The organism is uncultured Polaribacter sp., assembly GCF_947503855.1.
Taxonomy (GTDB): Bacteria; Bacteroidota; Bacteroidia; order Flavobacteriales; family Flavobacteriaceae; genus Polaribacter.
Genome location: NZ_CANNFF010000014.1, coordinates 1 through 40724 on the forward strand (window position 1 = coordinate 1; position 40724 = coordinate 40724).

The 40724-nt window shown below is 32.0% G+C and carries 21 protein-coding genes; 2 read left to right on the top strand and 19 right to left on the bottom strand.

Annotated features, from left to right (window positions below):
* Window positions 1-167 precede the first annotated feature (167 nt).
* A complete protein-coding gene (locus Q0662_RS11380) occupies window positions 168-2336 on the bottom strand; it encodes a beta-xylosidase (protein WP_298949857.1) in 2169 nt (722 codons plus the stop codon).
* A 167-nt stretch (window positions 2337-2503) separates the two neighbouring features.
* On the opposite strand from Q0662_RS11380, the gene Q0662_RS11385 reads away from it, so the two are divergent.
* Together Q0662_RS11385 and Q0662_RS11390 are read left to right on the top strand one after the other, a co-directional pair.
* Window positions 2504-3739: a hypothetical protein gene (locus tag Q0662_RS11385; protein ID WP_298949860.1), complete on the top strand. Its 1236-nt coding sequence runs from the start codon at window positions 2504-2506 to the stop codon at window positions 3737-3739.
* An 18-nt stretch (window positions 3740-3757) separates the two neighbouring features.
* Window positions 3758-5338, top strand: a complete 1581-nt coding sequence (locus tag Q0662_RS11390; RefSeq protein ID WP_298949863.1) for a ThuA domain-containing protein — start codon at window positions 3758-3760, stop codon at window positions 5336-5338.
* A gap of 94 nt (window positions 5339-5432) precedes the next feature.
* On the opposite strand, the gene Q0662_RS11395 is transcribed toward Q0662_RS11390, so the two are convergent.
* The 18 genes from Q0662_RS11395 to Q0662_RS11480 all read right to left on the bottom strand — a co-directional run bounded on the left by Q0662_RS11395 (window position 5433) and on the right by Q0662_RS11480 (window position 40494).
* Window positions 5433-6569 (bottom strand): glycoside hydrolase family 88 protein, encoded by a 1137-nt coding sequence (locus tag Q0662_RS11395; protein ID WP_298949866.1) that lies wholly within the window; start codon window positions 6567-6569, stop codon window positions 5433-5435.
* 7 nt (window positions 6570-6576) lie between these two features.
* Window positions 6577-8847 (bottom strand): glycoside hydrolase family 3 N-terminal domain-containing protein, encoded by a 2271-nt coding sequence (locus Q0662_RS11400; protein WP_298949868.1) that lies wholly within the window; start codon window positions 8845-8847, stop codon window positions 6577-6579.
* Window positions 8848-8857: 10 nt separating this feature from the next.
* Window positions 8858-10180 (bottom strand): family 43 glycosylhydrolase, encoded by a 1323-nt coding sequence (locus tag Q0662_RS11405; protein ID WP_298949871.1) that lies wholly within the window; start codon window positions 10178-10180, stop codon window positions 8858-8860.
* Between the two features lie 183 nt (window positions 10181-10363).
* Window positions 10364-13315 (bottom strand): glycoside hydrolase family 2 protein, encoded by a 2952-nt coding sequence (locus Q0662_RS11410; protein WP_298949873.1) that lies wholly within the window; start codon window positions 13313-13315, stop codon window positions 10364-10366.
* A gap of 254 nt (window positions 13316-13569) precedes the next feature.
* Window positions 13570-13749 (bottom strand): hypothetical protein, encoded by a 180-nt coding sequence (locus Q0662_RS11415; protein ID WP_298949876.1) that lies wholly within the window; start codon window positions 13747-13749, stop codon window positions 13570-13572.
* A gap of 27 nt (window positions 13750-13776) precedes the next feature.
* On the bottom strand, window positions 13777-15942 hold the full coding sequence (locus tag Q0662_RS11420; protein WP_298949878.1) for a T9SS type A sorting domain-containing protein: 2166 nt from the start codon (window positions 15940-15942) through the stop codon (window positions 13777-13779).
* A 180-nt stretch (window positions 15943-16122) separates the two neighbouring features.
* A complete protein-coding gene (locus Q0662_RS11425; RefSeq protein ID WP_298949881.1) occupies window positions 16123-17979 on the bottom strand; it encodes a DUF5060 domain-containing protein in 1857 nt (618 codons plus the stop codon).
* Window positions 17980-18008: 29 nt separating this feature from the next.
* Window positions 18009-20114 (bottom strand): BNR-4 repeat-containing protein, encoded by a 2106-nt coding sequence (locus Q0662_RS11430; protein WP_298949884.1) that lies wholly within the window; start codon window positions 20112-20114, stop codon window positions 18009-18011.
* 123 nt (window positions 20115-20237) lie between these two features.
* Entirely contained in the window at window positions 20238-23765 is a 3528-nt protein-coding gene (locus Q0662_RS11435; RefSeq protein WP_298949888.1) for a family 78 glycoside hydrolase catalytic domain, read from the bottom strand.
* A 118-nt stretch (window positions 23766-23883) separates the two neighbouring features.
* Entirely contained in the window at window positions 23884-25299 is a 1416-nt protein-coding gene (locus Q0662_RS11440; RefSeq protein ID WP_298949891.1) for a sialate O-acetylesterase, read from the bottom strand.
* 4 nt (window positions 25300-25303) lie between these two features.
* Window positions 25304-26497, bottom strand: a complete 1194-nt coding sequence (locus Q0662_RS11445) for a Gfo/Idh/MocA family oxidoreductase (protein ID WP_298949895.1) — start codon at window positions 26495-26497, stop codon at window positions 25304-25306.
* A gap of 3 nt (window positions 26498-26500) precedes the next feature.
* Entirely contained in the window at window positions 26501-27844 is a 1344-nt protein-coding gene (locus Q0662_RS11450) for a Gfo/Idh/MocA family oxidoreductase (protein ID WP_298949898.1), read from the bottom strand.
* The gene (locus Q0662_RS11455) at window positions 27844-29229 is read right to left on the bottom strand and encodes a DUF1080 domain-containing protein (RefSeq protein ID WP_298949901.1); all 1386 of its coding nucleotides are present in this window, start codon (window positions 29227-29229) and stop codon (window positions 27844-27846) included. Before Q0662_RS11455 ends, Q0662_RS11450 begins: the two co-directional genes overlap by 1 nt.
* 132 nt (window positions 29230-29361) lie before the next feature.
* The gene (locus tag Q0662_RS11460) at window positions 29362-30522 is read right to left on the bottom strand and encodes a DUF5627 domain-containing protein (RefSeq protein ID WP_298949903.1); all 1161 of its coding nucleotides are present in this window, start codon (window positions 30520-30522) and stop codon (window positions 29362-29364) included.
* Window positions 30523-30561: 39 nt separating this feature from the next.
* Window positions 30562-32289: a RagB/SusD family nutrient uptake outer membrane protein gene (locus tag Q0662_RS11465; protein WP_298949906.1), complete on the bottom strand. Its 1728-nt coding sequence runs from the start codon at window positions 32287-32289 to the stop codon at window positions 30562-30564.
* 25 nt (window positions 32290-32314) lie between these two features.
* Window positions 32315-35374: a SusC/RagA family TonB-linked outer membrane protein gene (locus Q0662_RS11470; protein WP_298949908.1), complete on the bottom strand. Its 3060-nt coding sequence runs from the start codon at window positions 35372-35374 to the stop codon at window positions 32315-32317.
* 35 nt (window positions 35375-35409) lie between these two features.
* Window positions 35410-37335, bottom strand: a complete 1926-nt coding sequence (locus tag Q0662_RS11475; protein WP_298949911.1) for a RagB/SusD family nutrient uptake outer membrane protein — start codon at window positions 37333-37335, stop codon at window positions 35410-35412.
* Window positions 37336-37347: 12 nt separating this feature from the next.
* A complete protein-coding gene (locus tag Q0662_RS11480; protein WP_298949913.1) occupies window positions 37348-40494 on the bottom strand; it encodes a TonB-dependent receptor in 3147 nt (1048 codons plus the stop codon).
* Window positions 40495-40724: the final 230 nt, after the last annotated feature.

Here is a 40724-nt window from a genome sequence, read left to right on the forward strand (position 1 = left end):
TTTGTGGTTAAATCAATTTACTGATTTTCAGTAATATGAACAACTTTTTTTTCTTAAATCATAATGCACAACGGGTTTTATTTATTAATTTGTATCCTGAGGTATCCTGACAAAAAAACCTCATATTACATGAATATGAGGTTTATAAAATCTTTTTAAAAAGTTAATTATTTAACAGTTAAGGTTGCTTTTTGCAAATCACTTTCTTGTGATGAAGCCCCAACAGAAATTGTAAACGTTCCTGGTTCTACAACTTTTTTCATATCTTGATTCAACACATTAAGTTCATCAAAACCTAAAGTAAACGTTACGGTTTTAGTTTCTCCTGGTTTTAGCGAAATACGTTCAAAACCTTTCAACATTTTATTGTAACGTCCAACTGAAGCATAATCATCTCTTACATACATTTGCACAACTTCATCACCAGCTCTTTTTCCTGTATTGGTAACATCTACAGAAACTGTTGTACTTTCATCAGTATTAATTATTGCATCTTTAAAAGTTGGTTTACTGTATGTAAATGTTGTGTAACTTAATCCATATCCGAAAGGAAATAATGGAGATTTATCTGCATCTCTAAATTGTCCTTTTCCAGATCCAATAAAATCTGGACGTTGTAAATAGGTTACAGGAACTTGGCCTACAGATCTTGGGAAAGAAACTGTTAATTTTCCTCCTGGATTTACATCTCCAAAAATAGCATCTGCAATAGCATCTCCAGAACGCATACCTAAATACCACGTTTCTAAAATTGATGGAATATTTTCTGCAACGTAATTTATTGACAATGGTCTACCATTAATTAAAACCGCAACAACAGGTTTGCCTGTTTTATGTATTGCTTTTACCAATTGTTTCTGCACACCATATAAATCTAAATCAGCTCTATCTGCACCTTCACCACCAGTTCTTCTAGAACCTCCAATTACCAAAATAACTGCATCAGATTTTTTGGCAGCTGCAATTGCTTTTGGAAAACCTGCTTTAGAATTGCTTAATAAATCGCAACCTTTTGCATAATTGATTTTTACTTTATCGCCAACTTTAGCTTTTATTCCATCTAAAGCAGAAACATAAAATGGAGGCAAACCAGAATAACCACCTAATAAAGAATAGGTTCCTTTTTTAGGTCTGTTTTCATGTGCATTTGGCCCAATTACAGCTAACGATTTAATTTTTGATAAATCTAAAGGCAATACATTATTATCATTTTTTAACAAAATGATTGCTTTTTTTGCCATTTCATAAGAAAAATCTTGATGTTCTTTTCTTCCGGCATTTACAGTTTTCTTGTCAATCTTTTTTGGTTCTGCATCAAATAAACCCAATTGGTATTTTGCTTTTAAAATACGAGATGTTGCTTTGTCAATGTATTTCTCTAATTTAGGATTCTTAGTTATGGTATCTTTTAATACTTTGGTATTATATGCTGCAAGCTTCTCATTCTTTCCAATTACTAAGTCCATATCTACACCTGCTTTTAAGCCTAAAATAGCTGACTCAGTTCTGGTTTCAGCAATAAAGTGCATGGTTCCTAATCGAGCAATATCATTATTATCAGAAACAATAAAACCATCAAAACCTAGCTCATCTCTTAAAATATCTTTTAATAACCAAGTGTTCATGTGGTTTGGAACTCCATTATAATCTTGATGCCCTGGCATAACAGCACCTACTTTTGCTTCTTTAATAGCAGCCTCAAAAGGTGGTAAATAAACTTCTCGTAAACGACGTTCTGACATATCACTAAAACCTCCATTGATACCTCTTCTGTTTTCAGGATAACCAATAAAATGCTTTGCAGTAGCAATCACATGGTTTTCATCAAATCGTTCATCACCCATTCCTTGTAAACCTTGTATAAATGCAACTCCCATTCTAGACACCAAATAAGGGTCTTCTCCATAAGATTCTTCTACTCTACCATATCTTGGATCACCAGAAATAACATCTAAATTAGGCGAATACGTATGTGTTACCCCTAAAGCTCTTGCTTCTAAAGCAGTTTGGGATGCCATTTTTTTAACTAATTCAGGTTGCCAAGTAGAAGCTGCAGCAATGGCTTGAGGATACACAGTTGTATTACCATAATAATCTAGTACTAGCCAAACTCCATGAAGCGCTTCTGCATACTTCATATATGGAATTCCTAATCTTTTATTTGCAGGAGCATCCTGCGTCATTTCTGCAATTTTTTCTTCTAAAGTCATTTGACTTAATAAGTCTTGAACTTTAGCTTCAATTTCTGCATCTTTTTTAGATATGTTGTCTTCTTTTTGCTGACAACTAATCGAGATAAATAATGTTAAGATTGATACAAATAGTATTTTTTTCATAAAACTATGTTTTGGTTTTAAAGGTTGATAAATTTATTTACATTGATTCTTAAAAGCATCCTGTACTCACCTTTTTTTTAAAGTTTTTTAGGAATAATTTCAGGATAGCACAGGGCACTACATTAAAACAAAGCTTGTACTTTTATAAGAATTAATTTTTTTATAAAATGAAACATTCTCTAGTGAAACTTGTTGCTTGTGCTATTCTTTTTAGTTTAAACCTAAATGCCCAAAATAAAAAACCTATTAAAGCTTTAATAGATAGCAATGTTGTTTTTCAAGAAAAAGACGGAATGGTTGCTGTAGAAGCTGAATATTACTACCAACAAACAGCATCAAATATTAGACAGTGGTATAGGACTTCTAAAAACGAACAAGTAAATGTTGGTAGAGATGAAGATGGTAAACATATTTATGACGCTAGTAATAATGCTTACTTAGAAATATTACCTGACGAAAGAGTTACACATTCAGATAAATTGGTTCGTGGCACAAACTTTTCTAATAAACCTGGTGAAGTAGGTGTTTTAAATTACCAAATAAAATTTAATACTGCTGGTAGGTATTATGTTTGGGTTAGAGCTTTTAGCACTGGTTCTGAAGATAATGGTTTGCATGTTGGTTTAAATAATGAATGGCCAGAAAACGGAAGAAGAATACAATGGTGCAAAGGAAAAAACGAATGGACATGGTCTAACAGCCAACGAACTAAAGAAATACATTGTGGTATACCTCATCAAATATATTTAGATATTAATAAAGCTGGTGTACATAGGATTACATTTAGTATGCGAGAAGATGGCTTTGAATTTGATAAATTTCTACTGACAAAAGATATTAATTATACACCTATTGGAAAGGATCAAAAAGTAGTTTTAGCCAAAGGTAAATTACCTAAAGCTTTTCCTGAAGTAAAATATTCTTATTTTAAAACCATAGCAAAGTCTTCAAAAGAAAATAAGTCAATTGCTGCTCAAGACTTCTCAATTAAAAATACCAACTTTTACAAGCATGGTAAAAATTGGTTGGCTGTGCATCCTGAAAAACACAAAGAAGCAACTACCCGTACTTCTTTTAATTTTGAGTCTGGCAACTATGATATTGTATTTGTAGGCGTAGGAGAAAACGATGGACACTCAACTTTTACTTTATTTATTAACGATACAAAAATTGGTTCTTATCAACCTGAAATTACCAAAAGACTTTTTGTGGAAGGTAAACCTTACAATAAAACCTGGGAAAACATTACCCTAAAAAAGGGAGACAAAATAACGGTAACCGCAAAAGTTGGTACAGATGGTAATGAATATACAAGAGCTAGATGGGCTGGCATTGTCTTTACATCCGTTGGTAAAGGAAAAAGTATTCAAAATGCACCATCATCTTATACAGCAGGAAATTAAACACAATAAAACACATCTATGAAATTTTTAAAACACATTTTTACAGTATTTCTTTTCCTATTTTCAACAGTTTTTATTGCTCAAGAGAATCTTTTAGATGTTTTAGTATTTTCTAAAACAGGATCTTTTAGACATAAATCTATCCCAAAAGGAAAAGATTTTTTAGCTAAAATGGCTTCAACTAATAATTGGAAAATTACTTTTTCTGAAAACTCTGAGGATTTTACAACCAAAAATCTTGCTAATTATGATGTGCTAGTATTTTTAAACACAACTGGAGATTTGTTTTCTGATGCTCAAAAAAATGCTTTAAAAAACTATTTTGCTAGAGGAAAAGGTTTTGTAGGCATTCATGCAGCTTCTGACACAGAAATGGAATGGAATTGGTTTACAGAAATGATTGGTGCTACTTTTAAAAACCACCCAAAAGTACAACCTGCAACAGTTTATGTTAATAAAGATACCAATCACCCAGCTGTAACTGGTTTTAAAGAAACAGAAGTTTTTAAAGACGAATGGTATAATTTTAAAAAACCCGTAGGCAAACATGTTTCTGTTTTAGCTACTGTTGATGAAAAATCGTACAAAGGAAAACAAATGAATACCGACAATCATCCTATAAGTTGGAGTCATATTTATGATGGTGGACGTGTATTTTATACAGTTTTAGGACACACTATTTCCATTTATGATGATGTACGTTTTTACAAGCATATTGAAGGTGGTATTCTTTGGGCTGCTCAACTAAAAAAAGAAGCAGTTATCTCAAAAAAATGGACGAAGTTATTTGGTAAAAACCCTTCTAAATATTGGGACACTTTTATTGGTGCACCTCATAAAACTGTAAAAGGATTAGAAAATGTTGATCCAAAAAGTGATGGCAAAAATGCAAAACCATTAGGCTTAAATAACGATCCTAAAAATGTATTTACTTTTAAAACAATCAATGATGAAAAAGTATTACATATTTCTGGAGAAATATATGGTGCTTTAACCACTAAAAAAGAATACGAAAATTATCATTTAAAGCTTCAATTTAAATGGGGAGAAAAAGTTTGGGAACCAAGATTAAAAAGAAAGCGTGATAATGGAATTTTATACCATTGTATTGGACCTTACACTAAATTTTGGAACGTTTGGATGCAGTCTCAAGAATTTCAAGTTCAAGAAACTGATATGGGCGATTATTACAGTTTAGCAGGAACTCAAATTGAGATTCCATCCATAAAAAAAGACGGCGAAAAAGAATTTGATTACACCCACAAAGCTAAATTAAATACATTTTCTAGTATTGAAAGAAAATTTCCTGCGCACGTTAACAAAGGTTTCGACAATGAAAAACCTCATGGAGAATGGAATACCCTAGAACTAATTTCTTACGAAGGTACTAGTTTGCATATTGTAAATGGGAAGGTTGTTATGGCTTTATTCAACTCTAAATATAAAAATTTAGATGGTAAAATTCTTCCACTTACAAAAGGCAGAATTCAACTACAATCAGAGGCTGCAGAAGCGTTTTATAAAGATGTTAAAATAAAATCGATTACTAAAATTCCAGCAAAATATAGGAAATATACTTCCAGGTATTTGAAAAAATAAACTATTAGTAATCAAATAAAACGTATTGTTTAGATCAAAAAAAATCGAGGAAAAATTCCTCGATTTTTTTGTTTACATTAAATATGTAAATCTATTATTTCAATTTTAAAACTTCACTACCCGCTAATAAATAAGCTCCTGTACCAAAGTTTTGCCAGCTATCTGCAGATGCTGGTTCTGGAAAAGCACCAATATTTTGTACCCAACCAACTCTACCATCTTCATGTTGGCAAGCCGCTAAACCTTTCCATGCTTTTTTAACTGCTGGAGTGTGTTTTTTATCTAACAAACCATTGTTAATTCCCCATGCTAAAGCAAAAGTGTAAAAACCACTTCCACTAACTTCTCCATGATTGTAAGACTCTGGACTTAATAAACTTGTTCTCCATAAACCATCTTCTGGCTGAATCTTTAAAATTTTAGATGCCATTTCTTTGTAAAGATTTACATAGAAATCTCTGTGTTCATAGTCTTTAGGCATATCATCTAAAAGTAATGCTAAACCACCAAGTACCCAACCATTTCCTCTAGACCAAAATACTTTTTTACCATTTAGCTCTTTTCTGTCTGAATCTTTTCCTTGCCAAACAAAACGCATATCTCTAGCAAATAAGTTTTCTTCTTTGTCATACAATCTATTGTACGCTTCCATATAATATTTATGCATCGCTTCTAAATACTTTGGCTGTTTGGTATGTTTTGCATATAAATTAACTACTGGAGGTGCCATAAATAAAGCATCACACCACCACCATAAAATGGTTTTTGCTTCCTTACTTTTATCCTTACCAGATTTCCAATTATTGTCTTCAAATAAATGCGTGTCTAAGAACTTCTTTGTTGGTTCTAAATCTGCAAAATTTCTTCTTTTTTCATTTCTAGCCACATATAAATAACTGTAAGAAATTGCAACATCATCTGCATGATGCAATCTTTTATAAGTCTGCCACTTATTCCAATATGCTTGGTTTTTTAGTGCAGCCATATACATCATGTTCTTTGTAGTTTTATGTGCTCTTGCCACACCTGTATAATACGCTCCTGCTGTCCAATCTGTAGGTGCAATTGCAAAAATAGGATGTGCCTCTTGCCACTCTAAAGCTTTAATCATTGATTTTTGAATTGCTTCGTTATCTAAATCAATTGATTTTTGAGCTACCGTATTTTGTGATACTGAACAACTAAAAAGTGTTAGTACAACAACTAATAATGATAAGATTGATTTGTTCATTTTAAATCTATTTTTTTAATTTAAATTTTGCTTCTAAATATTCTTTTGATGAAGTTCCTATTTTTACGGTATAATCTCCAGCTTCTAATACTTTTTTCATAGTTATACCTGTAAATTCTAACATTTTAGGTGTAATTGTAAAAGATATTGTTTTACTTTCTCCTGCAGCAAATTCAATTTTTTGAAAACCTTTTAATTCTTTATCTGGTCTTGTTACTGAACCTATTTCATCTTTAAGATACATTTGTATTACTTCTTTAGCTTTTACTTTACTATTGTTAGTAACTGTTACACTTGCAGTAATTTCTGTATCTGGTGTAATTTCTGTACTTGATAATTTAATATCTGAATATTCAAATTTCCCATAACTTAATCCATGTCCAAAAGGATAAATTGGTCCCTTGTCTAAGAATAAGTATTCTTTTTTGTAGTTGATTTCTTTCATACTATAATGATAAGGTAACTGACCAATTGATCTTGGAATGGTAACTGGAGATTTACCTGAAGGAGACACATCACCAAAAATAATTTTAGCGGTAGAATGATCTCCAAATTCACTTAAATCCCAAGTATCTAAAACTGCATCTGCTTCTTTTGCAATAGTGTTTATAGATAATGTTCTTCTGTGTTTTAACACTACAATTACTTTTTTACCTAAAGCTGTAATTTTTTCTACCAATTCATCTTGTGCCCCAACAGGTTCTATAGTTGCTCTATCTCCTAAAGTACTATTGCTAAAATACGCTTCTTTCGCCGTAAATTCATCACCTCCTAAAAACAATACAACTACATCAGAACGTTTAGCTATGTTTACCAATTTAGTTATCGCTTTTGAATCTCTATCTAACAATTTTGGAGCTCCTCCTTTTTCATTGGTTAAGTTGAATCCTTTTTCTGCGGTGAATTTTACATTGCTATTCCCAACAGCAGACTCAAACATTTCTTTAGTATTCTCTTTTAATAAAGGCCCTAACAATGCAACTCTTGTTGATTTATTTTTATTTAAAGGTAACGTGTTTTCTTCGTTCTTTAACAAAATAATAGACTCTAAATCAGACTCTTTTGCCAATTCTAAAGAAGATGCTGCACGCACTCCTTTTTTAGTTTCTTCTAAATCTATGTAAGGATTGTCAAACAAACCTAAGATAAATTTTGTTCTTAAAACACGTCTTACAGACCTGTCAATTAACTTCATTAATTCAGGATTTTTTTCTACCATTTTTGGTAAATAAGCATACGAATCTTCTGCATATAAATCGATATCTATACCTGCCTCTAAGCCCATTTGAGCAGCAGCTTCTGGTGTTTCTGCAACACCCATAAAGTAAAATAAACGTGCAATGTCATTAGAATCTGAAACTACATAGCCTTCAAAACCCCAATCGTCTCTTAAAACACCTGTTAATAATTCTTTGTTACCATGAGAAGCAACTCCGTTTAAATCTCCATGAGAAGCCATAATCCCTAAAGTTTTTGCTTCTTTTACAGCCGCTTCAAAAGGTGGATAAATTTCATCTATTAATGTTCTTTCAGAAATTTCTATGGCTGCAAAGTTAGAACCACCTAAAACCTGACCATAACCAGCAAAGTGCTTTGCAACAGCTCCAATATGTGTTCCTGCACCTAAACCTTTGTAATCTCCTTGTACACCAATAATGGCATTTTTAACCATTTGAGTTGTTAAATAGGTATCTTCTCCAAAGGCTTCACTCATTCTACCAAAACGAGGATCTCTAACTACATCTGCTTCTGGAGAATGGCACATGTGCATACCTCTTAAACGCGCTTCTCTTCCTACAACATCCCATTGTCTTTGTACTAATTCAGGATTAAATGATGCTGCAGAGGTCATTGGACGACCAAATAATGTACAACCTTCTGCATCTACACCATTGTAAGATTCAGTTACAAACAAAGCAGGAATGCCCCATCTGTTGTTTTCGATGATGTATTTCTGCAATTCATTATTCATTTTAGCAGCAGCTACAGGATCTATATGTTCTCCTGGGTTTTTAATACCTGCAATACCTAATTTTAATTTTTTAATAACTCTTTTTGACAAAACTAAATTTCCATCTTTATCTGGTTTTGCTCCAATATTAGCATGAAAAATTCTCATTTGTGCTACTTTTTCTTCTGTAGACATTAGCGGAAGTAATGCTTCTACTCTTTCATCTATAGATAAAGATTTGTCTTTGTAGTCTTTTTTTGAAGTTGAAGATTCTCCACAAGCTTGCAAAAGAATAGCTGTAATAAATAAAACTAGTAATTTTCTCATTGGTTTTTTATTATTTAGAAAATGAAAATGAATCGATTTGTAATTGATTATTTGTGAATTGATTTATTAAAAAAAATATGTTTTCTTTATATTTTAGAGTTTCCAAATTTATGGTAATTTCTTGTGTTTTTATTGAATTTGGTGGCAAATCAAACACCTTATTCGCTATAGTTTGTCCTTTTAGCGAATTTTTAACAATTTCAATAGCAAATTTACCCCCGTTTTTTGAGGCAACGTTAATCTTAAGTTTAGATTTGTCTGTTAAGTTTTTGATATTTGGAAAATAGAGAAAACTTTTATTGGCTATTGTTTCTACAAAAAAATTATTTTTACCCTCTTTTTTTTGAAAACCTTCTGCTTTAAAATACTCTTCTGCTTCTATCTTTTTATTTGCATTGTAATTTCCTACACCAACACCATCAACTCTTATCGTAGCCATTTCACCATTTTCTTTGTAATGAATATAACTAATAAAGGTATCTCTAAAGTAGCGGTTTCCTGTTTGGCTAATATCACAATACGTATAATACCATTGGTTGTTCCATTCAAAAAAAGAACCATGTCTACCTTGTAAAAAACCATTTGGCCACGTAGGAGCATCATACCCTTTTGCAAAACTTTCTTGTTTTATAACAGTATCTTTATAATCATAAGGTCCGTACAAATTATCGGAAATTGCATAAAAACATCCCCAAGACAAATAATATGTATCCTTGTATTTGTGCACAAAAGGTTTGTCGTCTGTGGGTTTTTCTAAATTTTTACCATCTTGATTGTAAGGACCTCTTGGGTTATTTATGATAACTTTTCTTGGCTTTTCTGATAAACTAATCATGTCATAATTCAGTTTTGCAATATAATAGTCCCAAACTCCGAAAATAATATAGTGTTCACCATTCTCTTCGAAAATAGCCATATCATATTCATCTGTTGGTGTTAATTCTGAAGTTAATAGTGGTTTTCCTAAAGGATCTTTCCATGGACCAACAGGCGTATCTCCAACCACAACACCTGTTTGTTGATTTCCTTCAGAAAAATACCAGTAATATTTTCCGTTTTTATAAGCTACATCTGTTGCCCAACATCTGGTAAAATCTTTACCTATATATGTGTCTTTTGGATTTAAAACGCTTCTTTTTGTCCAATTTACTAAATCTGGTGAAGACCAAACCCACCAATCTTCCATAATAAACTTTTTGTTCTTAATAGATTTATCATGAGAAGCATACACATAAGCAGTATCGTTAAAAATATGAATATGAGGATCATTTAATCCTTTATTTGGCACAATTGGGTTTTGAGCAAAAGAATTCAAAAAACAGAATAATGACATAAAAATCAACACTTTAAAATGTATTTCATTACTCATAAACAGGCTATCTAAAGATATTTTATATTGTATAAATTGAATTAATAAAATTAAATTTTAAAATGAAAAAAGGTATCCTGTACTATAATGGTATTTATACTACAAGAAACCTTTACTTTTTCTTTTTCAAAAAACTTTACTATATCTCTATTTTTTCAATGTTTTTCCAATAACAAAATACATTCTACTTTCTTCAGGTACATCACCATCGCTATTTCCTGCCATAATGATACTTTCTCCTTTTTTAGCTACTCTTTTAAAGAGCGACATTTTAACGCCACCTAAATTAACATCATCTCCTGTATCTATATAATCTTTAGTTAAAAATACGGGTCTTTCTACTCTATCATCATGCCCAACATAAATAATCATGTCTTTACCTGCAATAAATTGCAACTGGTCTCTTGCCCAATATTTTCCATCAGAATTTGGAACTCTAATATATTCTGAACCTACCAAATATCTAGGAATTACAGTATAGTTATGCTCCATATCTGTATAGGCTTTTTTACCCCAATGTACATTTTTTCTTAGTGCAGCTTTTCCATTTCCTGTATAACTGAACTTGGTAAACAAGTCACTTTTGTTTACTCTTGCAGGATTATAAGGTTCCGTTTTTGGTGAATGAATTGGTAAGGGTTCTTCTATATTTGAAGCTATGTTATACACTTGAGGAAGTAATGTAGACATTCCGTTTTCTATGGCTACAGGTTGTGAGGTTATGGTAATTGTATCCGACTTTAAACCATCATCAGTGGTAGCTGTAATGGTTACATCACCAGCTTGTAACATAGATTTAATAGCTACACGATTGATACCTGCTTCTGCATCTAAAAATAAATTGTTTGTGGTATTTGCTTTTCCACTATTGTAACCACCTCTCCAAATTCCTGGTCCTGATATTGTAAAATCTACTTTATTTCTTCCTAAAGGATGTCTGTTTCCATCTTTATCTACAATTTCAAAATCAACTAAAGCAATATCTGAACCATTAGCCAACCAACCTTTTGGACCAACAGTAGACGTTAATTTTATGGCAACTGGCTCTCCAACGGTTTTTTTAGTTTGAGTTACCAACAATTTGTCATTTAAATACCCTTCAACTTTAATTTCTCCTTCTTGGAATACAACATTAGGGAATTTATATAAATACCCATTGTCTGCTTTTTCATCTGTTCCAATTAATTTGTTATTAATATATAGTTTTACTTTTGTACAGTTAGAAACTACATACATGGTTTTTTTAGTTCCTTTTTCGTAATTCCAATGTCCAATTACGTGAATTTGAGCTTCTGGTCTCCACATTGCTTTTGTAGCGTAAAAAGCTTCTTTTTTTAATCTGACAGCATCTACCTCGCCACTTGCTCTGGTAACTTCTGTTGGATTTCTTCCTCCATGAGGTCCATCAGAAAAAACCCAATTGGCACCACCACTATGATAGGATTTTTTACCCATCTTGTCCCACCAATCTTCTACTTGACGCACTGCAAACACTTCTGAACCAATTTTATACACATTTCTAGAGATATTTGGGTGAGTCCAAAAATTATCATCTGGTGTAAATTTATCCCAAACACGTCTTGAACCTTCGTCTCTTAAATATTCACTTTCAATTAACGGCAAATGAGCATATTCTCTTTGCCAACCTTCTGTACCAATTTCGATAGAAATATAGGGTTCTGAGTCTTCTTTTACATCTGCTCTTCTGTTCCCCATCAATCGTTTTCCATGAGGATCATAAGTTTTTATGATGTCTAAAATTTCTTTATAATGTGCCTCAGTTTCTGCCCAGTTACCACCTTCCCAAATAAAAATAGATGGATGATTTCTGTAATACACAATCATATCTCTAAAAGCAGCAATTCTAATATCCCAAGTTTCTCCTTCATCTTGAGACTCTCCACTAACCCCAGGCATTAAGGTTACAAAACCATATTTATCTCCCATCGCAATTTCTGCTGGAGAACCTGCACAATGCCCCCATCGTATAAAATTACCACCAGCTTCGTCCATTAAACGATACGTAAATTCTTTTAACCAATCTGGTTGTGCTGCTCCTAAACCTGCCCAACCTGCAGTAGGTTTTTGCCCCCAACCATGAAGTTTTGCATATTCTCCATTGTTATGAAAACCTGTGTCTTTATCAAACTTAAAAGTTCTTATTCCTAAAGGAGTGGTATAGCTATCTAACTCTTTTTTACCTTCTTTTAAAGTGGTTACCACTTGATACATATATGGTTTACGTGTGTACCATAAGTTCGGTTTTTTGACTTTATTTTTTGTTGAAAACGTAAAAGTTTCTCCTGCTTTTAAAGTTTGCGTTTTTTTAGTACAACTTACCTCTTTACCTTCTGTATCAATAATTTTAGCTTCGAAAGTAATTTTTTTCTCTTCTGATGATTCATTTACAGTTTCTGCTGAAATGTGTACATCTGCTCTCTTTTTTGATATGTTTTCTGCATGAACATAAGTACCCACAGTTTTTAAATTATCGTATAAAGGCAATGTAATATGAACAGGGTTCATTACATGTAAAAAAACATTTCTATAAATTCCACCATGGTTTGGGTGCCAATGCTCATGATGCCAAACTAGAGGGAAGTTTTCTCTAAAATGTTCTCCTCTATCGTTGTTTACTTTTACTGCGATAATATTTTCTTGACCATCGAACTTTAAATGTTTAGAAATATCATATCCAAAAGGAATAAAACCAGTTTTATTGGTTCCTAAATATGTACCATTGATATACACATCTGCAATTTGACGAACCGACTCAAATTCGATATAAATCTTTTTACCTGCATCTGACTTTGGCAGTTTAAAATGTTTTCTATACCAAACTGTTCCTCTAAACTGATTTTTTTCTCCAATATGTTTTCCAATACTTAAATCATCAAACGTATCTGTATCGTTAAACGTATGAGGCGTGCTTATTGTAAACCAACTTGAATCATCATAATTTACCAATTGTGCGTCAGTTGGATTTGCTTTGATAAATTTCCAATCTGGATTAAAGTTGTATTTTGTTCTACTTTGTTGCGCATTTAGTTGCAACATAAAACATATAAATGCAACTACAATTGTTAATTTTTTAATCATTTTTATTATTGAATTTTAAAAAGTTCTTTTGCTTTTTTAGCATTGAATTTATTAACGTTATATAGAATGATACAGTCTCCGGTATATTGTTTTGACCTATTTGATTTTATTTTCTTTTTTTGTTTGTAGCTAAACTTATAACTAACAAATCTAAAGACAGAAAACTAAAAATATATCCTGTAGTGTTATGTTAAAACAAAAAACACCAACTTTGAAAAGTTGGTGTTTTTTTTAAAAAATTTTAAGACTTATTATTAAAACCCTGTTCCAGGTGCTTCTGGACTTGAAGCTTGTGCTTTTTGTGGATTTAAAATCATATACGTACCTAATGCAGTTAATGCTGCATATTTACCGTAATTACCTATCTTTTTAATAGCTTCTTTACGTGTAATGTCTTCTATGTTTTCTTGTGTATTTTTTATATTTTTATTCATAATGTGCTATATTTATAAGGTTGATGATTATTCTAAAACAATTTTTTTGTTTAATTTACCAGCTTCAGTTTCTAATTGAACAACATAAACCCCTGAAGATAATTTTGGTAAAGAAATTTCTTTAACACCATTGGCATTGAAATTAGAACTCATTACTTTTTTTCCTAAAACATTATAGATTTTTACACTCGTTTTTCCTTGAGATAAACCAACAATTTTTAACGTTGAAGCATTCGATTTATAAATACTCACACTATTTAACAGTTCTTTATCTGTACTTAAAACAGATTTAGCTGAAGTATGCAAGTAAAAACGACCTTCTGTAGAAGTTTCTGAAACTGGAGTAGTGTATTCTGCATTTGCTTCATCTAACCTTGTAAACGTATTGTTTAATCTATCTTCTAAATATACTTTATAACCTGTTGGTACATTTAAAGTTTTTGCAGAAAATGTAATTTCTGAATTTGCTGATACGCTTAACCCAACAGGTATTACCATACTGTCATAATCTAAATTGGGTATAGACTGAATGGCCAATTTCTTATTTACATCTCCTGATAATTGCTTGGTGTATACTTCAAACGCACTGCTATATCCTCCGAATACGGAACTGTCGTAACCATTATCAAAAGAGCTCGTTGTGTTCTCTAAATAGTTGATCGAAGTACTTGTTCTTCTTCCTTGACTTTCAATAGATAAATCTATAGAAAATCTATTATTAGAAGTTTTTAAGAACGAGTCACTATTAGAAATATGGGTCTGCATTGCTTCTGTAAAACTAAATGTTGTTGACCCTGCATTTGTTTTTACAAAGAATCCTTGAAGAGGGCTAATATGATATGCACCACTAGATTGATTCTTGGTAATCCATGCTTCATTGTCTGAATCCCAAAGCCACAAGGTAGCTTCTGATAGTATGCTACTGTTTTCAGTTAATACATTATTGGTAGCGTCTGCTGTAGCGCTATTTCCATATAAATAGGCTGGGTAAGGGTTCCCTACCAAGTTAAATCCTGCATTGGCTAAAGAAACAGGAACATCTGCTGAGTGTAAATCTCCTTGAAAAACTACATCGTGCTTTGTGTCTGTTGTAATCGCTGTATTTTCATCTGACTTCGTAGCCCATCCGATTCCACTACCCCAAGTAGGTCCCGTGCCATAACCATCAACAACATATGTATATTTAGATCCAGATGCAGCAGTATTGTCATAAGAACCAAAAGCATGTTTTGTACCTACCTTAACTGTAAAGTTTCTTGAATCATCAAGAGTTTTAAATTGTTTTGAATTACTTAAACCTGATGAAACTAAAGTCCACTTGTCTTGTGACAGTCTTTTGACAATGGTCGTTTTCTTACCAGTAGTATAGGTACCTCCAAAGGTAACGGTAGAAAAATTTCCATTTTGAGCATACAAAATCATCCCATCATTAGATCTAGATAAAGTGATATCTTCTTCTACTGTTAGCGTATTGTTTTGGCGTAAAATCAATTGTCCTGAGCCAGTAGCCTCGATTGATTTTGCAGCCGCTGCTCCCATATTCGAAGGTATTGTTACAACATGTCCATTGAGTACAACTTCATACTCTGCTGTAGGAGTTATACTAGGAACAGTTGCTACTGCACCAGACACAGTCCATGTATCAGGATTATTCCAGTCCCCATTACCAGTTGATGTCATAGTAGGACTTGGAGGTGTTTCTGATATTATATAATTATCTATATTAAAACCTTTAGGGTCTTTTGCTCTTAATTCTATATCATACGTTCCTGCATCCAAAGCGATATTTGAAATTGTTACAGTTCCATAAGCTGCAGTAGTAGCAGTACCATCAGGTGATGCATTCTTTTTTAATTCATGTGTAAATTTAAGAACTCCATTAGCACGAAATTCTAAAGTATTATCGTGTTCAGACCCTGAAGAACCACTCTTATAATATGTTAACTTAAAATCATAGTTAGTAGTAGTAGGAATCGTTACACTATTCGTAATCGTATTATCTGTACTTGAACTTTTACGAACATTTATTAACACATTGTCAGTACCACCATTTTCAGAACCTAGTACAGCCGTCGTTCCAGGAGTTCCACCTGCTACTATTCCATTCTCTGCCTCAACTGTAATTTGACTATAAATTGCAGAACAACTTACAAGCAGCGCTATAAATAATAATTTGTGTAAAATTTTCTTCATAATTGTTATTTGATTTTTAATTAATAATTCTAGGATGAATTCATTATAAACCTAGGTTATTTTTAATAAATTATGATAAATTTAATAGTTTATTTAAGAATGACTATCCTGTACCTTACTATTTTTTGATAAAATAGCATATAAATAAGGTAAAATAGTTGCTGTTTTTTGTTTTGAAGTTTACTTTTTGGTGATCAGTATTAACCAATCTTTTTCAATATCTGATGGTGGATTCCCCAAATATACTTCTCCATTTCCTTTAATAGAAGTTACAGAGCCATTTTGTAGTGTTCCTCCAGTTCTTGGATTGTACCATTTTACTGAAAAGGTATTACTCGTATTTGCAAGATTCAGTTTTATGTTATTGGCATTGGCTTCAACATAGATTGCATATACGTTGTTTTCTTTAGCGAAACAATAGGCAACATCTTTAGAAATTATCAAGTCGTTTTTGGGTTCCATTTCCCAAAAAGGAATTTTCTCAAAAAACTGTAGTGCATATTTGTTTTGCTTCCAGAATAAATCTCGACTTCTAAAATCTTGACAGGTTAAATCGGAATTTGGACTTGCATAGCCAAAATACCATTCCACCCCAAAACCACCTGCAAATAAAGTTCCATACATGGCTCTCCCTCTTGCAAAATTGTGTTCTGGATCTTCATCATCTGGTAATAAGGCTATTTTTGCTTTTCCAGGTTCATCAACAGCAATTGCCCATTTTTTTCCAGTTGCATTTGATTTTTTTCGCCATTTTAACACTCTAGGGTTTACATCTATAAATTCAGGGTGACTTAACTGTAATGATGCACCTGTTAATGGAGATTGATTTCCTATCAAATCTGCATATCTATCATCTTTATTCGGAAAAGTATGTATCACCAAATGACTCTTATAAGTATCTAAATTAGCAACGTAATTGGCTGCTTTGAGTACTTCTGGAATGGGTTGATTGTTTTCTTCACCTAAATTCCAGTTCATTGATAAATGATGCCCAAATCTCGCAATTAATTCTCTGTAATACAGTTTTCCTTCCACACCAAAAGCACCTTTATCCATTAAATGATCGGTTTCTGTTTCATGCGTTTTAAAGTGCAAAAACATTCCTTTGGTTTCTGCGTATTCAAAAATACACTCCCATTGTGCTAGTTTAGAAATATCGAACCTGGTTTTATGAAACATAGTTTCCCAAGCTTCTTTATTTTTCTTTTTACTTGCATATTTTTCATATTCTGGAATAGATACTTTTAATAAGTGAGGAAACACATTTCTATCATCACCATCCACATTAAAGGTTAAAAAAGAAAACACATTTAAACCTTCTTCAGCTAAATAGTTAATGGCTCCTAATAAATTTTTACCTTTTGTATTTTGCCATAAATAAGGTGTTGCACTATCTTCAAAATCTTTGGCATGTGGTTGCCACTTTTTTTGAAATCCTAATGCATTGGTTGATACATCTATGTCTGAATACGCCAATAAATTTTCGGGTGCATCTACTCCTAATTTTATAAAATATTTTTGAGTTTCTGCAAATTTTAAATAGGATTCTCCAACATATTCTAGTTTTCCTTTAGCTCTATTGTCTTTCCCTGTTTTATCAGACTTACTTATTGTAAATGTTCCTGTTTGATTGTCCATAAAACCAGCACTTTCAGCATCATTTATGTTATCTGCAACAGCAATATGTTTTCCTTTTTTAAAGGATGTAGTATACGCCCATTTACCAGTTTTATTAGGTGTAAAACGTACTTGCCAAATATTTCCTTTTGCACTGCTTGTTTCAGCTGCATTGCCATCTGCTGCAAAAAAACCAGGAATTACAAACTTTTCTGAACCGTTTATAAAGGTAACCTCTAAATGATAGTTTAAAAATGGATTATTCTCATCCATTTCATCAGTTTCTGGTCCTTCAAAATTTAAAACAATTCTGTGCCATTTTTTTAATTCTCCGTCAATTTTTACTTCTTTTCGTGGAGTACAGGCATAAAGTACCACCATGAATAGTATAAAAAATAAGTGCGTTACATTTTTATTCATAGTGTTCTTTTTTATTTATTTATTTATTTTTATTTTAGAATGATGCGTTTTATAAGAGTACTATTATCAGTTGATTTTAAACGCAATAAGTACATACCTTTTGCGTACCTAGAAAAGTCAAGTTGGTTTTTATTAATAATGCCTTGTTGTAAAGTTCTACCTTGTACATTTATCAATTGATATTCTATATTTTTTATAGACGTATTTAATGTAAAAACACCATTACTTGGATTTGGATAAATGCGAATATTGTTTTTATTAAAACTATTTGTACTTAAAGCTGATTTTGAGAAAATTTCAATTTTATCTGGCTCGCTAGAAAGAGACCTTTTTTGAGTTAATTTTATGGTATTTTCTCCTTGATTTAAGTTGATATTTTCGATTCTATTTTCACCATAAATATTCCAATCACCCGTTTTTGCCACTAAGAAGTTGTTAAATAACTGATCATTTATTTCGACGTCCATCATAGAATCGTCTCTATTTCTAACAGCAACATGTAATACAACATCGTAATTACCGGCATCAGTAATATCAAATTTATATTCTAAAAATTGATTGCTTGTAAATGAATCTATGTATTTTCCTCCTGAAGCTGCACTGTTTGTTCCAACAGTAATATCATTGGAAGCTGTGGTAAAATCTTCTGCTTCTAAAACTTTTATTAAACTTCCACTTGCATCTTCTATTTCAGATAAATTAAATTCTTGAAAATATAATGGGCGCTTATCACCTACACCAACAGTATTATTTCCTGTATCTTCCATCAAATACACGTACAATTTATCATCATTTACAAAGGCATCAAAATGATTAAAACGAATGTTTTCTTGATCTGTATAGATTACTTGCCAGTTATTCTCGCCTTCTAAAGTAGTTTTAATATTTACTTTTCCATTGATCAATTCTACCATAAACACATGGTTTTTGTAGCTATATATTTCGCCTCTTGTATCTGGATTAGGAATTAAACCACCTGCATTTTTAGAAAAATTATCGTCAGTAGCTTTTTTATAATAATGTACATTTCTATTATCTACTCTTTGCACAAAATGAATGGCTCCGTTTTCGGTAACTGTCCAAGCTGGATCTGAAGATGATCTAGGGAATGTAGCTGTTCCAAAATCATCTCCAGGTTGCGCAATTTGTACTGGATCTGAGTTTGGGTTTATATTATTTTTTATGGGTAATTCTATTGGGTTATCGTTTACATCAAACCATTGGGTAGCTTGATTTTTAGGAATACCATTTGTATAAGCATAATACAATCCACTATTTAACATATACCCATTACTTGTACTTGTATTGTTATTTGTAGAATATCTTATAGAGAATCCAGCATAAAATTTACCGTTTAAAAAACGTTCGCCTCCATACATATTATTTCTATTAGGTAGTGCTAAAGTACCTTCATGATATATCCAATTATTAGACCAAGAAGTACCATCATAATGTGCTAGTAAAATATCTCCATTACCAGAACCGCCTTTTCTGTATCTTGCAATTAAACTACCATCATCAGCCCTATGAATCATTGGATATGTTAAACGTTCATAGTTCTGCCCATTTTTAAGATATGTTCTTTTTGCATTAAAAATTTCTAAAGTAAACTCGTTATCAGGCACAAAAGCCATGTCTTTCTTAGACACAGAGTAGTTAAAAAATACAGTTGGTAAGGCACTTTTAGAGTATGCATGCATGTCGTAAATGATATGTATGGTGTTGTCTATAGTACTTATTCCTATTGCAGCTGTATTGTGAGAATCTCCTCTAATTCCTGTTCCTTTAAAAAGCTCACCACTTTGACCTACATGTTGATGAGGAAACTGAATGGTTACCCAAGGTGAGTTTTCTACGGTTAAATTTTTTCTGGACAACATTAAGTTTCGTTTGTCCATACCACCCTTATACCAGGTAACAAATGCATATCCGTTGATAACATCTACGCAATCTCCATGAGGCGTAATTCTTTTTCCGAACCTATAATTTACATCTCTTTCTCCAGCAAAAAATAATCCTCCTTCTCCTTCTTCTGAAACTCTAGTAGCACTTTTTAATGTTGCAGATAATTTCTTTTGTGCTGAAATTGTATTCAAAAAACCAATCATCAACAGATATAATAATATTTTTTTCATATGGGTGGAATTATGGTTTGTTGAATTCGCTTTTAGATGTGTTTATTGACCAATAAAAGGCAGTTTCTAGCTGCCTTTTATTTATATCAATTATATTTTAAAAAATTACAGTACTCATAAAATTTAAAAAGAATTAATTTTTAATTGAATGGTATGTTTACCTGGTGTTAATCTTACAATTTTAAATGCAGATGGAACGCTTTTTCCATTATGGATAAACTCTTTTCCTTCTGAACCATTTAAAGAGAATTCTGCAACCATATTTCCTGGAATTTCAATTTCATACGTCTGTAATCTTCTTCCATTATAGGTATATTTTGCTTTGATAGTTCCTCTAACAGTTGGTACTTCTATCTCACTATTTTTTAAGTTACTCATTTGAGGTTTAATAGTAGCAATACCAAAACCTGGTGTTTTAGGTTTAATACCCCATAAACCTCTAGGAATTACATTTGCAGGAGCTGCACCCCAAGCGTGATTCCAGTCTAAGTTTATCTTATAGTCGTAATCCCAAGCTTCTAAAGTAATTGTAGAACCTACACGAATCATATTATACCAGCTTCTTTTAGCTTTACTTGCTAACAATTTTAATGCATAATCTGCCTCACCTGCATTGTATAAACCGTCCATTAAAAATTGTGCTCCGTAAACACTACAAGCCATTCCTCTAGATTTTACAAAATCTACTACAGATTGGTAATGCTCCTCAGGAACCAAACCAAATGCTAAAGGCATCATGTTTGCGTGTAAAGATGAATGATCTGTACCAATACCATCTACATAAATACCTTTTTCTTTATTAAACATTTGTTCGTTAACTGCTTTTTTAGCTTTTGCAGCTCTATACTCAAAATCTAAAGCTTCTTGTGTTTTGCCTAGTAACTTAGCAAACTCAGCCATGATTTTCATATTCTCGTAAAAGAAAGAGTTAATTACGGTACTGTATGGCTTAAATACAAAACCATCACGTTCTCCTTTTGTTTTGCTACCTGCAAAGTTCTTAGAAGGCCAGTCAACAATATCTGTTAATGGTTTTTTGTATCCGTCAGGAAAACCTAACTTTCTCATAAATTCTACATCAACTTTAGTTGATGTAATTAATCCATCTTCATTAGATAATTCGAATAAAGATTTGTGCTTTAAAGGCTCATAATAACGTTCTATCAACTCTGTATTTCCTGTATACATATAATCTGCATAGATTAATAAAGGAACATGTTGTTGCCATTCTGTAGGCCATGTTGGATTTTTCATAAAATACTCAATGGTTCTTCTTGCCATTGCATATTCTCTGTCTGTTGTATAATGACTTAATTGATTTAAGTACGCATCTGCTTCATAAGGAATACGTTCTCTATCTCCATCTACATATAATCCATTAAACGTAGTAGCTTTTATAGAGTATTTTGATAAATCCCAAACTTGATTTAAAACATCATTATTGCTCTTAAAACTACTTGCTTGTTCATCCCAATAGCTATGGAAAGCCAATTGTGTAAAATCTTCAGCTTTTAATTCTCCTTCAAATCCTTCTATTTCTGCATATCTAAAAGGAACTAAAGTAGGAAAACCATCTGGCAAAGGAACTGCTTTGTTGGCTCTTGTATTTCTTTCATCTGATTGTACTTTTATCTGATATTGAGTTTTACCAGGTTTTACATCAACCTTTAATTCTTGGTAACGAATGTTACTTCTTTTTGGTACAACTCTGTTTACATTACCTTTATCATTTAACATTTCACCCACTCTAACAGTTATTGTGTGTGGTGATTTTGCTACATAATTAAAATTCATGGTTGCAAAAGCAGCTTTACCAAAGTCTATAAAATAAAAATCACCCCTTTTTTCAAACTTTTTAGGTTTTACTTTTGTAGTAATGTATTTATTTTCTGTGGATATGATATAACTATCACTTTTACCGGTTGTAAATTTTTGAACTTCAGAATAATCTACTAATCTGTTGGCTTCGTCCCAAATTCTAACTTTCCAAAAATAGGTTTTACCAATTTCTAGCGCATTTCCTTCAAATTCTACATCTGTAGATTTTGATGAAGCTACTCTTTTGCTATCCCAAATATCGCCATTATTGGCGTCGATAATTTCTTTGCTAGAAGCCACTAAAATTTGATAAGCTCCTTGGTATTTTGCACCTAGTGGAACTGTCCAACCAAATTCTGGTTTTAAATCGAAAATTTCTACCTCAGTTTCTGGTGCTCTTATTAACTCAACTGTTAAATCTGTTGGAGCTGCTCTAAAGTGATTTCCATTCTTTTTGATTAATTCATCTGTTTTAGCTCTTAAATTTGCTAAAACTTTTCTATATTTTCTTTTACCAACCAAGTTTTTAATTTCTTGTGGATCTTTTTCTAAATTGTAAAGTTCTTCAATTGTTTTATCATTTACATATCTAAAATATTTCCATTTTTTTGTACGAACACCTTCACTTGGAGGAATGTTGTCAAAATCCCAAATATGTTCGATTAAAATAGTATCTCTTTCAATAGATTTTTTCTCTTTTCTAACAATTGGCATTAAACTTTTACCTTGCCAAGATTCTGGTGCTTTTACACCCGCTAAATCTGCAATAGTTTTAGTTACATCAATATTTAATACCATATCATCAATATCTTGATGATTGTTTTCTCTAGGGTCAAAAACAATTAAAGGTACTCTTATAGAGTTATCATACATTAACCATTTTCCTGCAAACTGACGCTCTCCTAAAAAGTAACCATTATCACCCATTAAAATGATTACTGTATTTTTATCTTGACCTGTTTCTTTTAGTTTGGTGCGTATTTTTTTGATTTCTAAATCGATTCCAGAAATCATTCTATAATAACCTTTTAAACTGTGTTGATATTTCTCTGGAGTATCATATCTCCAAGTCCAACGCAATCTATTAAAACCGTCTCTTACAATTTTTGGTTGTGCAAAGAAATACTTATCGTCTGCTAATTCTGGATCAGGAATTGTAGTACCTTCTAACATAGCATCTAAAGGTTCTTGCCAGAAATATTGTTTTGGAGCACCATCATGTGCGTGAGGAGCGCTAAAACTTAAAGACAAACAAAAAGGTTTATCTCCATTAGCATTTTTATCTAAAAAGTCTAATGCTTTTTGACCTGTATATCTTGTTAAATGTACAGTATCTTTACCTAAAGTTTTATAATAATATCCTCTTCTATCTTTAAAACGATTATTTCTATCATAAGATTCGTACTCATCAAATTGTTTGTCTAAATGATTGTACCTTGTTCCATATTTACCATAAAAACCAGTATAATATCCGTTATCTTTTAACAATCTTGGATAAGATTCATCCATATATTCGTCTCTAACATTCCCTGTTTGAAAGTTAAAATTATGTGCTCTTTCATACAAACCTGTTAAAATACTTGTTCTACTTGCTGCACAAATTGGTGTGGTTACAATAGCAGAATTAAAATAGGTACCTGATTCTGCCAATTTATCCATTTCTGGAGTTTGTACAAATTTATTACCTGCATAACCAATAGCATCAAAACGTTGATCATCTGTTAAAATAAAAATGATATTTGGTTTATCTGAATCTGTTTTTTGTTGGGCATTTACTGAGAGTAAACCATTAAAAGCACAAAGTAGTGCTAATAAAAAACTGTTTTTAAACATATTTTAATTGTTAAAGTATTATTTGTTTTTAAGCTTCGTTTTTATAAAGCCTTATAAGCTCATAAAATTAAATCTAAAGTTACTGAATTGTATCCTGTCCTATCCTGAAAAAAAACTATTACCAATGATCTGTTCTAAATACAGAAATTGGTAAACCTGATTGTGTTTTAAGATTACTTTCGAAACATGCTTTAAAACCATATCTAATTGCCACAGGATTTTTAACGTTTTCATGATGTAAAGTAATGCTTTTTAGGTTTTTGTTGATGATTGCTTTTGCAGGATAAAAGATTTTATCTTCTCCTGCTATTTCAAAACCTTTTATATTTTCTGAACTCAAAAAATAATCTTTTTTTGAGAATTTAAAGTTTACAATCGCTTTATCTTCATTAAATTTTAAAGATTTAAACTCAGCACTTTTAAAAATTAAATTCTTATTGTATTGGTTTGCTAGTGCCCAATTTGCAAGTCGTTTTGCAATAATTTCTTTTTTTGAAGGATGTATATCGTTACAATCTCCAGCATCTGTTGTAATTACGACTCCAGTATTTTTAATTTCTTGCGCAGTTTGCAATTGCGCTTCTCTTATTAAATTAGATCTAATTGCTGTTCCTTTTTTGTACTTCGTATAATTAAATGGTGCTATTTGCACAAAATAGAATGGAAGATTGCTATCTTTCCACTGTGTTCTCCAAGAACCAATTAAATCTTTCATATAGCTTTTATATGGTTTTGGCTGAGTTCTATTAGATTCGCCTTGATACCAAAGAAATCCTTTTACCGTAAAATTTTGAAAAGGATGTATCATTCCATTGTATAAAAAAGCAGGCTTTTTCTGCTTATTTTCTTCTTTAGGTAGTTTATTAAAAAACCTAATGTTTTTGTATTTTGATAAAACTTCTTTTGGAATCCAACTTTCTATTCTTGTACCTCCCCAAGAAGACTCAATAATACCAATTGGTACATTTAATTTCTGATATAATTCTATCGCAAAAATATACCCAATTGCACTAAATTTTCTTGCAGATTTCATAGTAGACTCTTGCCATTTAGCGTTTACATCATTATTAGGTAAAACACTTGCGGTTCTTGGTACATTAAATAATCTAATATTTTTATTATTCGCAATATTGATATATTTCTGAGCATTTAAAACTTTAGATTTTCGTAAACCATTTAAAGGCATTTCCATATTAGATTGCCCTGAACAAAACCAAACCTCGCCAATTAAAATATTATTTAATGTAATTGACGAAGTTCCTTTTATTGAAATCGTTTCTGAAGTAAAAGAAGCTTTTTTTGTTTTAATTGTAGTTTTCCAAATACCGTTTTTATCAGTTATAGCTTTAGCCTTACTTCCCCAAGTTGTAGCAATCGTAATAGTTGTATTTGGTGCATCATTACCCCAAATAGCAACTTTATCTTTTTGCTGTAACACCATATTATCTGCAAAGAAAGCAGGTAATTTTGTTTGAGCTTGTAGCGAAATTGTTACTAAAAAAAAACTAAAAAGATATTTGTTTAGCCATTTCATAAAATTAGTATATTATATTCTTATTCCACTTTACTATTTTATTATTATACATCGCATCTAATGCCATTTGAACACAAACTGCGGTTTTAGCTCCTGATGTAATATTAGACAAAGGTTCTTTGTTATTTATAATTGCTTTTTTAAAATCTAATAAAGCTTGATTACTTGGATCTAAATGTTCTATGTTAATATTATAACCTTTTGCTTTATCCCACTGAGCAGTGGCTCCACTAACCCCATCAACTTCGCCCATAACTTTATTTTTCTTTCCTTCAGGATAAAACCAAGCATCTTTAGGGTCAATAATTAAAGTGCCTTTATCACCTAAAACTTTTATTTGATAACCATCTTTTGCATTGCTCGTTAAACAAGAAAATTTTGCTTTTACTCCACTAGCATAAGAATAGGTAAGGTGCACATTATCATACGTTTCTCTTCCATCTTTCCAGTAATCAATACCACCAACACCCATAACTTGTTCTGGTGTTTCACCTAAAACCCAGTTTGTAAAATCTATTTGATGAGAGCATAGTTCTGCAGTTAAACCACCAGAAAACTCTCTATACATTCTCCAGTTAATCGCTTTTTCAAGACTTGGATTTGGCACTTTTCTTCGCCAATTTCCATGTCTGTTCCATTGGCATTCAAAAGCAATAATATTGCCTACTTTTCCTTGGTGAATTAAATCTACAACGTGTGTATACAATCTAGAACTATGGTATTGATGACCAGTTTGGAAAATTGTATCAGATACCTTTGTTTTATTTATTAATTGCTGAATACCTTCATATCCTTTAGCCAATGTTTTTTCGCAATATACATGTTTCCCAGCATCCAAAGCGTCAATTGCAATTTTAGAATGTGTACTAAAAGGAGTTGCAACAATAACGGCATCTACATCCTTATTGTCTAATAAGGCTTTGTAATTTTTATAACCTTTAACTTTAGTTTTTGCTTTTCTTAGACCATTTTCTAGACGAAATGGAATAATATCAGATGCCGCAATAACATTAAGACCTTCTACATTGTTAATCATTGAAGTTAAACCGGCACCTCTAGATCCCGTTCCAACAACTCCAATATTAATAGCATCATTAGGACTAAAATTTAGCTTTGACATATTACCAAATACCGCGTTAGCACTTAAAATTCCTGCTGAAGCAATTCCTACTTTTTTTATGAAGTTACGTCTTTTCAAATTTTAGATTTTTGGCTCCCAACCTGGTTCATAAGTTCTAGACCAAAGTTTCATAGCATCTCTATCAAAAATTTTACCAGAATTTTCATCCACATTAAAACCTTTGTTAATTCTATAAGAAATATTGGCATAATGTGTTAACATTTGAGAAATAGCACCTACTTCTATAGACGATGTTAGTTTTTGTTTTCCTCTAATTGCTTCGAAAAAATTAGTTACGTGTCTTGTGGTTAAATTTCCACCACCACCTAAAGCAAGACCACCTTCTTTACCACCAGATTTTTTTTCTCTAATTAGCTTGCCTTTTAAATCATACAATTCATAACCACTTCTATCTACCATTACCAAACCTTTAGAACCATAAATGATGGTTCCTCTTCCTCGACCGTATTTTTTATAGGCGTTTCTACTATCTCCATCCCATTGAATCACTCTATTATTTGCAAAAGTAAAAGTAGCTTCCATTTGGTCGTACATTTCCCAACCATCATTTTTAAATTGTCTTTTACCAGCAATTACATCAACATATTCAGGATATTTTACATCTAAAGCCCATCTTGCAATATCTAATTCATGGGTTGCATTGTTACCCATTTCTGCAGTTCCAAAATCCCAACCATACCAATGCCAATTGTAGTTCCAAGTATCATGCATATAGTCTTTTCGTGGTGCTGGGCCTTGAAACAAATCCCAATTTAATCCTTTTGGAGGTGCAGCTTTAACCGGCAATGGCACTTGACCTCTTCTATTTGTATAGAAGGCAACAGCTTTATACACATCACCAATAATACCTTTATGAATATCTGCAATAATCTCTTGACTTTCTACGGATGATCTTTGCTGATTCCCCATTTGTACAATTTTGTTGTATTTTTTTTGGGCAGCAACCACCAATTCATTTTCATGTGGATTATGGCTACAGGGTTTTTCTAGATATACATGTTTGCCTGCTTGCATTGCCATGATTGCTCCTGGAGTATGCCAATGATCTGGAGTTGCCATAAAAATGGCATCTATTTTTTTATCATCAATAATTTTTCTAATGTCTTCTTCAGATTTAATTTTATAATCTATCTTTTTTCCAACTTTTATTTGAGCTTTATCTAATTGACTTGGCATGACATCGCACAAATATTTTAAGCGGACGTTATTTTCTTTGGCTGCAATGCCATCTATAAAACCACCATAACGACGTCCTAAACCTTGTATGGCTAAATTTATTCTATCATTAGAGCCGATTATATTGTTATAACTTTTTGCTGACATGGCATTTGCTGAACCTACCAAACCAATTCCTGCAGCTGCAGTAGCTGTTTTTTTTATAAAGTTTCTTCTACTTGTATCCATTATTTTTTCTTTTTAGGTTTAGGAACTTTTACTTTAATATTTCTGAATGATACTTTATCTCCATGATCTTGTAATAAAATTTGACCTTTTTCTAATAATCCAAAGTTTGGCCATTTGGCATATTTACTTTCAGAAACTAGTTTTAAAAACTCGTCACTTCCTCTTTCATATTCTAAAACTTTAACATCATTCACCCAGTGTTCTACGTGATTGTTTATAGATTTAATATACGCTGTATTCCATTCTCCAATTGGTTTTAATGGTTTTATAGGATTTGCCTTAATTAAATCATACAAAGAACAAACAGTTCTACTTCCTTCATGAGAACCTCTTTTCGCATCTTCATGCAAAGCATCATCTAAAATTTGATATTCTAAACCTATAGAAGATCCTGGACCTTTATTAAGCTCTGTGTCTACATAATATTTAATTCCACTATTTGCGCCAGCAGTTAATTTAAAATCTACTGACAGTTCAAAATTGGGATACTCTTTTGTGGTTACAATATCTCCACCTGCAGTTGATTCAGCTCCTCCAGTATCTGCGACTATTAATTCTCCATTTTCAATAGACCATCCTTTTTCTGGGAACTTATCTAGTTTTGCTCCTCTCCAACCATTTGTTGTTTTTCCATCCCAAAGCATTTTCCAACCCGATCTTTTTTCTTGATAAGTTAGCTTATTTTTAGTGATGATTGGTTTTAAGGGAGACTTTTTAGAATATTTCTCAAAATCTGTAGTTAAAATTTTTATATTTTTCCACATGGTTTGTTTTCCTAATCTATCTTTATGCTTCCCAATTCCGTGTACTTGTAATCCAATAAAACCTTCCGAAGTTTTGTCATCTATTAAATGAGCTGCTGGAACTCCATTAATCCAAGTTTTAATAGTATCTCCAATAGCCTCTATTCTATAATGATTCCATTCGTTTTGTTTAAACGCTTTTTGAGCTTCTGTATTATCTTTTAACGGATTTAACCATAATCTTCTTTTTTCGTCATAGATTCCACCACTCCAAGCACGTTTAGATGGGTCTATTTCTACCTGATAACCATGTACCATTCCGTCTCTATAATAAGGAAGCGAATTACTACGGATTTGAATACCTGAATTCATTACAGGATCTACTTTAAAATCTAGTTCTAAAATAAAATCTGTATAATTCTTATTTGTACACAAAAATGTATTAGGTGTATTTGCTGCTGTTGTGCCTATAATGGTTCCATTATCATTTTTATAAGTGGCATTTCCACCTTTAATATTCCAACCCTCTAGATTATCGTTAATTATTAAACTATTCCATGGTATTTGTTCATTTGATTTTTGACAAGATGCTAGTATTAAAAATATTACTAAGATTTTAATAATTGATTTAGTGTGTTTCATTATTACTTAATTTATTTTTTGATGTTATGATGTTTTTTTAACCTAAAAAGCCCTTCATTATAAAAATAATGAAGGGCTTTTTGTAATTGAGAAAAGAATTAAAAAGTGTTTTTTTACTATTAAATTCTAGTTTTATTTCTCTAAATTAATAGTAAACTCTTCAAATTTAACGTCTCTATCTCTTATAACTAGAGTATCTTTAACAGTGTGTAACAAATCAAATGTAGTTGTTGTTGTAGAAATTAAGTTACCAAAAAATTCTTTTTTAGATACTTCTACCACCAATTCTCTATATTGGAAATCTAAGTAAATTACATCTCTACTTTTACCACCCCATTCATCTCCATCTTCTGCAAAACGTCCAGTACCTGTTACAGTAACGTCGCTATTGGGGTCTGCATTGGTTACAGTAATTTCTTCATTGTCATTAAATGCTAAATTTAAAGACAATGTACTATTCGTAGCGCTACCAGGTCTTCTAACACCGATAGTCGTTGTTACGTCTTTTCTTCCTGAAGTTGCTAATGGGAGTAACTCATCATCAACAACAAATTCAGATCTGTACACTGTAGAACCATCAATGATTTCTGTTTGGGTTTCTGTTGGATCTCCGTTTGCAAAAACTGTAACTGATTCATTAGACCCTAAAGCTGTATCCTCTCCTCGTCTTAAATAGATACCTTGGTATTTATTCATATACTTAATACCAAAAAGAGTATAGTCTTTAGGTTCTGTTTGCCAATCATCTGCCTTAATTCTAATAGGGTTTGTAACACCCTCTGCTGGTACACCTACTAAAAGCGAATCTAATTTTTCGTATTTTGTAATTTTTAATGGAATAACATAATGAACTTCTCCAAATTCTGCAAATGACTTTGGATCATCAAAAAATGCATCTGATAGTTGTACTGGAATACGTCCGCTTATAGAACCAGATGGAATTGTTACCGGACTTTCTTGTTCTATTGTGTAATAAGAAGAAGGTAACACCTCAACATTTACAGTATCAAGACCTAAAGCTGCAGCATCTATTAAATCAGGAGCTAACTCAAAATGTACTTTTCTATCTATATTGTTATTATAAACTCCTGTCATAGTAACACCTATTTCAAATCTTCCATTATTATCATTATCATTAAATCCTAAATCATATTTACCTTGAATTAATGTTCTAATTGGTGTTTGAAATGGAAAATACACTGAGGTTGATCCAAAATCAGGAAATTCATTTACCTCATTTTCGCAGGCCAATATACTAAAGGCTATTACGCATATTAATAAATATTTTTTCATGTTTACTATTTTTTATTCTTTTAATATTACAAAATTATTTTACCATCCATTATTTTGCTCTAATGCTGAGAATTTTAATATCTCTGCATTAGGGAGAGGCATATAAGTTGCAAATGATTGATAATTTCTAATTTCTACAGACGGAAGCTCAATATAATCATTTCCGTCAAAAAAGTAACCTCTAGCTGATTCATTTAGCGGTAATCCCCATCTCCTAAGGTCCCAAAATCTATGGCCTTCAAAGCTTAATTCTATACGACGTTCATTTCTAATAAGCTCTCTCATAGCTACTTGGTCAGATTTAATTGATTCCAAGTAAGCATCTCCTCCAGTAATTCCTGCTCTATTTCTAATTGCTTTAATAACATCATAAGCAGAAATTCCTTCAATTGGTTGATCTGGACCTACAGTCTCATTAGCTGCTTCTGCAAATATTAAAAATAGTTCAGTATACCTAAAATAGACATTAGCATGTATCTTACCTTGAGCAGTTCCGTCATTGTTAATTCTAACTTCTGGTTGTAATAATTTTTTAAGGTAGTATCCAGTTGTTGTAGATTGTCCTGGAATAGAGTCTAACCTATCATTGCCACCTCCAACACCAGTATTAATTATGCCTCCACCAAACTCAGCACCATTAACAACAACATATTTTTTTAACCTTGGGTCTCTACCTTCATATGGGTCTTGAGGATTATAAGAAGTAGATTCAGAGATAGGTGTTCCGTCTAGCATAGGAAATGCATCTACAAAGTTTTGAGTTGGATTAATCTCCCCATTTCCATTTACTGATGGAGGAAACATTCTTCTTTCGATAGTAGCATTAATACTTCCTAAAGATCCACGCCAAAGGGATTCTCTACTTTTAATATTAGCATCAGATGCATAAAATTCATTACCTACTGGATCTAAACCACTAACACCACCAATTGTATTAATAATTTGTGCAGCATTATTTGCTGCAATTTCATAGTAACTTTGGCTATCTAAAAAAGAAGGGCTTGCTGCAAAAAGTGCCAAACGTGCTTTTAAAGCTTTAACTATTCTTCCAGAAATACGTAGTTCAAAAAAGTTATCATTTACTAATCCATATTTAGCATAATCAAAATCATCTAAATTGGAATACCATGGATCTACGTTTACTTCGCTTAAACCATAATCTGTAGGTAATAAATCAAGTGCCGCATCAAAATCTGCCATAATAGCTTGAACAGAAGCTTCAAATGATAAACGAGGTACATTAAAGTTACCATCTGATTCAATAAACTCTGTAAAATATGGAATACCTAATAATTCTCCAGATGAATTTTTACCAGCATGTGCTTGAAGCACGTAAAAATGATGTAATCCTCTTAATGCCAGTGCTTCTCCTTTTAAACGCATTTCAAACATTGTATTCGTTAATTCATCTCTACTCCATTGCGTTTCTCCTGCATCCACAACATTTAAGAATTGATTTACCCAAAATACTTGCTCATAATTATTCCAACGAGCTGCAGGATTAAATTGTGCATTTAACTCTCCTAAAGCAATTCGTTTGTAATTATTATTTAAATTGTTATTAACAGCATCATCGGTAGCTGCTTCTGAAAATGAATATTGGTTTACAAGGCCTGTATATCCATTTAACAATAACCCTTCTGCTCTTTCAGGAAAGGTACTGATATCGTCGAAACCTAATCGGTTTTCCTCAACTGGCTCAAATTCACAACCAATTACTCCGGCAAAAACCAATACAATTAATATATTTTTTATTAAATTTTTCATTTGTTAATCTAATTTATAGTTTGAATTAAAATGATGCTCTTAATCCTAGAGTAAAAGTTCTAGCAAGGGGATTGCTACCAATTCTTAATTGACGTATATCTCTATTTTCAGATATCTCGATTAAATTTGTTCCAGATATATTCATACTAAGATCTTCTATTCCTAAATCATCAACTAAAGTTTCAGTAAATTGATACGTTAACTGAGCTCGGCTAATATTGAAGAAATTATTTTTGTACAACCAAAATGATGAATTTCTAAAATTGTTTTGATTAGTAACTGAAGATAATCTAGGAAAAGTTGCCGTATTTGCAGTTGCTGGCGTCCATCGTCCTAAAACAACTTCTGAGTATTTATCATTACCATCAACTGAATAATATTCGTTAAAATTATTATTTAACTTATTACCCATTGCACCAGATTGACCTGTACCCAAAACAAATAGGTTGAATCTTTTATAGCTTAAATTAAGATTTAACGCATAAGTCCAAGGACTACTAGATTGTCCTAATGCTATTCTATCATCGTTATCAATAATATTATCGCCATTTTGATCTTGGTATTTTATATCTCCTGGTTGTACATTACCAAATTGAGGAGTAGGTAAACCAGTATTTAAAACTCTATCTCCGTTTACATCTGTAGTAAAATCTGCTTCAGAATAAAAACCTTGGTCTTGTAACCCAAATATTGTAGAAATTTCTCTTCCTTGGGTTTGTAAATAATCTTCAGCAAACACCTCTGATCTTTTAATTCTTTCTGTTTGACTATATAATATATTAGCGCCAATACTAACTGAAAGATCTTCATAACTTTTGTTGTAATTTATACCTAGTTCAAAACCGGTGTATAAATTGTTATCAAAATTCTCATAAGGTCTAAAAGTATTGTAAAAAGAAGGATATTGATCTTGTAAAAATGTAATTTGTTTGTCCAATTCTGTTCTAAAGTAATTCGCTTCTATCCAAAGTGAATTCATTAAATAAGTTTCTAAACCTAAATTAAAATCAATACGTTCTTCAAAAGTTAAATCTAGATTTTGTCCTTGTGTAATATTTTGTCTATTGTTAGATTGTCCATCTCCCCAATTAACATTGCTTCCATTTGAATAATTTTCATCATATAAGAAATAACCATTAATACCACGATCTGATCTAATAATACCACCTGAAGCCTTTATTTTAAGATAATTGATAACCTTGTTGTTTTTTAAAAAAGGCTCTTCACTTAAAACATAAGCTATACCTCCTGTAGGCGATAAAGCTCCTCTATTTCCTTCTGGTAATTTTATAGAAGTAGTATAAGTTCCAGTAAAATCGACAAATAATTTCTTTCTAAAATCATAAGATGTTTGAAACCCAACATGAGAATCAATATCTGTTTGCCTAACATCATTTTGTCTTTGAGAGTTAAAAAAACCTAAAAAGGTGGTACTTAAAGAATGATCTTTTCCAAAAGTAGTATCGTAATTAATTAATCCATAAAAACCAAAACGAGATATAAAATCATTAGTACTAAGGTTTTCTCTTTGGTCTTTTAAATCTACACCAAATTCATTAAGTGCTATTATTCTATTATCCTGCCAAGTTGGTTCATAGGTTTTGAAATCATTCTCTATTGATCTATTATGTGAATCATAAAAATCAAAACTTAAATAAGTTTTGGCAGATAAACCTTTGGCAATTCTATCTAAATCAAAATTAATTGTATTGTTAAATTGTGTAGAACGAAAAACTGTGTTTTGATTTCCTCCTGCTATAGCTAAAGCTACAGGAGCATTTGCACCAAATTGTTGTGAAGTTCCTAAAAGCATGCCATTAAATGTGTTTGCAGCATCAAGTTGTCCTCTAATGACAGGGTCACTAGTATTTAGTAAATTTATGGGCAAAAATGGTGTATAAATATTTGGCCTTAAAGTAGTTGAAGTATTCAACAAATTACCTCTAGAGGATTTGTTTGTACTTATTATTGCTATCCCATCTAAACTACTAGTAATCCAATCATTTACTTTAAAATCTATATTACCTCTTATGTTAAAACGGTTAGTACCTGCATTAATATCATCATTAATATCTACCCATGCACTATTTCGATTCCAACCAACATTTACATAATATTGATTGTTTTCATTTCCTCCTGAAAATTCTGTAATAACATTTGTAGAATGCACAAAAGGTTGTACAAATTCACTTGAATATAAATCTAGGTCAGGATATTCAAAAGGATTTAAGCCACTTCTGGTATTTTGAATTCTTTCACTTGTAAATCTTCGTCCATCATCAGCTGGTACACCATCGTTAGTAAGTGCTTCATTAAAAAGTGTCATATAATCTGCTGAACCTAAATAATTAGGTAAAGAAATAGGAGTACTAAAACTAGATAGCACATTAACATTAACTTCTTTTTTATTGGCTTTACCACGCTTGGTATTAATAACAATTACACCATTTCTTGCTTGACTACCATAAAGAGCAACGGAATTAGCATCTCTTAATACTGTTATCTGCTCAACTTCTTCCATATTTAGTATATTAGGATCTCGCCCAATAACACCATCAATTACAAACACGGCATCATTTGCACCACCAATACCTCTAATATTACCAGAACCTCTGACACCTAACATCAATCCATTTATATAATTTCTTAGACGTTGTGTATTATCAAAAGTTAATCGATCTTTAGGATTGATTGATGTAACTGCTCCTACAATATTACGTTTATTTTTGGTGACAACTCCCAACTTCAATTCATCTTCTTCCGATGCTAAAAAAAGGGATTTCTTCATGGTAATATTACCATTTATATCAGTTAAAGTTAGAATTAATGTTTCATACCCTACTTTTTCAAGTGATATGGATTCTTCTTCATCCTCTAATATAATTTTAAACTGTCCATTAACATCAGAAGAAACTTTATCTCCATTAGCGTTAAAAACATAAACATTACTTATTGGACTACCTTGTTCATCGACAACAGTTGCTGTTACTTCTGTTCCATCTGTTTGAGCTATTGTAAAATTACTAAAGCAAAACAACGTTAAGCTAAGTAGAGCAAACAACCTATTTATTTTATTTATCTTCATTTTTTTCTTAATAATTTAAGCGGATTTATACAAGATTACCATCCTGGGTTTTGAGTAAAACCAGGGTAAATTTGTGTTTGTTCAACAGGGAAAGGCAACCAATAATGCTTAGGAAACTCGCAAATTCTTTCAATTAAAAGTGATTCTGTGAAACTACTTCTATCCTGTGGGAAATTTAATGCTAATTTTCTTTTGTATTTATCTAAATGAGCCAAGCCCCATCGTCTAATATCTAACCATCTATGTGCTTCATAACTTAACTCAACAGCTCTTTCTCTTCTTAATTCATCCATAAACCTGTTGTTATCTGCAACTATACTAGGAGCTACATTTGGGACACCTGCTCGAGTACGGAATAAATTAATAGCCCCTTCTGCAGTTAAGTTGTAAGAAACTGGTGCCACTCTTGCTCCTTTTGATGCGTGTAATGCTTCTGCATACATTAAATAAACATCTGTAAGTCTCATATGCATTCGTACTCCTACATATTGATTTATGATAGGATTCCATCTTGTATGATATTTACCATCAACCTTAGGGAAGAATTTGGTCCACATGTACCCTGTATTATTCAATATTTTAATATTTTCAGCATTATTACTTCTGTGAACACCTTTATTTACAGGTGATTCAAACCAAAGTTGTGCGGTTTTATGCGGATCATCAGCTCCTGGATCAATAACATCGCCATCAATAATATGCCATTTATAAAAACGTGGATCTCTATTTTCAAAAGGTTTCGTTTCATCGAATAATCTTTGACTTGCTGGAAGTTTTTGATCCTCTTCAATAGATAGTCCATTAGCCATACCAAAATTATTATGAATAAAGTTGTGTGTAGGACTAATCACCTCATATCCACCAGAATTAGTATGAATAGCTCTAGATACACCAGATGCCATAAACCTTGTGGCTTGCCCTTGACTACCACCGGTTGCAGCAAAAATAAATTCAGTTGCTCCTGGCCACGCACCAGGTGTAGGAGATTTCCAAAATACTTCATCTAATTCATCCAATGTAGAAGCTAATCGATAACGTCCTTGGTCTGCTAACTTTAGAATACCTGAAAAAGCTTCTACTGCCATCTCACATAACTCAGTGTCATAGTCATAGGTGTTTATACTTTCATTGTTTCCTTTCATTAAAGGACTAGCTGCTAAAAGTAAATTTTTTCCTTGAAAAGCATATGCTGTTCCTTTCGTAAGTCTTCCTTTATTTTCGCCACGTGTTCTTTGCCCATAAGGTTCATTATCCCAATCTACAGGTAATAATTCTATAGCTTTTTTGTAATCTTCATTAGCAAGTAAAGCTACTTCTTTGTAGGTCTCTGGTCGTAATAATTCAAAATCATCAACTAATACCTTATCTACATATGGATAACGACCCCAAAATTTCATGATTTCATTATGGAAAAAGGCTCTAAAAAAGTAAGCTTGTCCAAGGATAACATTTTTTTCTGCCTGAGATGCATTTACCATTAAATCTTTCCCTCCATTTTCTTCACTTTCTACATTCTGAATTATAATATTAGCTTTACGAATTCCTCTTAAGCTACCATCATATACTCCAGGTCTTTGTCTATTAAAATTATTTTGGTTTTCAACATTGGCAGAATTTGCACCTGTAGAGCCATACTGAGCGTTTCTATGGTTATTTAAGTAAACAAAATTATCTCTAATTACATCATAAAATCTTCCAGCATCAATATCTCCACTTGCTTTTGTGGGTCTATCAACAAAACCATCATCACCCAAAAGAAAATCTTGAAAGGTGTGCGCTTGCTGTTCATAAGAGACTACTAATGCATACATTTCTTCTACAAAACCTTGTGTATTAATAAAAGTAGAAAAAACATCTTCTTCGGTTACAATTGCGTCTGGAGCAACATCTAAATAGTCCTCGCATGAAAAGAAGAATACGAGTCCTAAAATTAATAGTATTTTATTTATATAGTTTTTCATTTTTATCTTTTTTTAAAAATTCATATTAAAACCAAAGTTAAATCTTTTTAAGGTAGGATAATCTCCTCTTGATCTTGCTTCTCCTGATGTATTAAATTCTCTATCATCTGGAAAATCAGACCACAAGAATAAATTATTTCCGTTTGCAAAAAGTTGAAGCTTCTTTAATCCCAGTTTTTCGCAAGTCTTTTTAGGAATATCATACGATAAAGAAACTGACCTAAGTCTTGTTAAAGATCCATCTAACCAATTATCTCTTGGGTTAGCTGCACCTGGAACACCAAATGACGGTTGAGTATCTGTATTATTTGGATTATCTACAGTCCAATAATCTAAATCTTGAGTAAAGATTAAAGGTGTTGAATTACTAAACGTTTGATTACTGAACAATCTCGAAGCATTTTGGGTACCATACAACTGCGCTGAAATGCTAAACCCTTTGTATCGTGCTCCTAAAGTAGCACTCCAAGTTCTTTGAGGTTGACTTGGATAACCGAATGGTGCATTATCAAAATTGTTATTATAAATACCATCTCCATCAAAATCTACAACATTGTAGTACCCAGGACGTACTAAACTTTGGTTTTGGGTTTGTGGTGTTGAACTATAAATATCATCCCAATTTGTTAAAATACCTGCAGGAATAGCTGATCTACCTTGACCAATAGCAAAACCAGCTTCTATTTGATTACTGGGTAAACCAGAAGGATCGTCTGATATTATTATTCTATCTATTGCTTGATTAAAATTGAAATCTGCATATAAATCTAAACCATTATCAAAAGTATAATTAGCCCCAAGAACAACTTCATAACCTCTTACTTCAGTTGCACCTATGTTAGCAGGTGGAGCAGTTGCTCCTGCTAAATCTGATTGTAATCTATTTCCAAGAACTACAACTTTATCACGATCTTCTGCAAAATAATCTACTTCTCCTGTTAATAAACCGTCAAATAAAGAAAATTCTACACCTATATTATATTTAACAGCTTCTTCCCACTGTAGGTTTGGATTACCTACTACTGCCTCTCTAAAAAAGTTATAAGGTGATCTTCCATTGTTACCTTGATAAGTACTAGGAACTAAGAATGCTGAATTGTTGGAAGATTCCCATTGTGAAAGCCATCTCCATCTACCACCTGATGTAGGAAAATTATCATCACCTAAAGTAGCATAAGAACCTCTAATTTTAAATTTATTTAGCCAATCGTTTGTTTTTTCCATAAAAGATTCGTTAGACAATGTCCAACCTGCAGCTACAGAAGGAAAAAATCCGAATTTAAAACCTGGTCCATATTGCTCAGATCCATTGTAGGCACCGTTAAAATCTATAAAGTACCTAGAATCATAGTTATAAGTAACTCTTCCTACCCAGTCTTCACGGTATCTTGGAAAGGCATTTAGACCACCACTACCTCTTGCAGACTCTTGCCTTCTTAATAAGAACAGCGCTGTTACATTATGTTTATCAGCAAAAGTTGTATTGTAATTTAATGAGAGGTCATACAACAATCTACGAGATCGCTGTCCCTCTTCTACTTCTAATGTTTGTAAATTCCATGGTGGCTGCACATAACCAAATCGACTATCCACATCTGGAATAAGTAAATCTGGTTGATCACCATCATAGACTCTAAAGATTACACCTCCATCATTCAAATCTTGTCTACTTCTCTGCGTATTATCTAAGGTAAATCTTCCTTTAAACGACAAACCTTTAGTAATAAAATCTAATTTTTGTTTCAGAACAAAATCTGAATTGACTTGAAAGGTTCTAAACGTATCATAACCCGTACCTTGTAAAGTCTGCACAGGGTTTACATACACATTAAAATAACTAAAAGGGTTTCCATATATCCCATCTGGATATACTGGAGGATATAAAGTTGGTGCAATTAAATATAGTCCATTAGTTACATTACCTAAACTACCAGGGCTCTCTCTAATACCATAAAATCCTGCTATACTTACAGATAACTCAGTAGTGTTTGTTATACTAAAATCTATATTAGATCTAAAGTTAAATCTATCATAACGATACTCACCTAAATAACCTCTTTGATTATCGTATTTCCCTCCATCGAAAATGTCACTTACAGTTTGGTAAGCTAAACTACCAAAATATTTAGCCTTTTTATTACCACCACGCACAGACAAATTAACTCTATAATCTTGCGCAAAATCTTTTAACAGTTCATCTTCCCAATTCACATTAGGATAAACATAACTTTGCTCTAAACTAGATGGATTACGGTATCTTTCTACAATATCCAATGGTGTATAATTATTCCATGTATTAGGAGCTTGAGCAATCCCTCTTAAAATAGCACTATTTGCCTCCAATAAAGCATTATAAGAATCTAATTTTTCTGGTAATTGAGAAACCATTTTAATAGTTGAATTAACACTTAATGACATTTCCGCTTTACCTACTTTACCTCTTTTTGTAGTAATTATTATTACCCCATTAGCACCTTGAACACCATATACTGCTGTAGCAGAACCGTCTTTAAGTACTGATATATTTTCTACATCGTTCATATCTATATCAGTCATAGATCTCGGCACTCCATCTACCAGTATAAGTGGACCACCTTCTCCATTCCATGAGCTTCTACCTCGAACAAAAATTCTCATATTGTTTTGCCCAGGAACCCCACTACCTTGAATAGCAGTAACACCAGGTATATTACCCTGTAATGCCTCCTCCATATTGGCTACACCAGCTGTCACACTCATTAAATCCTCACCTTTTACTTGTGAAATAGCACCTACAACACTTTCTTTTTTTTGCGTTCCATAACCTACAATAACTATTTCATCTAAGCTTTCTGAAGCTTGTTTTAAAGTTACATTAATTGTTTTCTTACCATTAATGGGAACTTCAACCTTTTTGAATCCTAAGTAAGAGAAAACCAAAGTTCTTTGGCCAACTGTTAATTTAATTGAATACTTTCCATCAAAATCTGTAGATGTTCCTCTGGTAGTTCCTTTTTGCAGTACACTAACACCAGGTAAAGTAAATCCTTCAGCATCTTTTACAACACCAGTAATTACATCTTGTGCCTGGGTACTAAAAGCTGTAAAAACCGAAAAAAGTAGAAAAAGTAACAACTTTATTCCTAATGACGAATTTCGTTTTTTTAGAGTTTTTTTCATATTTGAAATGAATTTAAAATAAATTATTGTTTTTAAAAATTGTTTGTTAACAATGCTTTAACATATAAAATACAATACTACAAACTAATCATGCTTTTAGTATCCTGTACAATACTGAAATGTATAATATTTTACCTTATTTATATTTAATATTAACCCGTTGTGCATTATGATTTAAGAAAAAAAAGTTGTTCATATTACTGAAAATCAGTAAATTGATTTAACCACAA

Coding starts and splice junctions, on each gene's coding strand:
- Q0662_RS11430 (WP_298949884.1), bottom strand. CDS start 20,114: ATGAAAAAAATATTATTATATCTGTTGATGATTGGTTTTTTGAATACA.
- Q0662_RS11420 (WP_298949878.1), bottom strand. CDS start 15,942: ATGAAGAAAATTTTACACAAATTATTATTTATAGCGCTGCTTGTAAGT.
- Q0662_RS11460 (WP_298949903.1), bottom strand. CDS start 30,522: ATGAAAAAATATTTATTAATATGCGTAATAGCCTTTAGTATATTGGCC.
- Q0662_RS11410 (WP_298949873.1), bottom strand. CDS start 13,315: ATGATTAAAAAATTAACAATTGTAGTTGCATTTATATGTTTTATGTTG.
- Q0662_RS11385 (WP_298949860.1), top strand. CDS start 2,504: ATGAAACATTCTCTAGTGAAACTTGTTGCTTGTGCTATTCTTTTTAGT.
- Q0662_RS11405 (WP_298949871.1), bottom strand. CDS start 10,180: ATGTCATTATTCTGTTTTTTGAATTCTTTTGCTCAAAACCCAATTGTG.
- Q0662_RS11470 (WP_298949908.1), bottom strand. CDS start 35,374: ATGAAGATAAATAAAATAAATAGGTTGTTTGCTCTACTTAGCTTAACG.
- Q0662_RS11465 (WP_298949906.1), bottom strand. CDS start 32,289: ATGAAAAATTTAATAAAAAATATATTAATTGTATTGGTTTTTGCCGGA.
- Q0662_RS11455 (WP_298949901.1), bottom strand. CDS start 29,229: ATGAAACACACTAAATCAATTATTAAAATCTTAGTAATATTTTTAATA.
- Q0662_RS11380 (WP_298949857.1), bottom strand. CDS start 2,336: ATGAAAAAAATACTATTTGTATCAATCTTAACATTATTTATCTCGATT.
- Q0662_RS11415 (WP_298949876.1), bottom strand. CDS start 13,749: ATGAATAAAAATATAAAAAATACACAAGAAAACATAGAAGACATTACA.
- Q0662_RS11475 (WP_298949911.1), bottom strand. CDS start 37,335: ATGAAAAACTATATAAATAAAATACTATTAATTTTAGGACTCGTATTC.
- Q0662_RS11395 (WP_298949866.1), bottom strand. CDS start 6,569: ATGAACAAATCAATCTTATCATTATTAGTTGTTGTACTAACACTTTTT.
- Q0662_RS11390 (WP_298949863.1), top strand. CDS start 3,758: ATGAAATTTTTAAAACACATTTTTACAGTATTTCTTTTCCTATTTTCA.
- Q0662_RS11440 (WP_298949891.1), bottom strand. CDS start 25,299: ATGAAATGGCTAAACAAATATCTTTTTAGTTTTTTTTTAGTAACAATT.
- Q0662_RS11425 (WP_298949881.1), bottom strand. CDS start 17,979: ATGAATAAAAATGTAACGCACTTATTTTTTATACTATTCATGGTGGTA.
- Q0662_RS11480 (WP_298949913.1), bottom strand. CDS start 40,494: ATGAAAAAAACTCTAAAAAAACGAAATTCGTCATTAGGAATAAAGTTG.
- Q0662_RS11400 (WP_298949868.1), bottom strand. CDS start 8,847: ATGAGAAAATTACTAGTTTTATTTATTACAGCTATTCTTTTGCAAGCT.
- Q0662_RS11450 (WP_298949898.1), bottom strand. CDS start 27,844: ATGGATACAAGTAGAAGAAACTTTATAAAAAAAACAGCTACTGCAGCT.
- Q0662_RS11435 (WP_298949888.1), bottom strand. CDS start 23,765: ATGTTTAAAAACAGTTTTTTATTAGCACTACTTTGTGCTTTTAATGGT.